At 47.8% G+C, this 55,852-nt stretch carries 52 protein-coding genes, 3 pseudogenes and 2 riboswitches (1 of these 57 running past the window's edge); of the genes and pseudogenes, 23 read left to right on the forward strand and 32 right to left on the reverse strand.

Annotated features, from left to right (window positions below; translation table 11 throughout):
• The 5 genes from ACE41H_RS16060 to ACE41H_RS16080 all read left to right on the forward strand — a co-directional run.
• A protein-coding gene (locus ACE41H_RS16060) for an MATE family efflux transporter (protein ID WP_375356448.1) crosses the window boundary here: on the forward strand, positions 1-509 show its 3' portion. It extends 865 nt beyond the left edge of the window; the window shows 509 of its 1,374 coding nt (coding positions 866-1,374); its start codon lies beyond the left edge, outside the window; its stop codon occupies positions 507-509.
• A 52-nt stretch (positions 510-561) separates the two neighbouring features.
• The gene (locus tag ACE41H_RS16065) at positions 562-1,620 is read left to right on the forward strand and encodes an ABC transporter substrate-binding protein (RefSeq protein WP_375356449.1); all 1,059 of its coding nucleotides are present in this window, start codon (positions 562-564) and stop codon (positions 1,618-1,620) included.
• Positions 1,621-1,734: 114 nt separating this feature from the next.
• Positions 1,735-2,307: a cysteine hydrolase family protein gene (locus tag ACE41H_RS16070; RefSeq protein ID WP_375356450.1), complete on the forward strand. Its 573-nt coding sequence runs from the start codon at positions 1,735-1,737 to the stop codon at positions 2,305-2,307.
• 23 nt (positions 2,308-2,330) lie between these two features.
• Positions 2,331-2,900, forward strand: coding sequence for a cysteine hydrolase family protein (locus ACE41H_RS16075; protein ID WP_375356451.1), 570 nt, complete (start codon positions 2,331-2,333; stop codon positions 2,898-2,900).
• 7 nt (positions 2,901-2,907) lie between these two features.
• Positions 2,908-4,323 carry a M20 family metallopeptidase gene (locus tag ACE41H_RS16080; protein WP_375356452.1) on the forward strand — a complete coding sequence of 472 codons (1,416 nt, stop codon included), beginning with the start codon at positions 2,908-2,910 and terminating at the stop codon, positions 4,321-4,323.
• A gap of 235 nt (positions 4,324-4,558) precedes the next feature.
• Here ACE41H_RS16080 and ACE41H_RS16085 read toward each other — a convergent pair whose 3' ends face one another.
• From ACE41H_RS16085 to ACE41H_RS16115, 7 genes and pseudogenes are all read right to left on the reverse strand, one after another.
• On the reverse strand, positions 4,559-5,209 hold the full coding sequence (locus tag ACE41H_RS16085; RefSeq protein ID WP_375356453.1) for a hypothetical protein: 651 nt from the start codon (positions 5,207-5,209) through the stop codon (positions 4,559-4,561).
• A gap of 74 nt (positions 5,210-5,283) precedes the next feature.
• Positions 5,284-6,681: a sensor histidine kinase gene (locus tag ACE41H_RS16090; RefSeq protein ID WP_375356454.1), complete on the reverse strand. Its 1,398-nt coding sequence runs from the start codon at positions 6,679-6,681 to the stop codon at positions 5,284-5,286.
• A gap of 2 nt (positions 6,682-6,683) precedes the next feature.
• Positions 6,684-7,337: a response regulator transcription factor gene (locus tag ACE41H_RS16095; protein ID WP_375356456.1), complete on the reverse strand. Its 654-nt coding sequence runs from the start codon at positions 7,335-7,337 to the stop codon at positions 6,684-6,686.
• A gap of 161 nt (positions 7,338-7,498) precedes the next feature.
• A pseudogene (locus tag ACE41H_RS16100) lies at positions 7,499-8,580 on the reverse strand (RNA-guided endonuclease InsQ/TnpB family protein).
• Positions 8,581-8,584: 4 nt separating this feature from the next.
• The gene (gene tnpA / locus ACE41H_RS16105) at positions 8,585-8,983 is read right to left on the reverse strand and encodes an IS200/IS605 family transposase (protein ID WP_375356457.1); all 399 of its coding nucleotides are present in this window, start codon (positions 8,981-8,983) and stop codon (positions 8,585-8,587) included.
• Positions 8,984-9,123: 140 nt separating this feature from the next.
• A complete protein-coding gene (locus tag ACE41H_RS16110) occupies positions 9,124-10,053 on the reverse strand; it encodes an SMI1/KNR4 family protein (protein WP_375356459.1) in 930 nt (309 codons plus the stop codon).
• Between the two features lie 128 nt (positions 10,054-10,181).
• Positions 10,182-10,826, reverse strand: coding sequence for a TetR/AcrR family transcriptional regulator (locus ACE41H_RS16115; RefSeq protein ID WP_375356460.1), 645 nt, complete (start codon positions 10,824-10,826; stop codon positions 10,182-10,184).
• 138 nt (positions 10,827-10,964) lie between these two features.
• Here ACE41H_RS16115 and ACE41H_RS16120 point away from each other — a divergent pair, with 138 nt between their 5' ends.
• The 4 genes from ACE41H_RS16120 to ACE41H_RS16135 all read left to right on the forward strand — a co-directional run bounded on the left by ACE41H_RS16120 (position 10,965) and on the right by ACE41H_RS16135 (position 14,078).
• Entirely contained in the window at positions 10,965-12,194 is a 1,230-nt protein-coding gene (locus ACE41H_RS16120) for an FAD-dependent monooxygenase (protein WP_375356462.1), read from the forward strand.
• Positions 12,195-12,441: 247 nt separating this feature from the next.
• The gene (locus ACE41H_RS16125; RefSeq protein WP_375356463.1) at positions 12,442-12,630 is read left to right on the forward strand and encodes an AIM24 family protein; all 189 of its coding nucleotides are present in this window, start codon (positions 12,442-12,444) and stop codon (positions 12,628-12,630) included.
• A 73-nt stretch (positions 12,631-12,703) separates the two neighbouring features.
• Positions 12,704-13,558: a helix-turn-helix transcriptional regulator gene (locus ACE41H_RS16130; protein WP_375356465.1), complete on the forward strand. Its 855-nt coding sequence runs from the start codon at positions 12,704-12,706 to the stop codon at positions 13,556-13,558.
• Positions 13,559-13,700: 142 nt separating this feature from the next.
• Positions 13,701-14,078, forward strand: coding sequence for a winged helix-turn-helix transcriptional regulator (locus tag ACE41H_RS16135; protein ID WP_375356512.1), 378 nt, complete (start codon positions 13,701-13,703; stop codon positions 14,076-14,078).
• A 116-nt stretch (positions 14,079-14,194) separates the two neighbouring features.
• Here the strand turns inward: ACE41H_RS16135 and ACE41H_RS16140 are convergent, their stop codons facing one another.
• Both ACE41H_RS16140 and ACE41H_RS16145 read right to left on the reverse strand, forming a co-directional pair.
• On the reverse strand, positions 14,195-15,208 hold the full coding sequence (locus ACE41H_RS16140) for an NADH:flavin oxidoreductase (RefSeq protein WP_375356466.1): 1,014 nt from the start codon (positions 15,206-15,208) through the stop codon (positions 14,195-14,197).
• A gap of 251 nt (positions 15,209-15,459) precedes the next feature.
• Positions 15,460-15,765, reverse strand: a complete 306-nt coding sequence (locus tag ACE41H_RS16145) for a Dabb family protein (protein WP_375356467.1) — start codon at positions 15,763-15,765, stop codon at positions 15,460-15,462.
• A gap of 161 nt (positions 15,766-15,926) precedes the next feature.
• On the opposite strand from ACE41H_RS16145, the gene ACE41H_RS16150 reads away from it, so the two are divergent.
• Positions 15,927-16,802: a helix-turn-helix transcriptional regulator gene (locus ACE41H_RS16150; protein WP_375356468.1), complete on the forward strand. Its 876-nt coding sequence runs from the start codon at positions 15,927-15,929 to the stop codon at positions 16,800-16,802.
• Positions 16,803-16,882: 80 nt separating this feature from the next.
• Here the strand turns inward: ACE41H_RS16150 and ACE41H_RS16155 are convergent, their stop codons facing one another.
• From ACE41H_RS16155 to ACE41H_RS16165, 3 genes are all read right to left on the reverse strand, one after another.
• Positions 16,883-19,915: an ATP-binding protein gene (locus tag ACE41H_RS16155; RefSeq protein ID WP_375356470.1), complete on the reverse strand. Its 3,033-nt coding sequence runs from the start codon at positions 19,913-19,915 to the stop codon at positions 16,883-16,885.
• A 200-nt stretch (positions 19,916-20,115) separates the two neighbouring features.
• Complete coding sequence (locus ACE41H_RS16160; protein ID WP_375356471.1) at positions 20,116-21,615, reverse strand: malate:quinone oxidoreductase; 1,500 nt, start codon at positions 21,613-21,615, stop codon at positions 20,116-20,118.
• Between the two features lie 414 nt (positions 21,616-22,029).
• Positions 22,030-22,530, reverse strand: a complete 501-nt coding sequence (locus ACE41H_RS16165) for an RrF2 family transcriptional regulator (RefSeq protein ID WP_375356472.1) — start codon at positions 22,528-22,530, stop codon at positions 22,030-22,032.
• A gap of 224 nt (positions 22,531-22,754) precedes the next feature.
• Between ACE41H_RS16165 and ACE41H_RS16170 the strand changes: the two genes are divergently transcribed.
• On the forward strand, positions 22,755-22,955 hold the full coding sequence (locus ACE41H_RS16170) for a hypothetical protein (protein ID WP_375356473.1): 201 nt from the start codon (positions 22,755-22,757) through the stop codon (positions 22,953-22,955).
• Positions 22,956-23,095: 140 nt separating this feature from the next.
• Here the strand turns inward: ACE41H_RS16170 and ACE41H_RS16175 are convergent, their stop codons facing one another.
• Positions 23,096-23,833, reverse strand: coding sequence for an HAD hydrolase family protein (locus ACE41H_RS16175; RefSeq protein WP_375356474.1), 738 nt, complete (start codon positions 23,831-23,833; stop codon positions 23,096-23,098).
• 165 nt (positions 23,834-23,998) lie between these two features.
• On the opposite strand from ACE41H_RS16175, the gene ACE41H_RS16180 reads away from it, so the two are divergent.
• On the forward strand, positions 23,999-24,727 hold the full coding sequence (locus ACE41H_RS16180) for an MIP/aquaporin family protein (protein ID WP_375356475.1): 729 nt from the start codon (positions 23,999-24,001) through the stop codon (positions 24,725-24,727).
• Between the two features lie 139 nt (positions 24,728-24,866).
• On the opposite strand, the gene ACE41H_RS16185 is transcribed toward ACE41H_RS16180, so the two are convergent.
• The gene (locus tag ACE41H_RS16185; RefSeq protein WP_375356476.1) at positions 24,867-25,232 is read right to left on the reverse strand and encodes a winged helix-turn-helix transcriptional regulator; all 366 of its coding nucleotides are present in this window, start codon (positions 25,230-25,232) and stop codon (positions 24,867-24,869) included.
• 171 nt (positions 25,233-25,403) lie between these two features.
• On the opposite strand from ACE41H_RS16185, the gene ACE41H_RS16190 reads away from it, so the two are divergent.
• Positions 25,404-25,940, forward strand: a complete 537-nt coding sequence (locus tag ACE41H_RS16190) for a dihydrofolate reductase family protein (protein WP_375356478.1) — start codon at positions 25,404-25,406, stop codon at positions 25,938-25,940.
• 110 nt (positions 25,941-26,050) lie between these two features.
• On the opposite strand, the gene ACE41H_RS16195 is transcribed toward ACE41H_RS16190, so the two are convergent.
• On the reverse strand, positions 26,051-28,063 hold the full coding sequence (locus tag ACE41H_RS16195; RefSeq protein WP_375356480.1) for an acyltransferase family protein: 2,013 nt from the start codon (positions 28,061-28,063) through the stop codon (positions 26,051-26,053).
• A 447-nt stretch (positions 28,064-28,510) separates the two neighbouring features.
• A complete protein-coding gene (locus ACE41H_RS16200; RefSeq protein WP_375356481.1) occupies positions 28,511-29,011 on the reverse strand; it encodes a DinB family protein in 501 nt (166 codons plus the stop codon).
• A gap of 253 nt (positions 29,012-29,264) precedes the next feature.
• Here ACE41H_RS16200 and ACE41H_RS16205 point away from each other — a divergent pair, with 253 nt between their 5' ends.
• Positions 29,265-30,095, forward strand: a complete 831-nt coding sequence (locus ACE41H_RS16205; RefSeq protein ID WP_375356483.1) for a helix-turn-helix transcriptional regulator — start codon at positions 29,265-29,267, stop codon at positions 30,093-30,095.
• A 163-nt stretch (positions 30,096-30,258) separates the two neighbouring features.
• Complete coding sequence (locus tag ACE41H_RS16210; RefSeq protein ID WP_375356484.1) at positions 30,259-31,281, forward strand: ABC transporter substrate-binding protein; 1,023 nt, start codon at positions 30,259-30,261, stop codon at positions 31,279-31,281.
• An 8-nt stretch (positions 31,282-31,289) separates the two neighbouring features.
• Here ACE41H_RS16210 and modB read toward each other — a convergent pair whose 3' ends face one another.
• Positions 31,290-31,949 (reverse strand): molybdate ABC transporter permease subunit, encoded by a 660-nt coding sequence (gene modB, locus ACE41H_RS16215; protein ID WP_375356485.1) that lies wholly within the window; start codon positions 31,947-31,949, stop codon positions 31,290-31,292.
• An 8-nt stretch (positions 31,950-31,957) separates the two neighbouring features.
• A complete protein-coding gene (gene modA / locus ACE41H_RS16220; RefSeq protein WP_375356486.1) occupies positions 31,958-32,797 on the reverse strand; it encodes a molybdate ABC transporter substrate-binding protein in 840 nt (279 codons plus the stop codon).
• Positions 32,798-33,025: 228 nt separating this feature from the next.
• On the opposite strand from modA, the gene ACE41H_RS16225 reads away from it, so the two are divergent.
• On the forward strand, positions 33,026-33,976 hold the full coding sequence (locus tag ACE41H_RS16225) for a substrate-binding domain-containing protein (RefSeq protein ID WP_375356487.1): 951 nt from the start codon (positions 33,026-33,028) through the stop codon (positions 33,974-33,976).
• Between the two features lie 109 nt (positions 33,977-34,085).
• On the opposite strand, the gene araA is transcribed toward ACE41H_RS16225, so the two are convergent.
• Genes araA through ACE41H_RS16240 form a run of 3 tightly spaced genes read right to left on the reverse strand, consistent with a single transcriptional unit; the run spans position 34,086 to position 37,866 of the window.
• Positions 34,086-35,510: an L-arabinose isomerase gene (gene araA / locus ACE41H_RS16230; RefSeq protein WP_375356489.1), complete on the reverse strand. Its 1,425-nt coding sequence runs from the start codon at positions 35,508-35,510 to the stop codon at positions 34,086-34,088.
• A gap of 36 nt (positions 35,511-35,546) precedes the next feature.
• The gene (locus ACE41H_RS16235) at positions 35,547-36,242 is read right to left on the reverse strand and encodes an L-ribulose-5-phosphate 4-epimerase (protein ID WP_375356490.1); all 696 of its coding nucleotides are present in this window, start codon (positions 36,240-36,242) and stop codon (positions 35,547-35,549) included.
• A 1-nt stretch (position 36,243) separates the two neighbouring features.
• A complete protein-coding gene (locus ACE41H_RS16240) occupies positions 36,244-37,866 on the reverse strand; it encodes a xylulokinase (protein ID WP_375356491.1) in 1,623 nt (540 codons plus the stop codon).
• Between the two features lie 336 nt (positions 37,867-38,202).
• Between ACE41H_RS16240 and ACE41H_RS16245 the strand changes: the two genes are divergently transcribed.
• On the forward strand, positions 38,203-39,291 hold the full coding sequence (locus tag ACE41H_RS16245) for a GntR family transcriptional regulator (RefSeq protein ID WP_375356513.1): 1,089 nt from the start codon (positions 38,203-38,205) through the stop codon (positions 39,289-39,291).
• Here the strand turns inward: ACE41H_RS16245 and ACE41H_RS16250 are convergent.
• Genes ACE41H_RS16250 through ACE41H_RS16260 form a run of 3 tightly spaced genes read right to left on the reverse strand, consistent with a single transcriptional unit; the run spans position 39,281 to position 42,560 of the window.
• Positions 39,281-40,744 (reverse strand): serine hydrolase domain-containing protein, encoded by a 1,464-nt coding sequence (locus tag ACE41H_RS16250; RefSeq protein WP_375356493.1) that lies wholly within the window; start codon positions 40,742-40,744, stop codon positions 39,281-39,283. The genes ACE41H_RS16245 and ACE41H_RS16250 overlap by 11 nt on opposite strands.
• Positions 40,745-40,791: 47 nt before the next feature.
• Positions 40,792-41,901, reverse strand: a complete 1,110-nt coding sequence (locus tag ACE41H_RS16255; RefSeq protein WP_375356495.1) for a HAMP domain-containing sensor histidine kinase — start codon at positions 41,899-41,901, stop codon at positions 40,792-40,794.
• Positions 41,886-42,560: a response regulator transcription factor gene (locus ACE41H_RS16260; protein ID WP_375356496.1), complete on the reverse strand. Its 675-nt coding sequence runs from the start codon at positions 42,558-42,560 to the stop codon at positions 41,886-41,888. The genes ACE41H_RS16255 and ACE41H_RS16260 overlap by 16 nt, the downstream gene beginning before the upstream one ends.
• 34 nt (positions 42,561-42,594) lie before the next feature.
• Between ACE41H_RS16260 and ACE41H_RS16265 the strand changes: the two are divergent.
• Positions 42,595-42,873 (forward strand): annotated as a pseudogene (locus ACE41H_RS16265) (NAD(P)H-dependent oxidoreductase); the annotation flags it as partial.
• A gap of 154 nt (positions 42,874-43,027) precedes the next feature.
• Here the strand turns inward: ACE41H_RS16265 and ACE41H_RS16270 are convergent.
• On the reverse strand, positions 43,028-46,624 hold the full coding sequence (locus tag ACE41H_RS16270) for a collagen binding domain-containing protein (RefSeq protein WP_375356497.1): 3,597 nt from the start codon (positions 46,622-46,624) through the stop codon (positions 43,028-43,030).
• Positions 46,625-46,905: 281 nt separating this feature from the next.
• Positions 46,906-47,706 (reverse strand): transglutaminase-like domain-containing protein, encoded by an 801-nt coding sequence (locus ACE41H_RS16275; RefSeq protein ID WP_375356498.1) that lies wholly within the window; start codon positions 47,704-47,706, stop codon positions 46,906-46,908.
• 13 nt (positions 47,707-47,719) lie between these two features.
• Positions 47,720-47,807, reverse strand: a riboswitch (cyclic di-GMP riboswitch).
• Between the two features lie 58 nt (positions 47,808-47,865).
• Positions 47,866-47,953: riboswitch (cyclic di-GMP riboswitch) on the reverse strand.
• Between the two features lie 276 nt (positions 47,954-48,229).
• Here ACE41H_RS16275 and ACE41H_RS16280 point away from each other — a divergent pair.
• Both ACE41H_RS16280 and ACE41H_RS16285 read left to right on the forward strand, forming a co-directional pair.
• Positions 48,230-48,793 (forward strand): bifunctional transcriptional activator/DNA repair enzyme AdaA, encoded by a 564-nt coding sequence (locus tag ACE41H_RS16280; protein ID WP_375356514.1) that lies wholly within the window; start codon positions 48,230-48,232, stop codon positions 48,791-48,793.
• Between the two features lie 47 nt (positions 48,794-48,840).
• Positions 48,841-49,344 (forward strand): methylated-DNA--[protein]-cysteine S-methyltransferase, encoded by a 504-nt coding sequence (locus tag ACE41H_RS16285; RefSeq protein ID WP_375356499.1) that lies wholly within the window; start codon positions 48,841-48,843, stop codon positions 49,342-49,344.
• A 164-nt stretch (positions 49,345-49,508) separates the two neighbouring features.
• On the opposite strand, the gene ACE41H_RS16290 is transcribed toward ACE41H_RS16285, so the two are convergent.
• The 4 genes and pseudogenes from ACE41H_RS16290 to yeiL all read right to left on the reverse strand — a co-directional run bounded on the left by ACE41H_RS16290 (position 49,509) and on the right by yeiL (position 51,714).
• Complete coding sequence (locus ACE41H_RS16290; protein WP_375356516.1) at positions 49,509-50,255, reverse strand: hypothetical protein; 747 nt, start codon at positions 50,253-50,255, stop codon at positions 49,509-49,511.
• Between the two features lie 126 nt (positions 50,256-50,381).
• Positions 50,382-50,444 (reverse strand): annotated as a pseudogene (locus ACE41H_RS16295) (hypothetical protein); the annotation flags it as partial.
• A gap of 38 nt (positions 50,445-50,482) precedes the next feature.
• Positions 50,483-50,863, reverse strand: coding sequence for an SIR2 family protein (locus ACE41H_RS16300; protein ID WP_375356501.1), 381 nt, complete (start codon positions 50,861-50,863; stop codon positions 50,483-50,485).
• A gap of 179 nt (positions 50,864-51,042) precedes the next feature.
• Positions 51,043-51,714, reverse strand: a complete 672-nt coding sequence (gene yeiL, locus ACE41H_RS16305) for a transcriptional regulator YeiL (protein ID WP_375356502.1) — start codon at positions 51,712-51,714, stop codon at positions 51,043-51,045.
• A gap of 78 nt (positions 51,715-51,792) precedes the next feature.
• Here yeiL and ACE41H_RS16310 point away from each other — a divergent pair, with 78 nt between their 5' ends.
• Positions 51,793-52,971 carry an MFS transporter gene (locus tag ACE41H_RS16310; protein ID WP_375356503.1) on the forward strand — a complete coding sequence of 393 codons (1,179 nt, stop codon included), beginning with the start codon at positions 51,793-51,795 and terminating at the stop codon, positions 52,969-52,971.
• Between the two features lie 114 nt (positions 52,972-53,085).
• On the opposite strand, the gene ACE41H_RS16315 is transcribed toward ACE41H_RS16310, so the two are convergent.
• Together ACE41H_RS16315 and ACE41H_RS16320 are read right to left on the reverse strand one after the other, a co-directional pair.
• Positions 53,086-53,529 (reverse strand): SRPBCC family protein, encoded by a 444-nt coding sequence (locus ACE41H_RS16315; protein WP_375356504.1) that lies wholly within the window; start codon positions 53,527-53,529, stop codon positions 53,086-53,088.
• Between the two features lie 2 nt (positions 53,530-53,531).
• Positions 53,532-54,032, reverse strand: coding sequence for a MerR family transcriptional regulator (locus ACE41H_RS16320; protein ID WP_375356505.1), 501 nt, complete (start codon positions 54,030-54,032; stop codon positions 53,532-53,534).
• A gap of 167 nt (positions 54,033-54,199) precedes the next feature.
• Between ACE41H_RS16320 and ACE41H_RS16325 the strand changes: the two genes are divergently transcribed.
• Complete coding sequence (locus ACE41H_RS16325; RefSeq protein WP_375356506.1) at positions 54,200-54,610, forward strand: MerR family transcriptional regulator; 411 nt, start codon at positions 54,200-54,202, stop codon at positions 54,608-54,610.
• Positions 54,607-55,368, forward strand: a complete 762-nt coding sequence (locus tag ACE41H_RS16330; RefSeq protein ID WP_375356507.1) for an SDR family oxidoreductase — start codon at positions 54,607-54,609, stop codon at positions 55,366-55,368. The genes ACE41H_RS16325 and ACE41H_RS16330 overlap by 4 nt, the downstream gene beginning before the upstream one ends.
• Positions 55,369-55,852: the final 484 nt, after the last annotated feature.

A 55,852-nucleotide genomic window follows, 5' to 3' on the forward strand; every position in this document is an offset into this window, starting at 1 on the left:
AGCAGCTGCTTATTGCCTTCTTTATCGGTGCCGGACAAGCGGCTGCGATCATTCTCGGCCAGACGATCGGTGAAGGCAGCCCGGAGAAAGCCCCCTACTACTCGAAGCGAATGGAGTCTTATACCGCCATACTCGGTGTTCTTACCGGCATTCTTATGGTCACGGGCGCACCGTTTATGCTCCTGTTATATCAAGGAATTTCGGATGAAGTACGCAATAACGCCATTCTCATTATTATTTACCTGGCTGCTATTATGCCCGTTAAAGGCATGAATTTCATCCACATCATGGGTACGCTGCGAGCGGGTGGAGATACGAAGATGTGCTTCATCATTGATAATTTGACCCTTTGGTGCGTATCACTCCCGCTGACATTCCTGACCGGCTACGCGCTTGGTCTCGGAATTGAAATTGTGTTTCTCTTCGTCATCATTGACGATCTTTGCAAATTCGCCCTTGTCCGGATCAGGATCCGGAGCAACAAATGGATTCGCAATCTGGTGAATTAACTTGCCGGATGATAATCAGCCATAAAAATTTTGTATTGGAGGCGGAGAAACGATGAAAAAACAAAACAGACCCGGATTAATAAAAACGGGAGCCACCCTGCTGCTATTGGTGACGATGGTGACCAGCTTGCTCGCATGCGGAAACAGTAATTCCGCGAGCGGGACGGCAAGTACAGGGGGCAGCAGTTCTGCAGAGACCCAGGAACCTGTCGTTGTAAAAACGGCCTATGCGCCGTTTATCGGGGGCATCGGGGTATACGCAGTGAATGACAAGCAATTTGATCTGGCTCATAATGTGGATTTGCAGATCGGCGCCTTCGGCAACACTTCGCCGCTCATGAGCGTTATAACCGGGGATGTCGACATTGTTTTTACAACCCTTCAGTCCTACCTCGTTTCGATTAACGCCCTGATTGAAGAAGGCTCCGATATTTCCAGTCTGCCGAAAATCGTTTATCTGCACAACGCTTCTACGGGAGCTGACGGGATTGTAGCCGATGCGAGCATTAAAACGGTTGCCGATTTGAAAGGAAAGTCCGTTACTGCCCAATACGGGGAAGTCACGCACTATATGCTGGCGAAGGCACTGTCAACGGCCGGACTTACGGTCGAAGATATCAATCTTGTCGACATGGGGCCTGGCAAAGGGGGTGCCGCTTTTGTTGCAGGCAGCGTCGATGCCGCAACGACATTCGAACCATATCTGTCGCAAGGTACGACCGCCCGAAACGGCAACATTATTATTTCGACCGCAGACATGGAAAATACGATCCTCGACGTAATGGTCGTATCCGCCAAGAACGCGGAAGAAAAACCGGAATGGCTGCAAAACACGCTTAAAGCGGTTGAGGATGCCACACAGTATGTAGAAAGCGATCTTGATGCCGCCGCCGAGCTGACAGCCGACGATCTTCAGGTTAGCGCCGAGGAAGTAAAGACGATGTTCCCGACTGTTCACCTGTACACGCTGGAAGATAATCATGAGGGGATGGACGCTGGTGGATGGCTGTATGAAACGATGCAGGATGTCGTGAATTTCTATAATTCCATTGGTGTCATTAAAGAACCTTTTGACGTAAATGAGCTCGTGTCCACAGACTTCCTGTGGTGACAGAGGATCGAAAATAACCATTCCTTTCACAGTAAGACCCAAAACATAAACGCGGGCCGGGCTGACGTTGTTTCACCGAATGGCCCGCACCCAACCATATTGGAGGCGGTAATTATGATTACGATTCCCGAGCATAGCGTATATATCCTCATCGACGTACAAAATTCCGATCCGGCCAAACATCCGCGTGGAATTCCGGAAAAAAGGCTGGCCTACTTAAAAAATGTGGAGCGCGTCACTGAATATTTTCGGTCACGCGGTGACGTGCCGATCATCCATATTCGCGAAATTCACCGCAAGGATCTGGTCGATTTCGGACGCGAGCTTGACGGCGCGGAGAACATCCACTGCGTCGAGGGCACTCCGGAAGCAATCTATTACGAGCCAACTGCCCCAATCGAAGGTGAATATACGATTGACAAGCGCCGGTACAGCGCATTTTTTGGCACTGATCTTGAAATTCTGCTGCGCGGACTAAAGGCCGAGCATCTATTCTTGGTCGGAGGCATGACCGACATCTGTGTTCACTACACAGCCGTTGACGCGCATCAGTACAACTATCACGTTCACGTATTCAAAGAAGCCTGCGGTACGCCAAGCAGCGACGAGGTCGCACAGGCGGCCCTTGACAACATTGAGTATTTTCAAACCGGCTCCGTAATTTCCGTGGAAGACTTGTTCAATTAAACCCCCAGAAGGAGGAGACTTGTATGGCTAAAATACCTGAACATAGTGCGCTTCTTGTTATCGACATTCAAAACGATACGGAAAGCGACGCCATTCCCGTCATGGAGGGTGGCACATGCATGCTGAACGCCCCGAAGGTTATTAAACATTTCCGTGAACTTCATTTACCGGTTATCCAAATCCGCGAGCTTCACCGCGCCGACCATAGCGATTTCGGACGTGAGCTGGACGGTGTAGAGAAGGTTCACTGTCTGGAGGGAACTCCAGCCGAAGAGTTTCACCCATCCACGGCGCCGATTGAAGGGGAATACATTATTACAAAGCGTCGGTACAGCGCCTTCTTTGCGACTGATCTTGATCTGCTGCTCCGCTGCCTTGGTATTAAGCGCCTTTATCTGATCGGCGGCATGACCGACATCTGCGTCCGCTTCACCGCTGTGGATGCCCATCAGCATGATTACCATTTCCATGTCGTATCCGACGCCGTTATAGGTACAAGCCGGCAGGCTCACGACATGGCGTTAAAAAATATGGAATATCTGCAAACAGGCGCAAATATCACAACCGCAGACGTGCTTGCACTGACCTGTTAACCGGCATATGGAACATTCAAGAGAGCTTACACAGGCAGGTTGGAAACGGATTGCCAACCTTGTTGACTTGCGCCGGCAATCCATGACGGAGCTGAGCAATCGGATATGGGAACTGGCCGAAACGAAGTTCGAGGAATTCGAATCAGCCAAACTGCTGATGGACAAGCTGCAGCAGGAAGGGTTTGTGGTCGAGCGGGGCATCGGCGGGTTGCCCACGGCATTTATGGCCTCTTATGGGACTGGCCGCCCGGTTGTTGCGATACTCGGCGAATACGACGCCTTGGACGGCTTAAGCCAGAAAGCAGGTATAGCCTTTCAAGAAGCGATTTTGGAGAGAGGCAGCGGCCATGGATGCGGCCATCATTTGCTGGGAACGGGATCTTTGGCTGCAGTGCTTGCCCTGAAGACTTTTATGGAAGAAACCGGACTCTCCGGAACAATCCGCTATTATGGATGTCCGGCCGAGGAAGGCGGCTCCGGTAAAACATTTATGGTAAGAGAACGAGCTTTTGACGGTGTGGATGCGGCCCTGACCTGGCATCCGGGCTACAGCAATGCCGTCGTCTCCCAGACATCCTCGGCCAATTTTCAGATCCGCTACCGATTCCATGGACAAAGCTCCCATGCGGCGGCCAGTCCCCATACGGGAAGAAGCGCACTGGATGCGGTAGAGCTGATGAACGTAGGAGCCAATTATCTAAGAGAGCATGTTCCGCCGGAAGTGAACTTTCATTATGCTGTTACGGATACCGGCGGATTCTCTCCCAATGTCGTACAATCGACGGCAGAGGTCATGTATTTGATCCGTGCTTCGGAGGTGCGTCAGGTGGAGGATATTTACGCGAGGATTAACGATATTGCCAAGGGGGCTGCCCTCATGACGGGAACGGAGCCGCAGATTCACTTCGAGAAGGCTTGCTCCAACCTCATACCGAACGTGACATTGGAGCAGGTAATGTATCAATGCTTTGATGCCCTTGGGGTACCTGAGTTTACTGAGGAAGAGCAGAGTTACGCAAGCTCGATTGTATCGACACTACAGCAGGAACAGGCTGCCGCTGAATTCTGCCTGCCGGAGACGCTGGATCCCTATGAACCTGTGACGGGACGTATGCTCGGATCGACGGACGTCGCCGATGTCAGCTGGATTATTCCTACGGCTCAGCTGGAAACGGTATGCTATGCCGCCAATACGCCGTTTCACTCATGGCAGATGGTCGCACAGGGCCAGTCAACAGCCAGCCATAAGGGAATGCTGCATGCTGCCAAAGTAATGGCAGCAACCGCAGCGGAACTACTTGCTCATCCAGATATCATTGAGGAGGCCAAACGTGAGCTGCAAAACCGGGGCGGCATGGAGGGGTACGTTTGCCCGATACCCGCCCATATCCAACCACCTGTAAAGGATCCGGGGAGAGCGTAGAGCTAACAAAATAATATATCGATTAATGACCGGAACAAGTGCCCCCATTTTCTTGAAGAGGCACTTGTTCCATATATGGAATTAAAAACCTTTTTTTACTTAGCTGCAATGGATTGCTTTAGCAGTCTACCACAACCCCAAAACCCGAACGGGAATTCCATCCAACGCTTCAATCTTCGCTGGGAAGAGTAGATTTTGGGATCCCTCTTCTTGTTTGCCATGTCCCAACTGCCCGTTAGTTGGCCGGCTCAGCTGGCGCTGTTGGCGCTACTGTATCCGATGACGCTGTCGGATTTTTTTCAAGGGAAACGACTTCGCCAGTTTTGGAATTTACAAATGCGATGTAGATATCCGGGTTGCCACCATCACCTGCAATAGAGAGTTGCACAGTCTCACTGACCTTACTGGTCTCACTGGAGCCGGTTTCTCCATTTTTAGCCACTACAGCCGGCTGGGCATCTACAACCTGGACATCCGCGAACGATACAAAATAAAACGTTCCCTCCATATCCTCTCTCGTGCAGAAGACCGGGAAAGCCTTCATGCCATCCAGGGATACATCAAATTTCTCCTCAAGCGCTTCCTGGGCAATGTCCACCGCTTTGTCCTCGCTCATATCTTCGCTTGTTTTCTCGGGAGTGGCCGAGAAGCCTGGTGATAATGCGAAGTCACTGACTGACCCTTCCTTGCCGCTTGTTTTCTCGGGAGTGGCAGGGACCGCGGGACGAATTTTGCCCTCAAACTCTGTTTGCTGATGCTGACCGGTCACCTTTACACTGGGAGCCGTATCATTGGCAAACGCATAGGTTGACAATGCACCGTTCCCCGCGATTAAAGTCACTGCCGCTCCGACCGTAAGTGCTGTGGCATAAAGCTTCTTTTTCATTTTCCTTACCTCCGTCATTTGATTGATTGGGATTTCGTAACTACAAGCTCATTATGAGGGGGGCGTATTATGGACTAGTGTTCGAGTTGTAACGAAGCTGTAAAATGAACGGACACCTTCGTATACTCGTGTTCTTTGGATTCAATCCACAGCTGCGCATGGTGGAGCCGGGCAATTTGACTGCAGATGGACAGCCCCAGCCCGATGCCTCCCAGCTCTTTGGAACGGGATTTGTCTACAACGTAGAAGGCTTCGGTAATTTTTTCGATATCCTTATCCGGGATGCCCTTTCCGAAATCGGTCACCTCAATGGCGACATGCGAGTCCCGAAAGTTGCTTTTCAGAAGAATTGTACTCCCGTCAGGAGAAGCCTTGATACTGTTTTCCACCAGGTTCATGAACAACGTCTGCAGCAGTACGGGATCTCCATATATCCGCTCTGCCTCGCATTCCTTCACCAACTTGATCTGCTTTGCTTGCAAATCATGCTGCTCCATCTGTTCCACATAAGCAAACAAGGCTTCAACCTCCACGGGCTGCAAGGTAATCTCCTCGTTCTTCAAATACAGCAGCTCCATCAATTTTCCTGACAGCAAATCCAGCCTGGCCACATGCTCATGAATGTAATCAATCGCCATTCTGCGGTCCTCCTCCGTGCTGTTGGCATGATTTAAAAATTCGCTATACCCCTTGATCGCCGTAATCGGCGTCTTCAGCTCATGAGTCAGATTATTGATGAAGGTTTCCTTGTCTTCGTTTGCTTTCTGCATCGTTTCAATATTTGTGGATACTGCATCCACCATTTTGTTGAAATCCCCGGCCAATTCGGCGATTTCGTCGCTTCCGCTAATCTTGACTCTTTGGTGATAAGCTCCCGCAGCGATGTCCCTTACCCCTTTGTTCAGATTTCGGATCGGGGCAGTCAGCCGGAACAGCAGCAGAATGAGCACGGCAGATAAAACGACGGAAATGACCACACTCAAGGTTATAAAATAGCTGATCAGCGTATTGTAATAATCCTGCAGATAAGCGGAGCTCCTGGATATGACCAGCTTGAGCCCGTTAAACTCCATGCTACCGCCCACAAAAATCCACAGCTCCCCGTCAAGCTTCCGATATACCGTTTCGCGCTGCTCTCCCTGCAATTCCTCGCGCGCGCTCTCAAACTGATAGGCATTGGAGAAGACCAGCCGCTCCCCTTCATACACCTCCATCAGAACGCCCTCTGCAAAGTAATTATCAGCAAAACCGGAAATCACAAGCTCATAAGCCGTACTGCCGGTGCTGTTAGCAAAAACCTGCAGGATATAACTTAGCGAGTTATCGATGCTCTCATATTCGCTTACACCTCTGGACATATCCATCTGCTCGTTTAACTGGTAGCTTTTTTGCAGCAAGGCATAGGCCCCGATATCAAAAGCGATCAAGAAAACCAGCAGCACACACAAATACGTTTTCTGCCAAAATTTCACCTTTACACCTCAAGCCTGTAACCGTATTTGTACACCGTCTTGATGCGGTGCTCCCAGTTCAGCTTCTTTCGCAGCCGCTGAATATGCACGTCCACGGTTCTCGTTTCCCCATAGAAGTCAAAGCCCCAGGTCTGCTCGATGATCTTTTCGCGGGAAAGCGCGATATTTTTATTTTGAATGAGAAATTCGAGCAGTTGAAATTCTTTATTGGTCATTTCCACGACTTGTCCGTTCACCGTGACGATATGCTTGTCCAGATCCACCGTCGTCCCGTCCAGACTGAATTCACTTGTGTTCTTCTGGTTTCGGCGCAGCACCACATGAATCCGGGCAATCAGCTCCACCGCCTCAAACGGTTTGACGATATAGTCCTCCGCCCCGATCTCCAGGCCGTGCACTTTATCTGAAACGGCATTTCGCGCTGTCAGGAAAATCACCGGAATGCCCCGTTTCACAAAGCTTCCCACGAGATCAAATCCGTCTCTGCCCGGCAGCATCACGTCCAGAATGACCAGATCAATCCGCATTTTGTTCAGCAGCTCCGGGATTTGCTCGCCGCTGTACAATTGAACGTACTCATGCCCGACCATTTTCAGATTCAGCGCAATCAGGTCGTTTATTGCCTTCTCATCATCGACGATCAAAATTTTGGCCATCTTATCACACTCCACCGCCATGATACCAAATCCCCGCTTGAAAGTTATTATAGAGTTTTGAGCCTCCAGCATGGCTAAAGCCATGGGATTCTTAGCTAGTTAACGCACGCAGGCCATTTCTGTTTTGTGCAGACTGCTAAGTTAAGAGCTAGCTCATTAGCTCATCCTGGATCAGAGCCTATAGCTATCCAGGCTGATAGACTGTTACCATCTATCACAGGTTGGCCATGATGTTGATTGCTCCAACTCGGTCGCGGTGTGCGCGATACCCACATGAACAATGATACGTTCGGTCCATGGCCTTGTTCCGTGTCCCACAGTTAGGGCAGGTTTGGGAGGTGTATGCGGGATTCACTTCGATGACCCTAATCCCGGCCAAGGCCGCTTTGTATGCGATAAAATTTTGCAGTTGATAGAACGTCCAGTTGTGCAGGTTTTTAGCGTTTTTACGACTTGTTCTTGTCGTTTGGCGAATGTTCGTTAGCTTTTCCATCTTGATGACCGATACGCGCTCTTCCATTGCCATGTTCACAATCTTTCGGCTAATTTTGTGATTTTGATCTTGAATGTAGCGATGTTCTTTATGCTCCTGCTTGCGGATCGCAGACAGCTTCTTTAACTTGCCCAGCTTTCTTCTGCGTTCTTTGTACTTGCGGCGCATGTACTTGTTTTGTCTACCATCCCCTACAAACTTCGTCCTACCTGTAGAGGTGACCACGACGGCAGGAACTTTTAAGCCCAGGTCGATTCCCATCATGGCGCCGTCAGGGGCTGGTTCTATCTTTTTCTTAACTGAAATTTGAACGTACCACTTCCCCAACTTTTCCACCAATTTTAACAGGCCCGGCTTGCCGCTGGATAACACCTGTTGTTCGCGTTCTGTTACATGAGCCGGAATCTGGAGCCGCTGCGCCTTTCCGCCCGACATCACAGGGAAAGCAACGCTTTTGTCCCCAAGGGAATAGTTCTGGTTGTTGACGTAGTAGGCTCTGCGCTTGAGTATCGAACGTTTTCCTTGCTTTTTCGCCTTTTTATGAATACTTCGTGCATCTCGAATGGCCTGGTTCTTGACGGCAGAGGGAAGCTTGGCATCGACATCCTTGGAGGTGAGCTTGGGAAATGTTCCCGATGCTTCCGCTTGTTCGGTAAGGAGATTGACCGTTTGGATGTATTCGTCTCCCATCTCCTTCAGCAAGGAAACATCATTTGGAAATATTCGAATTTGAACGGTTACGGTTGGCATGGTTTCACCCCCTCGTCTTTTGTTCTTCCACATAACGTTGGATGGTCTCGCTCGAAACATTCCCTGCCGTGCTGACAAAATAGGAACGTGTCCAAAGGCTGGGCAAATGCTGCAGATGTTTAAATTCCTGACGCAACAACCGCGAGGTTGTCCCTTTCAATGCTGCCATAATGTCTGCCGGAGAATCTGTTGGCAACACGTTTAAGAAGAGATGCACATGATCGGGCATCACTTCCATCGCAATCATAAGCCAATCGTTTTCCTGACACAGCTCTTGCACAAGCTCTTTAAATCGCGCTTCGACTTGCCCCACAAGGACCTTCCTTCGGTATCGCGGGCAAAACACAAAATGATAGTTAATGAGTGACACGGTGGTTTTCGTTCTTCTATGTTCTTGTCCCATAGTTTGATTGTATCAGTTTGAATATATAACTGCAACTTTATTCAAAAATACAGGACAATTAAGCTGTCTAAGACAGCCCTTGTCCTAAGCCGATAAAGCAAAAAGAGCCTGAAACGAGTCAGACTCTTAAATGTATGGGTTTATTCCTTCACCAGCCCACGAATAAAGGCCTCAAAGCTTGGCGCAAGCCGTGTGATTGCATAATTGTTGGCTTTATCGACATGCACAACCTCCGGTGCGCCGTCATTGCCGGAGTCGCGGTAATCCAGCATAACCGCTGCCGCTTCCGAAGGACAGTCACAGATGATCACGCCAAATTCAGGGTATCCCTCCTGTTCAATCCGGAAGCGGCTGCCTGCTTCTCCGCACAATGAACGCTTCTTCTCTCTGCCAATGCCCAAAATACCGGAAATAGCGATATGTTCCCTCTCCCCGGACACCGGGTCAGCCACCGGGAAGCTTCTGCTGCGGGGAACACCCCCGTTATGCTGCTTCATCATCTGTACATAGAAGGCCGGCAGTCTGAAAACAAGCTCTTCCTCCACGGAAGCGATCAGCTCATCGGTCGGCGGGGCCATCACATATTGCTCCAGCGCCAGGTCGCTGTCCTCCCAGAAGTCCGTAAAATCAACCTCCGATTCCAACGCAGCTTCAGGTGCACCATCAGCATGGACAGGTACACGGGCGGGGACAGCGGCTGCTTCCTTCGCCGTCTGCTGCGGTACCTTATCCCGGATCAATTCCAGAAACTCCTGAATTTCTTCATCCCCAGGCTCTAACCGGTCTGCCGCTTCGAAGGCGCGCAACGCCTCCTCATACCGGTCCAGATAATAGTAGGCAAAGCCTATACGATACTGCCACAACGGGTCCACTTTACCCTCATCCGCCACGGACAGGAACTGCTCGACCGCCTCTTCATAACGCTCCAGATTGTTCAGCGCCCTGCCCAAATGGTTGGTCAGCTCATAGTCCCGCTCCTCCGCAGGAATGTCCATCACGGCATTTACGATTTCCTCGAATTCATCCTCTTCATGCCACGCCTCCAGCTGTGGCAACAGCTTGTCCTGCATCCACTCAGCCCCCTAGTTTCGTTCTTTGTACAATTTTAACATTCCCGGCAGCCCCATCTCCAGCCTGCAAAGCATGTATAATGGCTTTCACTTCTCTCTATCATACCCTATGTCTGGCAGGGAAACGGCTATTTAAGGACAAGCGGTAAAAAAATATCGTCCACAATTTCTGTAATGATGTGTTCAGTTAACTCCTCATGGGCGATGAGCACTTCGTAACGAATCAAATCAAAGGGAAGGGATATAACTCTCTCTTTCATGGTTTGCAGAGTCACCTCTCCCCGTGCCTCAGCATTTTTCAAAATCGTCTTCATAGCCAGGGTCAGCTTGTCCTCCTTGCTTCGACTCACCGTTTGCGGCAAAGCAGACATGATCTCCTTATCTGGATCGTCGACCAGCATGCCGTGTATCGTTTCAGAACCGATCGCTCGCATAGCAGCCGCTATTCCATTAAGCAAAGTGATCACATCACTACGCAGTTCACCTGTGTCGGGAGCTTCAAGGGGAGGTCTTGGCACAAATTTGACGGCTGCGGCGGCGATAAGCTTGGTTTTATTGGGCCAGCGGCGGTATACCGCATTTTTGTTGGTCTTCGCTCTCGTGGCAACTGCATCTATCGACAGACGGGCATAACCCACCTCCTGCAGCTCGTCCCAAGCGGCCTGCAAAATGGCATTCTCCAGAACCTCTCCGCGCCGCCGTGTCGCTGTATTCCGAACCTCATCCTGTGGCGGTACGGAAGCTGCGGAGCTCTCATTTCTATTTCTCTCCATCCTCATTTCCCCCTCTTTCAGAATATTCCCATTCATTTCGGACGTTTTTACATTTGCATTTCTGATGAATCTATAATAACATCGATTTAGGGTACTTATAGTACCTTATCAAAAAAAAACAATGAGAGGTGCTTAATAATGACTGATAAATCAATCTCCCGGGCTTCCGGAAAAACGGTACTGATCTCTGGTGCAAGTATTGCCGGCCCCACCCTTGCCTATTGGTTGTGCAAATATGGCTTTGATGTCACCGTGGTCGAGCGCTCGCAGACGATTCGGGGCGGCGGCTATCCCATCGATGTGCGGGGAACGGCGATCGACGTAGTCGAGCAAATGGGATTACTTCCGCAGCTTCAGGAAGCCCATATCCATTCGAAGAAGATTTCTTTTATCCATGCCGACGGTAGCATTGCCGGTGCAATTAAACCAGAGGATATCTCCGGCGGTGTAGAGGAACGGGACATCGAGCTGCCGCGCGGCAGACTAACCGAGTTGCTGTACGATCTGACAAAACAGCAGCCGGTCCGCTACCAGTTCAATGATTCCATCGCCACCCTGAACGATGACGGCAGCGGTGTAGATGTCACCTTCAAGAGCGGCAAAAGCGGCAGATATGACATCGTCATCGGGGCGGATGGCTTGCATTCGAATACGCGCCGGCTCGTGTTCGGTCAGGAGGAGCCGTTCACCCGGTACCTCGGTTACTATTTTAACGGCTTTACCGTTCCGAATGATCTCGGCCTGTCCCATGAGTCTATTGTCTACGCCACACCAGGGCGGTATGCGATATTGTCGGCCGCTCGCGACAGCGACACACTGCATGCCTTTCTGAACTTCGCGTCCGAGAAACCGCCGATCTCTGATCGGCATGATGCCGACCAGCAGCGCAGGCTGACGGCAGAGATGTTTGCCGGACACGGCTGGGAAGTTCCCCGGCTTGTACAGGCGATGATGGAAGCGGACGACCTGTATTACGACGTTGTCGCTCAAATTCACATGCCCCATTGGTCGGCAGGCCGTGTAGCGCTGGTGGGCGATTCCGCCTTTGCACCCTCTTTTCTGACCGGGCAGGGAACGAGTCTTGCGCTGGTGGGCGCATATGTGCTGGCCGGCGAGCTGGCCTCCCATGATGAGCCTGAAGAGGCTTTTGCAGCCTATGAGAAACGCATGCGCCCATTTGTTGAAGCAAACCAGGCTTTGGTTGATAGCGGTGCAGCAGCCTTCCTCTTCCCACGCACCAATGAGGAGCTCGAAGCCCGCAATCAGGCGCTTGCGACCATCCAGTCATCAGCTCGGGGCAGCATGCCTGGGGATGAATCCAGAAACGTTCACAGCTCACTTCGCCTGCCTGATTACCTTGTAAAGTAAACATTTTTTAGAAACATGTCTATCGACGTACATTCAAAGAAACCAGGCCGCGCTTGGCGGAAGTTTTTCCTGGAATCAACCTCTACCTCTGAGACGTTCACTGGATGGTTCTGTTCCCATCGGACAGGCTGCTCCATGAACGTCTTTTTGTTTATTCATACCCAAAGCAGTGGCAGCAGCTTATAGAAATTGTGGTTCATTAAAATACCGGCAGGCGTTATAATCTGGGGTGGGTGGAAACTTTGCCATGATGTGGTCCGACTCTCTGGACTTTACGGTCGAGAAATCCGGCAAAACCCGTTTGGGGTCTGCCATGTCGGGGGAAGGGCTGGTCAACGTATACCGGGGAACAGGTATGGTCTGGCTGGCTCCACAGACTTCATACATGAACAGTATATTCCAGTCTAATGTGCCGTTTTCATCCGGAGCCCGCTGACTGGATATGCTAAGGGAAAAATACTCCGGATGTCGAGAATGAGCTTGTTGATTTTACCGAGGTGGTGACATTTATGAAAACAACTCGATCTTCATCCGCACTGGGCGAATTCATCAAATCACGCAGGGAACGGCTGCAGCCTGAAGAAGCGGGGATTGACCCGCTGCCGGGACGCAGGCGCACTCCAGGGCTGCGCAGGGAGGAAGTAGCCTATCTCGCCAATATCAGTGTGACTTACTATACTTGGCTGGAGCAGGGCAGAGAGACGAACCCGTCACCGGAAGTGCTGCTCAATATCGGCAATGCGCTGCAGCTGGACGAGGATGAGCAGAAGCATTTGTTTGATCTGGCAAATGTCGACCCAGCGAGCGCAGGTGCTGAGCTGAACAGCGGAGAGTCGGATACCGGATTTTTGCAAAATATTGTAGATCAGCTGCATTATCCTTCTTTCATCACGGATGCAGGCACTGATGTAATCGTCTGGAATCGGGCGGCCGAGCTGATTGTAGCGGATTTCGGCAGTCTGCCGGAGAGCGAGCGATATATGATCAACATTACGTTTCTGCATCCGGATTACCGTGAACGACTGGTAAATTGGGAGGGCTTTGCCCGTTACACCGCTGCGGTGATGCGCGCCGGCTTCGACCGTTACAAGGAGAACCCGCTTTATATGGAACGGTTCGAACGTATGAGACGGGAAAGTAAAGAATTCAATTATTACTGGGATCTTTATGAAATCAAGCAAAAACGTGTAGCGACCTCATTATTCCGCCTTCCCAACGGGCAGGAGATGGAGTTCATGATCCATTCCGCAGGTGTGATTGATAACAATCCGGACTTGCACTGGTGCTTCTTTGTTCCGGTACCCGGCACGGATACGGAAGAGAGGCTGCTGCGGCTGCTGGAAAATGACGCGCTGATCCAATGAGCAATTCCAGCTGTTGGCCCCTGTTCAGTTGCTTTCCTTTTCAGAAATAACGTATGCTTAAATTAGGAACAATCACCGGAAGGGGGCTTGAAGCGTGAAGGAGGAAAGCCGGATTTTTGAGGGAATTTCGCCGGAGCGAATCATGGATAAAGAAATTGCACTTGACCTTCGTCACGAGGCTGAATGCGATATCGACGTTGGGGAAACGATCCGCGTGCTTGGCGGGAAATGGAAGCTCTCGTTATTACATGAATTGGTCGAGCAGACCCGGCGGTTCAACGAATTGCGGCGGGCGCTTCCCGATATATCGCAAAAAATGCTGACACAGCAGCTCCGCGAGCTGGAAGAAGAGGGGCTGGTAGAACGGAAAGTCATTCCGGATAACCCTCCCAAGGTGGAGTATTCCCTGTCGGCATACGGACAGACGCTGAGGCCGCTGTTTGCCGTTATGCTTGACTGGGGAGCCAACCATCGCAGGCGTAAGGCCCAATCCGAAAAGCTCTCAGGAAAACCATCCTGAGAGCTTTCAATTTACCGCTTTATTTTCCCCTGTCCGGCAATGCGGATTATTACGCTCAATCCAAAAATGATACGATACAGAATGCTTTAGCTGGACAGGTGAATGCGAATGCCGGCTTAATAAAGCTTTTGCTTTGCTTCGTCCGTAAAGGAGATCAATTCGTCTATTCGTCCGTCGCGAATTTTATTTGCCCAGGCAGGATCGGCCAATAATGCCCGCCCGACGGCAACCAGGTCGAATTCTTCATGTTCCAGCCGTTCGACCAAGCCGGCGACCTGGGTCTTTTCCGTTCCATCGTCCTCCAGACCAACCGATCCGACGGTGATCACCGGTTTGCCTGTCAGCTTTTTGGTCCATCCGGCCAGGTTCAGATCGGAGCCTTCGAATTCAGGCTCCCAGAAACGGCGGGTGGAGGCGTGGAATATATCGACCCCGGCTGCGACCAAAGGAGTCAGGAATTGTTCCAGCTGTTCCGGCGTCTCAACCAGCTTGGCCGTGTAGTCGCTCATCTTCCATTGCGAAATGCGCAGCACGATCGGAAATTCCGGTCCGACGGCACGGCGGCAAGCTTCGATCACTTCCACCGCAAAGCGGGTCCGTCCGCCCCAGTCGCCGCCGTAGCGGTCCGTGCGCGAGTTGGTTTTTTTCCAGAAAAATTGATCGAGCAAAAAGCCGTGTCCACCGTGGATCTCAATGCCGTCGAATCCGATCCGCTTGGCATCGGATGCTGCCTTGGCGAAGACCTGGATGATGTCTGCGATATCCGCTTCCGAATAATCACCGACATGCCCCCGCGCTCCTATATGAGTGATCTGCGATATGATTCGTCCGCCCGCTTCGTGCACCGCAGTCACCACGTTGGCCCAGCTGCTTAACGCGGCTTCGCCGTAGATGTGTGGTACATTTTCCAAATTGGACGTATCCGGATGATCGATCAGCGTGCCCCCGGTCACGATCAGTCCGACGCCATTCTCCGCCCTGCGGCGATAATAGGCGGCCATATCCGGGACCGGCACGCCATTTGGAGCAAACTCCCGGGCCATCGGTGCCATGACAATCCGGTTAGGCAATGTCAAATTTCCAATAGTGAACGGTTGGAACAGGGTTTGAGCAGTTGGGGAATAATTCATAACAAACCTCCAGAAAGATTGTATTTGATCCACGTTTATGATTCTAATCGCGATTAGTTCAATTCGGGTATGGCCCCAGTATAAAACCTGTGTCAGTCTCCCACAAGGAGGCACTATTTCTTCATCTGGTAACCTTCAGGTAACCTACTATGGACTCTAGTGCTTCACTACAAACAAAAGAAATGCCCCAGGTACGCAAAAAGAGCTGACCGTTATCACTCGGCCAGCTCTTTGTCCTCTTTTTCTGCTCTTTAATTAAACGAATAATCCGCCACCACGACGTCTTCTATCCAAGGACCAATGTCCTGCAGCAGCTGCTGATGAAGAGGATGCGGCGCATAATCCCGGCAGGCCTGCTGATCCTCGAACGTTATCCGAATGGCCAGGGAAAATCCGTGCGTATTCTCTGTCTCTTCCGATACATTGATTCCGGCGCTAAGAGCAACAATGCCCGGAATGGAAGCTTTGAAGGAATTTACGGTTTTCAGAGCATCTTCATAGTTGACAGCCGTGCCGTTATGCTCCTTGAATTTCAAGAGAACGATATGTTCATACATGGTTTGAACCCTCCCTGTCTATATTAGAAAAAAGTGAACCTTGATTTCATGCCTGCAAATCACATAACCTATTCTATATAGATTAATTATGACCAGGAAGAGATCCAGTGATCCTGGGATTGCGAATCCCACTCTTCCTGCCTGGACAGGAGGCATGCAGCATGGCGAATATTCCATTAGACAGATACCAGGAATTAGCCCGTTTTTTGCGAATACGGCGGGAACGGATTACACCAGAGCAAGTTGGTCTGCCGGACAATGGCCGCAGGCGCACTCCGGGACTTCGCCGGAGTGAAGTTGCGATGCTGGCCGATGTGGGGCTGGATTGGTATACCTATCTGGAACAGGGCCGCCATATCAACGTCTCCGACGAGATTCTCGGGCGAATAGCCAAAGTGCTCATGCTGGATGCGCCGGAACGTAACTATATGTTTTATCTGGCCCGCAAGCGCCCTCCAATAGAGGAAACAAAACCGTATTCCCAGGTTACTCCTGCCCTGCATGGCTTTCTGGACAGCCTCGGAACCTCCCCGGCGAATGTCATGGATCCCCGCATGAACATCATTGCCTGGAACTCAGCCTACTGTGCCATAAACGGCGACCTTGCAGCCTTAACCGACCAGGAACGGAATTTTGTATGGATGACCTTTACGTCCGAACGCTTCCGCTACATTAAAGGAGATGAATGGGAGCAGCATGCACGCCGGATTGCCGCTCAATTTCACGCCGGGTTTGCCCGGCACGTTGATGATCCCTGGTGGTCCGAGCAGTTTAATGCTCTATCCCAAATCAGTCCGGAGTTCCGTGAGTTTTGGGAAGCCCATGATGTGCTGGATGCCATTGATGCCCCCAAGACTCTTCGGTGTCCCAATGCCGGCATGTTAAATTTCGACCATGTGTCCTTCCAGTATCTTGAGGATCCGAGCTTGACGGTATCCATACATGTTCCTCATCAGGATGGCACCGTCGAAAAAATGCAGCGGCTGCTGAGCGACTATGAACTAAAGAGCAAGGAGCGGCATGCGCTCTCTACCTGATTAGCAGCAGCTCTTGTTCTGCGAGCTGACCGTTGTCATTCGGCCAGCTCCCAAGCTTGTTTTATCTTTAATGAATAATTTCACTGACGATGAGTGTCTGGAATTTCAAACGACATAGTCGTTCCTTCTCCAGGCCTGCTTACGATGGACAACCCCTGCCCGTCGTATAACTGCTTTAATCGCCGATTTGTATTGGAGATGCCGATTCCGCCTTTTTCACCAACCGTGGCGCTTAGCAGCCTGTCCACCTGCTCCTGATCCATCCCTTTTCCATTATCGCTTACCTTAACAAGAGTACAGTCGTTCTGACGTGTAATGGAAATATGAACTGTCCCGCCTTCTGATTTGCTCAAGAGGCCGTGGTTCACAGCATTTTCCACCAAGGGCTGAATCGTGAGCGGTGGGAGCTGCAAACGAATGTCCGGCTCCACCTCCCATTCAATGGACAGCCGATCACCAAACCGCACTTTTTCGATATACAGATAGGCTTTGACCAACTCCAGCTCATGAGACAGCTCAACCAGCCTGCCTGTGTTCAGAAAATTGAAACTAATCCGCAAATAGGAAGCAAAGGCCTCGCCCAGCTTAAGCATCCTGTCTGTATCCACCTCACTTAACGCCATCAGCGAATTCAGAGTATTAAACAGAAAATGAGGCTGAATTTGCGCCTGTAAATATGCGGCTTCCATTCGCAGCCGCTCATGAACGGATTGCCTTAGGGTAACCAAAGCTTTAATCCGGTATTTTAGCTCCAGCGCATCTACAGGTTTTGTGACATAATCGCTCGCTCCCGCAGAGAAACCTGTGTAAATATCGGCCGGCTGGCTACGAGCGGTAAGCAGCAAGACGGGAAGCTCCGACATGGGGAACTGCTCCCTGACGTTCCGGGTCAATTCATATCCGGACATGTTCGGCATCATCACATCGGCAATGAGCAAATCCCACTGCTGCGTAGCCAGCAATTCCAATGCTTCCTGGCCCGATTGAGCCGTCACAATGACATAAGGCTCTGTCGACAGGATGCTGACCAGCACTTTCAGGTTGATCGGATCATCGTCCACAGCAAGAATACGGGCCCTGCTTTCTTCCAAAAGCGGTGAAGGTGTCGTTGCGGAGATTTCCTTTTCCCCAACAGTCAAATCCGGGAACAGAAAACCGCCAGGCATCTCATCCGCTCCTGCCATCTCGTGCCCGATAGAATACGACACCTGCGGCATGGAAAGATCGGACTCATCCGCCAAAGGCAGATCAAAGCTGAAGACAGACCCTTTGCCAAGCTCGGAGCGAACCGTCAATGTACCACCGTGCAGCTCAATAAGCTGCCTACAAATGCTTAGCCCCAGTCCAATTCCCTGCCCGCCGTTAACGCCATCATAAGCACCTTGCTCATAAGGAAGAAAGACTCGTGCGCGGGTTGCTTCATCCATGCCTATCCCGGTATCGGCGATATGAATGAGTACTCGTCCCTCCCTTGTTTCGGCTGACACGGAGATCGTTCCCTTTTCCGTATATTTCAGTGCGTTGTGCAGCAAATTATAAAAAACTTGCACCAGCCTCTTTTCATCGGCCAGAACGGGAGGTGTGGTTTCCGGTACATCCATATGCAGGCCGACCGGCCTGGCTTCTGCCATATATTGCAGCATGGAAATGATGCCTGGTACGATAGACTGAACTTGTAAGGGCTCCTTCCGCAGCACAAGACGATGCTCCTTCAGCCGAACCACATCAAGAAGATCATCAAGCAGATGGGACATCCGCCTGCTCATTCTAATAAGCAGTTGCATATCGTCAAGACTGTTCTTCTCCAGCCTGTCTTTTTCTTTGGTGGCCACATGATGGGCGATATTCATAATGCCGTGCAGTGGTGTCCGCAGCTCATGCGAGGTATTGGCCAAAAATTGGTCCTTGATCTGGTCCGCCTCTTTCAGTTTTTCGTTGAGTTCAATATTTTCCCTGTTTTGCCGGAAGTATTGCTTGAACCAATAAGAGGCAAAGCCGATAATCGCGATAGCCAGGTCAACCGGATAATAGACGGTGGTGACGTCGCTGACAGCCTCTGCCGTACTCCAGATAAAATTAGAGATGATTCCTGCCGAGCTGATCAACAGGAAGATCATGTCACGACCCGTCTGCTGCTTGAAGACCATCATTCCTATGATATAGAGGAACCAGGCAAACGACATGAAATAAAGAACGTAAAACAAGCTGGAAAGAACGATGCCATCCACGTAAGCGAACGGCATGATCAGCAGCAGAACCGTAAAGCCTATATTTGCCGCCAAAAATACGCGCAGCCATCCTTTATGAAAATAGATCGGCATGAATTTTTTGAACAGCAGCAAAATTAACGGAATTTGCCACAGCATGCTGATCCATTTAATTTTGATCGCCCATGTGTAATGGATCATCGGATACCAATTCAGCAGCATGGTATCGTAGTTGCTTAGAACCACAATGCTGGTGATCAGCAGCAGCAACCCGGTAATCAGCAATGTCTTCTCTTTCGGATTGAACGCATAAATAATGAAAGCATACACTTCATGAAGCAGCAGCACCAAAAAAATAAACAGCTGTAACCCGATGGAGTTCCAGCGGACAATATCAATGGACCCTTGGGAGCCAAAGCGCACGGGGTTGATGATTCCACCCTTGTTGGGATTGTCGAAGTTGGCCACACGGACCAACACATCGATCTCTGTAGTTCCTTTTATATCGTAGGTAGCGGTAAAAGAGACACTTTTGGGCGTATATTCCTGTTTGGAGGTTGCCACCCTGCCGATGCTTCCCGCCATTTCTCCATTGATTTCAATTTCGGATGCCGTCGTAACCCCTCTGAACCAGAAAGCGATGGGCTCCTGCAGCGGGTCGGTCAAAATCCGCAGCCGATATGTTCCATATCCGATGGAGTTGCCGGTGTCCGGGTGAAGCGCACTTCCCCAATCTCCCGGAACCGTGATATTTAGAGGGTCAGGTCCTTTCTCAAGTAGTTCTTGGCCAGTAGCAAGTGATCCGGGATAGAACTTCCACTCCCCATTCAAATATAAGGGGGATGAACTCCCCAAATCCGTCCCGCGGAGATCAAGCACGCCATCAATGGCTCGAGGGTGATTCATTACTGTGAACATCTCGGACCACATCCAACGCATTCCAGTCAGTGCGCTAAATATCAGAAGCAATATCCATATATATTTGTGTTGGGTTCTTTTCTTTGTTCGCATATACACAAATTCGACACAAACGTGAAGGATTCCTTTAATCGTCAAAGAAAGGAGCATGCCGCAGCAGCTCCTTTCCATCTCTTACTATTATGTTTTTAACTAAAAACCGTTTTCTTCTCGCTCAGACCAAGCGCCTGCGATGTTGAATCATGAATTTTCTGGAAAAGCTCGGGGTTTTCCGTTAATGCCACGCCATAAGAAGGAATCATTTCTTTAATTTTCGATACCCATTCTTTCATATGCTGCGGGAAGCATTTTTCCAATACCTCAAGCATAACATTAACGGCCGTAGAAGCCCCCGGCGAAGCGCCCAGCAATGCAGCAACTGAACCGTCTGCGGCGGTAACCACTTCCGTACCAAATTGCAGTGTTCCTCTGCCGATAGCCGTATCTTTGATCACCTGCACACGTTGGCCTGCCACCACGATGTCCCAATCTTCGCTTTTGGCGTTCGGAATGAACTCACGCAGTTCTTCCATCCGCTGCTCATTGGATAACATCACCTGCTGGATCAGGTATTTGGTCAGTGCCATCTCTTTTACCCCGGCCGCCAGCATGGTCAGGATATTATCCGGTTTTACGGAGAGGATCAAATCCAGATTGGAACCTGTTTTTAAAAACTTGGGTGAGAAGCCAGCAAACGGCCCGAACAGCAATGCCTTTTTGTTGTTGATATATCTGGTATCCAAATGCGGAACGGACATGGGGGGAGCCCCGATTTTGGCCCTGCCGTATACCTTGGCATGGTGCCGCGCTACCACGTCCGGATTGTTACAGGCCATGAACAGCCCGCTTACCGGGAAGCCCCCAATATGCTTGGACTCGGGAATGCCGGTTTTCTGCAGTAAAGGCAGACTTCCGCCGCCGCCGCCGATAAAGACAAATTTTGCCGTATGATATTCCGTTGTACCGTTCTCGATATTCTGCACCTTCACGTTCCATAAGCCGTCGTTGGTGCGCTTGATATCCTTAACACTATGCTTGTAGTTGATCTTAACATTCTTACTCTTTAAGTGGTCAAACAATATGCGTGTTAAAGCGCCAAAATTAACATCCGTACCGGAGTCAATTTTAGTGGCTGCTATCGGTTCGTTCGATGTGCGCCCTTCCATAATTAGTGGAACCCATTGCTTCAACTGTTCCGGATCGTCTGAAAATTCCATTCCCTGAAACAGGGGATTTTCTGAAAGCGCTTTAAATCTCCTTTTCAAAAAGGTCACATTTTCATCACCTTGTACCAAACTCATGTGAGGTAAAGGCATAATAAAATCCTGCGGATTGCGAATTACATTGCTGTTGACAAGATAAGCCCAAAACTGTCTTGAAAGCTGAAACTGTTCATTTACACTTATGGCTTTGCCAACATCTATAGATCCGTCAGATTTCACGGAAGTATAGTTAAGCTCACACAGTGCGGCGTGGCCTGTGCCCGCATTATTCCATTCGTTGGAGCTTTCTTCCCCTGCGCTTGCGAGTTTCTCAAATACTTTGATTTCCCATTCCGGTGCCAGTTCTTTCAGTAATGCTCCCAAAGTTGCGCTCATGACTCCTGCACCAATTAAGATAACGTCTGTTTTTATCTGTATGCTGCTCATTACAACCCTTCCTTATACCAATATTTGCAAAAAAGGGTAGACGCTCCGGCTTAGGTACCACAAAGCAAGGCGCCACCTAGGAACTCAACATTCTTTTCAATTATAAACTATTTAAATCTGGTTAAAAAGTGACAATTCCGATTTAATACCTCGGAGCACGCAAAAATCATGCCAAAATACAAAGATCCCAGCCCCTGATTTATAGCTCTCAAAGCACAGTTAAGTGTAAAAAAAATATTATTCTTCAAGTGCAAAGAAGCGGTGCCTGCTTCTTTGCTCCACAACGACATTACTGTGTCTTAATCAAACACAGTAAAACTCAAAAATAAAATGCAGTTGCGGACTTTAACTGCAACTTATTCGGTAACAGTATATGTCGTTCAAGCAACTAATGCAAGCAGTTTTCGCATCCATCTACTGGTTGAACTGGAGATCCTTCATAACCTCTGCTAATGTATGCTGCTTAAGCAGCATAATCGTTTGGATTTGGATATCGTCCATAATGGAATGCAGCCTCGTTTCGAGCTCTTTCAAGCCAGGATCGCTATTGATCTGTTCTTCCGATACACAGCAGTCTTCCGACGCCTTGTTCCTCCTCTGCAAATTGTTATCGCAATCCTGTTTATCTTCTGATTCACCATAAGCAGAATTTAATGCCAGAAAAATATCCGCAAGGGTAATTTGACCCGGATTGCGCTGCAAAAAATATCCGCCATCACGACCTTCCTTCGCTTCAACAATCCCTGTTTGCACAAGCTGTATCAGAACTCTGCGTACAAAAGTAGCATGTGAGCTGACCTTTTTGGCAATAGCAGCGCTGGACATCGCTTTACCGCTTTGAGCAAGACAAATCAGGGCATGAACGGCAATGCCAAATCGAGGCGGTCCGATCTTAATGCTATGACGTATACTCATGTTAATTCCCTCCTCAGTGCAGTTTACCGTAATTTCGCGAGTCAAAGCAAGAAAGAGCGGGAGATGCCTCTCCCGCTCGAAATGTTCTTCAGCATTGCATTATTATACTATCTGCCCGATGTACTGTTTAAATTCTTGTATGGTTGTGAACCCCTTCGTCTAAATGAATCAGCTGTCTTTTGGGGACACTGGTAAAGACATATGAACCCAAGGGAGGTAAACCGGTGAACGAGAATGAGAATGAGAAAAGAAAAAAGCAGCTCGAACAGGCGCAAGCCAAAGATTCGACCGATGGAGGGCGGAGCCACGCGTTCATGTCAGAGGATCTATGGAACCAGGAAGGGAGCCCCGTCGCTGCGGACGACGAGTTCGGTCCGGAAATGAAACAAGAGGATCCGCCGACACTCAATGGCAAGCCGACGTAGTTCATGAGTTTTTCGTTTTATCCTGGAGCACGAAGAGGGGTTCAGAAAGGAAAATCTCCCTTTGCGCTCTGGTTCATCCTTTTCGGAAAACAAAAGAACCCGACTTCCGCAGCCATCGGTTCGGGTTCTTTGCATCGTCATTATTTACCATGTATTTCTAATATCTTTTCCATCATCTTTAGCACACCTAAATGATCATTGGAACCCGTGGCATAACTGGCGTATTGTTCCATATCGCTAAACACCATCATTTGTTCGGAGTCTATGCCCAGTTGCTCTCCCAGCACTTTCATGGCTTTTCCCCTGTTAATCTCATGGTTCATAATATCAATCCATATCGCATCCCCGGCGGTGACGGAAAAATCATGACCGTAATTGGGCTTGAATGTTTCCTCAAAATATTGCTTGCTGTTTTTATTGGGAAAATAAATCGTGAGTTTATCAGCTTCCGTAATCACTTGGTCGAGTTCTTCAACAAAGGTAATGTTTGAATAAAAGGTTTTCAAAAACGTTTCATTCCCTTTGTATTTTCTAGCTATATACGCTGAATCCAATCCACTGAGAATCGCAACCCCATCTGTGTTATCTTCGACGAAACGAATCATGGGTTGATAGTCCACAGGCTTCAATAAACTTTTGAAGATCACTTCTCCTTTATAGCTTATAATTCCGCCGCTACCACTGATAAAGCATATCTTATCCTTAATTTCAGGAAACATGTCCTCCAGTGTATATAGCGGGCGTCTGCTGGCAATCGCAAATACAATTCCTAACTTATCTAATTCTAAAATATACTGGTCAAGGTTTGAGGGCAGCTCGCCTTTTTCCGTAAGCAATATATGATCCATATCTGAAGCAATCAATTTTAAATTATTCATATAACACCTCCATGTTCATATTATAATAAAGCAACATTCACAATGATAATGCCTAAAATTGCCTGTATGATGTGCCTTAGGTGTCGTAAACCCACCCTATGTTCAGTTTTTGTAAATATGCCTTGTTTATAATAAGATGGATTTATATTTTTTTAGGAGGTAGTTATGAATTCTTCATTCAAAAAGTATGCAGCCGAATTCATTGGAACATTCGTGCTTGTTCTGTTCGGCTGCGGCAGTGCCGCTACGGCGGGAGGAGAGCTCGGAAATTTGGGAATCGCATTGGCATTCGGACTGTCCATTGTGGCGATGGCTTACGTCATCGGTCCGATTTCGGGGTGTCATATCAATCCAGCGGTTTCACTCGCCATGCTTCTTAATCGTAAGCTAACGGGCGCCGACTTCATCGGATATGTTGTGGCGCAAGTCGCCGGTGCCATCGCAGGCTCTGCTATTCTGTACGCCATCCTCGTCTCCGCGGGCATGCCCACAACAGGACTCGGTCAGAATGGTTTCGGCCCTGGCTATGGAATCGGGATTTCAGCGTTGATGGCCGTCATTGTCGAAGTGATTTTAACCTTCGTTTTTATCTATACAATCCTGGGTGTGACCTCAAGTGAGAGCAATGGAAATGTAACGGGCCTGGTCATCGGTCTGACGCTTGCTTTCGTACATATCCTTGGCATTGCCTTAACGGGAACGTCCGTCAATCCTGCAAGAAGCCTGGCGCCGGCGCTTCTGGTGGGTGGAACGGCTTTATCCCAGGTGTGGGTGTTTCTTATCGCCCCGCTTGTCGGCTCCGTGTTGGCCGTTGGTGTATACCAGTGGCTGAACATCAGCCGTAAAAGAAAGGCGTCTATCGACGGTATTTACACTGAAGGCAGAGCACACTAGCGGAAGTTTTTCTTGTGATGTAAGAATGCTGCAGCTCCACTGAAACTTAATATATTCTCTAATCTAAAAAAAGAGGGGCAGTCCCATAAGTCATTGAAAATGGCTTGAAGGCTGCCCCTTTGCTTTGTAAAAACCGGATTCACCGGTTAACCTTTTCTCCTTCTACCCCCATCTCGTATGACTCTTCCTTTAGATATGCGCCATACTCCTGAGTCCACGTCCACATGGCCTCAAATATCGGCTGCAGGCCCTGCCCGGACTCGGTAAGCTCATATTCCACATGCAGCGGTACACCAGGATAAAGAGTACGCCTGACGATTCCCTTCTCCTCCAGCATCCGCAATCTGTCTGTCAAAGTTTTCGGACTAATGGGCTGCAGCTTGCGGCGCAGCTCTCCAAAACGCCGGGTCCCGTTAAACAATTCAAACAAGAGAAGAAGCGTCCATTTGCCGTCCAGGATCTCCAGAATAGGTTCGACGGTACCAGGACAGGATCGGTCCATCATAGTGATCACTCCGTAGTTCATTTTTTGAAACTATTGCACTTTATTGTAACTACTTTTCAAAAGTACCACAGTTCAATTACGATGTAAATCGAGAGATGAGGTGCAACGCCCAGACCGGGTGGCCGCATCCATCCGAAAAATACTGAACAGAACATGAGGAGGAGTATGACTATGAAAGCTATATTATGGGCAACTTTAACCGCTAACGGCAATTATGCACAGTCCAGCCCTGAGAACCCGCCTAAACAAGAAGCGCTGAACGATTTTGCGGCACATGCCAAAGCTGCGGGAAATTTCATTGTCGGACGCAGAACGTTTGAGGCAATGCAGGACCCCAACAGAGTCCCACAAGAAGAAGAGGCCAACACGGACGGACCTTTCGCCGGGATGGATATCGTTGTTATATCCAGCAGCATCCATGACATTCCGGGCGTAACGGTAGTAAGGTCTCCTCAGGAAGCCTTGAACTACTTGCGGCAAAAAGGCCATCAGACCGCTCTCATCAGCGGTGGAGCGGATGTCCACAATACCTTTCTAAGCCAGGGACTTGTAGACGAAGTGATATTTAATGTGGCTCCTGTGTTGGAGGGCAAAGGGCTGAATCTTTTAATCGATCAGAACAACTACGGTTACATGCATGTTCAATTGTTGGACTGCAAACCTCTGGGTGGTGGGGTCGTTCAACTGCGCTATGCGATTGACCGATAGATCAGCCTCACGCGTTTACCCGCTGCCTCTATTGGATCAATAAAAAGCCCTGAGCCCCTTGCCGATATCAGCTGGGAGTCTCAGGGAATGATTGAGCATTATAATATCCATTACTTACCGGACACCGCATTCGCCACCAGGGTAGCATATACCTTCGCTCCGGACGGATTCAAATGCACACCGTCACTGGCGAAGAAAGCATTCTGCCCTTTGCTTGCGCTGTACCAGTCGACTACCGTTACACGAGGGTCTTCTGCGGCAGCGGCGGTCAGCGCATCGTTGACGATGCTTTCCCATGGGCGGGGCACACGGGTGTTCACGAGTATAATCTTCTTTGCGCGGCTCAGTTGGGACAGCAGGTCATCCAGTTCATCCTTTGTGAAGGAGCCGTTTGTGCCCAGCTCAATAATCACCTTGGAACCGAGCTGTCCATTGCTGCTCAGCTGCTGAATAATTGCGGGGGCTTCATTCATCTGCCGGCCTACCTTGCCGTCAATGACAATGCCCGGCATCGTCTGGCGAAGGTATGACCCGATGTCCAGCATAACCGAGTCTCCGATGGCGGTAACGCCTTTGCCGGAAATGATCTTGCTGAGCTTCTTCCGGTTGTCCGCAGAGCCGGAAGCCGCAGCTGTGCTGCCCGGATGTGCTGTGCTTGCTGAGTCCTTCGTGCTTGCTCCGCTGGATGGAGAAGCTTTGGAACCGGATGAGTCAGAGTCTGGTGCTTCTGTCTTCTCTCGAGTTGAATGCTCAGAAGCCGCCTTGTCCGTATTATCCTGCTTGCCGTCAGAGGTATCCTTCTTGCCCGCCGCTTCGGTGACATGATCTTTATTCTGTTCAGTCGTTACATGCGACACATTGGTCGGGGACGTAGAAATGACAGGTTTTGCGGAAGAATCCGTCGGTACATCCCTATCCTGTCCTCTTACCGTCAGTGCATGACCGAGTGTCGCCGAGAACAGGATGAGCACCAGTGCCGCCGCGCTGCCGTACAACCAGATACGGGTGGCGCGTTTCTTATATGCACGTTGCAGCACATGGCGGAAGCCCTTCTGCCGGATCGGCTGCTCCACATACCGCCAGGACAGCTCAGCCAGCGCCAGACTGACGGCAACCTGGATGATAGCCTTCAGGATGGAAGGATCGTCCGTATTTACCTGCGGTGTACTAAGTATAATGACCGGATAATGCCATAAATATAGTCCGTATGATCTCTTGCCCAGCCAGCGCAGCGGCTTGCAGCCAATGATAGCAGCCAGACGGCTCGCCGGATGGGCTAGCACCGCGATCAGTATCGTGGTAATGATGGCGATGATCAGCATACCGCCGCGGTACAGGAAGGTCTGGTATTCATTCGTATGCCATACCAGCCAGATGAGCAGCAGCAGGGAAATCGCTCCTGCTGTATCCAGAAAAGTCAGCGCCGGTGGCGATACTTGGCTCTTAAGCTTGGCGCTTGGCCAGACAACCGCCAGCGCCGCTCCAACTAGCAGTGCAAAGATACGCGTATCGGTACCGTAATAGACACGGCTTGGATCCTCGCCCGGTATGTACAGTAGGGCCATAAGCAGTGCTGAGATCAGCGACAGGCTGAGAATCCAGACCGCCAGCTGTCCCCGCTTCGGCAGGAACTTCAGGCCAAGCAGCAGCAAGAGCGGCCAGATCAGGTAGAACTGTTCCTCAACGGCCAGCGACCACAGATGTCCGAGCGGTGATGCCGGCCCAAAGCTCTCAAAGTACGATACTTTGTGGAAAATAAACCACCAGTTGCTAACGTATAACAGGGCTGCCGGTATGTCACCGGCAAGCGCCGACAATCTGGAATGGTCTCCGAACAGGGACCACAGCGATACAACCGCCACCATGACAAACATGGCCGGAAGCAGCCTGCGGGCACGCCGTATCCAGAAATCAGCCATATCAAACCGCCGATTACGCTCCCACTGACTTGCCAGAATATCCGTGATCAAATAGCCGGACAATACAAAGAATATCCCTACACCGAGCAGCCCGCCAGGCGCCCAGTCCGTGTTCAGATGATAGATGACAACAGCCAGCACCGCAAATGCCCGCAATCCATCCAACCCCGGCATATAACGATGAGGTTTGAGCGGCTTAGTCATAAATTGGCCGCCCTTTTTTCTTAATACTTGCTCCCGATAATCCGGTGAAAAAACTCGCCTGCCTTGATTTCTCACTTTTTTCTATTCGTTCAGCTCTGTCTATGATGCCATTCATGATTCCTATCCTTTCCGGGGTTATCCCTGTTCAAGCCCCTCGCGCCCGAACCAACCTTTTCTCATTATATCTAAGTACATTGTACCATTGATCTCAAACCAGTTAAAAATGGTTTACAGCAAAGCAACAAATTAGCAAAAAATAACTGCGGGATTCCGCACAAAAAAGGAACCCTTTTCCGGTTCCTGCTCCTTTTGCCTATTATCATCCGTACACGTTAATAGAATGACTGTTCATACGATTCTTCTTATACACTAATATGGCTAGAACTCAAAAAGAAGCTTGCCTGGGCAAGCTCCTCTTCCCGGTCACAAGTAAGCCGGTCAATAAATTCAAAGTGGTGGTGTTTGCACCCCCAGTTGTACCCAACCTTCCTTCGCAGGGCCGTATACTGCAGGCACAGTCAGCCCCGCTTGGCGTATAAGAACGGTAACTTGTCCTCGATGGTGAGCAATGTGTTTGATCAACCCCATCAAGATCGTGGCATTTGACTCCATTCTACCGAATGCATTTTGTATTTGCGCTAAAGACTCATCTGTCCATTGCTCTTTAAGGGCATTGGTAGCATTAGAGCTTACTGTTTGAAAGGTTTCCGCGATTTCCCTCGCAGAGGGCACCTCGCCCGAGTTTGGAACCTTATCTACCGAAAGTCCGAATTCGGTCAAATAATCCGGGATATTCGTTACAAAATGCCATGCAATTCTTCCCAACGTCCGGCCTTCGGGATATACTTGCTGCTGCAGCGCCTCATTTGTCAAGCTCTCTAAAACTTTCCGGGTTAATGCGGCCTCTTTTTCCCATTCCGAGATAAAATTCTCAACCGTCGTATACATGTAATCATCCCCTTGTTTTTTATGTTCAGTGCAAACTATAGTTTAGCCTTGCTCACACTAATCTTAACCTCTAATCATGACAATGGCTGTCATAGTTATAAATTTTTATTGCGACACGTCTTTTACCGGATAAGCAGCCAACAGCAAACCCGTTTGTATTGCAGTAGAGGGACATTTTTTCTATAATGGCTTCGTAACTTACGGATTGATAATAAATCTCATTTGAAAACGATGGGTTAGGAGGTGTCCCCAGATGTCGCAGACCTACGAAGAGCTTGCACAATATTTTGCTACTACCCCCATTCAACTGTTTGGTGTGTACCGCACATGGCTGGAGGGCGACCGTACTTATAGCGGGCATGTTCACAAGCCTACCGCCAAATGCGGTGTGATCGTCGCGCTTGAGGGGGAAGCGACATTCGTCTTCGATGAGGTGAAGCAATTCGTGATGAAACCTGGCCACATCCTGATCGGAGGAGCAGGCAGACAGCTGCAGGTGATTTCGGGTGCAAATGGCTTCCGGTACTGCCTGGCTCATTACCTGCCAGGAGGGGCTGACGAAAAGAAGGGTCATCGGCGGCCAGGAGACATCTCCTATATGGAGATAACACTAGATCCGGAGCTGCTTAGGCTGGTGGAGCAGCTACTAAACGCCTCTTCCTCACCTGATTCGATGGACAAGCTGAATCAACGCTCGTTATTTTACCAGCTTATCACCAAGGTGCTGCAAGCGGAGCGCTACCAGCAGAACAAGGACAGCTATCCCGTTGTTGAAGACGCCATCCGGTATATTCAGTCTCATTTTGCCGAGCCGCTGACACTGGCCAAGCTTGCCGACCGTTACCAATTAAAACCTAAATATTTCTCGTATCTATTCGCCAAATATACCGGGACAGGTCCCATTGAATATCTGATCCATTACCGGATGAACAAAGCGCACGAGTGGCTGTTAACAAAGCAATTTTCCGTAGCCACCGTAGCCAAGAGCATTGGATATTCCGACCCGTACTATTTCAGCCGATTGTTCAAAAAATATAAAGGGGTTGCGCCCAGTCAAGTAGACCTCGACAGCACAGAAACCTGAATGCGGCAATGTCATCTTACCCGTACGATACAGTCTGTCGCGTGAAATTGTCCATCATCGTTCGGGAATCTCTTCATTCTCATTGGGCACGTGTGATGATACTATAAAGAATGTAATTGATAATGATTATCATCTTTCAAAAATAGAGAGAGGGCACACAACTATGAAAGCTCGTCACACTACATCATGGTCTGTCTTTTTTACTGGCATGATCAGTTTGCTGCTGCTTCTGAGCGCCTGCTCAAGCAATACGCAATCTGCTGATGGAAAAACATCCAGCCCGCCGTCAAACGCGACTGGACAAGAAGCGGCAGGCTCCGCTGCATTCCCGCGCACGATCGAAGCGGCCAACGGCAGTATCGTTATTAAGGAGAAGCCGGAGCGCGTCGCTGTCGTTCACTGGGGATACGTCGATTCCATCCTGCTGTTTGATTTGAAGTCGGTCGGCCTCGCGCTGCCGTTCACGAAGAACGACTCTTCCCTCGGTACCGACACGTATAAGCCATACGTCGACAAGCACAAAGAGCTTGCTATCGTTGGTGAGAACACGACTGTCAACATGGAAGCATTGCTGGAATATGCACCAGACCTCATCATTGCAGGCAATGCGACCAATACCCAGCTGACGGACCAGCTGGAGAAAATTGCGACAACCGTCGTAATTAATGAAGCAGACACCGACGTATGGAGTAATTGGCCGGCGCTGGTCACGAAGTTCGGAGCAATATTGGGTCAGGAGGATGTCGCTGAGCAGTTCATCACCGGTTATCAAACCAAGCTGCAGGATGCCAGGGAGAAGCTGGCCGATGTCGAGGGAACGGTCGCATTCCTGCAGGTGCGGAACAACGCCGTATGGCTGGGCGGAACTAACTTCTTAACCCCCTATTATGACGAAGGTCTCGGATTGAAGGCACCGGACAGTCCGGTGATGACGGAAGGCGCCGAGCTGACACTGGAAGGATTAAGTGCGCTGAACCCGGACCATCTGATTCTGGGCTATTTCAACTATGACAATCCGTCGGCAGCCTCCCTTACAGACGAGTGGGAGAAGACTGATGTCTGGAAAAGCCTGAAGGCCGTTAAGAACGGTCAGACGTACGCCGTCAACGGTGCTCTTGCCATGGGTTACGGCCCGCTTGGCAACAGCTATGGCATCGAGGCTGTACTGGAGGCATTGGACAAGTAAACCCTGGACTACTCCTTCTGTCTCGTCAGAAACAGCATGATAAAGGAAATGACGATCATGGAGCCCGTCCAGGCCCATGCCATCGTCATATTACCGGCATCCACTGCAACAAATATGGCCGTAGGAATGGTCTGTGTTTTCCCAGGAATATTGCCTGCTATCATTAATGTCGCCCCAAACTCGCCAAGCCCGCGAGCAAATCCGAGAATATAGGCGGAAGCAATCGAACGGTAAGTCAGAGGAAGCGTGATGTACCTGAACACCTGCCATTCATTAGCTCCGGTGGAGCGTGCAGCCTCTTCCAAAGCCTGATCTACGGAAGAGAACCCAACCTTCATCGTTTGATACACCAGCGGAAAGGCCACCACGACCGCAGCGATCACGGCAGCCCACCAGCTAAATATAATCGGCGCGTTAAAAAGCCATTCCATCCAGTGTCCAAACCAGCTTTTTCGGCCCAGGATGACTAAAAGGATAAAACCAACCACTGTTGGCGGCAGCACTAACGGCAGCATAAAGACTGTCTCAACCACTGTTTTTCCTTTAAACGTTTGGCAGGACATCCACCAGGCGGCAGCCACACCAAGTACGATTACAGTCAGGCTGGACAGCACCGACACCTGCAGAGACAATTTAATCGGTACCCAGAATTCCTCCCAATTGATCATGGCCACTATCAATTCGGGACGGAAAACCCGTATTTCACAAAGACGTCAAGCGCCTCTTGGGTCTGCAAATAGTTGTAAAAATCTTCGGCCTCTTTGTTATGCTTCGTCGCCTTTACAACGCCAATCGGGTATTCAACAGGTGTATAGGTTTTGGGATCCACAGGGAAAGCGACTTTTACTTTGTCCGAGGTTAATGCGTCTGTTTTATAGACAAACCCAACATCTGCATTTCCTGTTTCTACATATTGAAGAACCTGTCTTACGTCTTTCCCCTGCACCATTTTGGACTGCAGAGCATCCCAGAGCTTCGCGCTGGTGAGCGCTTCTTTGGCGTAGCCTCCCGCAGGTACACTTTCAGGAATGCCAATGGCAATGTTCTTCACATCAGGCTTGGACAAATCGGCGACGCTTGCAACCGGTGCACTTCCATCTGCAGCAACGACAGCTACCAATTCATTGCTTAATAAGTTTTTCTGTTGATTGGCATCCATGAGCTGTTGCTCCACGAGCGCTTTCATGTTCTTGGTTGCGGCAGACAGGAACAAGTCAGCAGGTGCTCCCTGCTCAATCTGCTGCTGCAGCGCGCCGGATGCGCCGAAGTTAAAATTCAATTGGATATTTGGATTTTTCGTTTCATAAGCCTGCTGAATTTCTTTCAGGGCATCCGTCATGCTTGCTGCCGCTGATACAGTCAATTCAATCGTTTCAGCCGTTTCCGTGGTTTGGGCATTCGTGCTTGAAGCTTGTGAACCGGCACGATCGTTCGCTGCCGTACCACAGCCCGCTATTATTAACATGAAAGCTAAAATAACCGATAGAACCACACTAATCTTTACGTTTTTAAACACAGGACCCCTCCGGAATGTATCCAATTATAACTAAACAAAGCTATTATACTTTTTAAGAAGATCATTTGTAAACTAAATATATCTATTTATATCTAACTTTAATAGAAAATAAAAAATTTAAATATTTGAGCGAGCAGGGATTCAGGTATAGCGCTTGGCTTCATTCAATTGTGTTATAATTAGACACAAAAACCAGCCAGCTTTACAGCTAACCGGGAGGATCATGATATGTCCAGCGACATGTCTTATACAACAGAGGAAATCGCCAAGCTTTTGAAAATATCAAAGCTCACCGTGTATGATCTTATCAAAAAAGGGGAGCTGCCCTCTTATCGGGTCGGCAAGCAAATGCGGGTGGATGCCGCTGACCTGGAGGCGTACAAACAACGGACACGAATGGTTCCGATAGCGGGCCAATCTGCTGAGGTTCATTCACCCGTACATGCCCAACCGCCGGCTTCCTTCAGCGCGAACCGCCCCATCGTGATCACCGGGCATGACATTAGCCTGGATATTTTGGCCAAACACATGGAACAGGCAATCCCCGGCATTCGGCCTTTGCGTTCGTTTGTTGGCAGTCTCGACAGCCTGATTTCCATGTACAAAGGTGAGGCTGATATCGTGAGCACCCACCTCCTGGACGGAGATACCGGGGAATACAACCTTCCCTATATCCGAAAGCTGCTCGTCGGTTCTTCCTATGTGGTCGTCAACCTGCTTTCCAGAAATGCAGGACTGTACGTCCAGCAAGGAAATCCATTCGGCCTTACGCAGTGGTCCGACCTAAGCCGTCCAGGACTGCGATTCGTGAATCGGGAAAAAGGATCGGGGGCCCGCGTATTGCTTGACGAACAGCTCCGCCTTCACAGCATCAGGCCTGAGCAGCTTGACGGATATAACAATATACAGACCAATCATCTCGGCGTGGCGACGAAAGTCGCGTCCGGCGAGGCCGACGTTGGTGTAGGCATAGAAAAAGCCGCCTCTATCGTTGGGCAGATTGAATTCATTCCTTTGATCCAGGAGCGCTATGATCTTGTGATGCTAAAAACATCGTGGAGCCAGACCTGGATTCCTGCTCTCTTGCAAATTCTGCAATCCGACACCTTCAAAAAGGAGCTGCAGGCGATTTCAGGGTTTGATTTATCCCGAACAGGGAAAATCCTGTTTGAAGCCTGAAGACTAACACCGCTTAGATGGATCGGCTCAAAAAAGCAAAAAAGGCACAGCCATTTTTACGGTTGTGCCTTTTCTTATTTAAAAGATTTAGAAGAATGCTCCGCTCACATTACTTAATAACTACGTATTCCAGACCAACAAGCTTGGCATAGGTCACAATTTGGTCTGTTGTTAAATTCAGTGAAACTACGGTGTGGTGACCGCCGCCATTTTCGATCCAGGCTTTTACCCCCTCCTGGAAGTTTGGCTTCACGTTCCAAAGCACACGGGCCACCGGAAGCTTGGGCGCCGGAACCGTCGGCTCAAATGCAGTAACCTCGTTAATCAGGAGTTTATAATGAGTGCCAAAGTCAGCCATGGAAACAACCACACCGTCTCCTGCTTTGCCGTCAAACACCAGACGCGCCGGATCTTCACGATCGCCAATCCCTAATGGAGAAACGATGATTTTAGGTTTGTTGCTGGCCAAAGTCGGGTCTACTTCAAGCATATGGGATTGAAGGATGGCTTCCTGACCCGCGGCCATTTCATAGGTGTAATCCTCCATGAATCCAGTGTTCTGGTTATGGCTCATCACTTTAAGCAAACGGTCAAGCGCTGCCGTCTTCCAATCTCCTTCACCGGCAAAGCCATATCCCTGTGCCATCAAACGCTGGACAGCAAGACCGGGAAGCTGCTTCATGCCATGCAAATCTTCGAAGTTCGATGTGAAGGCATTGTAACCGCCTTGATCAAGGAACCGTTTAATGGCAATTTCATAGCTTGCCTGTACTTTTACGCTGGCTTCCCAGTCTTCCTTACTATAAGTACCGTAATCAAATTCATACAGCTCTGCATATTCCGCAAACAAAGCATCAATCTCTTCATCCGTAACTGCATTCACGTATTGAACGAGGTCTCCGATCCCAAAGTAATCAACGGTCCATCCAAATTGAATTTGGGCTTCAACCTTATCCCCTTCGGTAACGCCAACGTTACGCATGTTGTCACCAAAACGCGCAACCTTGATGTTAAAGCTTTCGTTATATGCAACTGCTACGTCCATCCAATCTGCAATCTGCTTTTGCACTTCAGAGCGTTCCCAATATCCTACTACAATTTTATTTTGTTTCTGCAAACGGGCATTGATAAAACCGTATTCCCGGTCACCATGAGCGGCCTGGTTCAGGTTCATGAAGTCCATATCAATCGTTGCCCAGGGAATGCTTTCATTGTATTGTGTTGCCAGATGAAGCAAAGGTTTTTGCAGCAGCTTTGTTCCGCGAATCCACATTTTCGCAGGCGAGAACGTATGCATCCAGGTGATGACACCGGCAACCTCGTCACGATAGTTGACTTCTTTCATGATGCTTGTGATTTTATCTGCACTCACAGCCAAATCCTGCAGAACAAGCGGGTAAGGCAAAACACCGCTGTTATTTAATGCATCCGTCATGGTTTGGGCATGTGCTTTGACTTCTGCCAACGCTTCTTCCCCATAAAGATGCTGTGAACCTACGACAAACCAGAACTCTTTTGTTCCTGCTGCTGACATCGTGATCATCCTCTTTTCTTTATTGGATAGTTTGCATTACTTCTGACCGTAATAGGCGTCTTTCCCATGCTTCCGCAGATAGTGTTTATCCAGAATACGCTGCGGCAATTCTTCAGCAAAGTGGTTTAATTCCCGTGCAAACAAGTTCATTTTACAAACCTCTTCCAGCACAACACTGTTCACTACCGCTGATTTTGCGTCTTTCCCCCAGGTAAACGGTGCATGACCATGAAGCAGGATACCGGGAATGGCCATAACATCCAGTCCGCGCTGCTCAAAGGTCTCGATGATGACACGGCCCGTTTCCGCTTCGTAACCACGGTCAATCTCCTCTTGAGTCAGGAAACGGGCACACGGTACGGGACCATAAAAGGTGTCTGCATGTGTAGTCCCCATCACGGGCACATCCAGGCCGGCTTGAGCCCAAATGGTCGCCCAGGTCGAATGGGTGTGCACGATGCCGCCGATTTCCGGGAAATGCTTATACAGTACGGCGTGAGTCGCAGTATCTGATGAAGGCCTCATCTCACCTTCAACAACATTTCCATCCAAATCAACCACTACCATATCGCCGGGTTTCATCGTTTCATAATCGACACCGCTGGGCTTGATCACGAACAACCCGCTCTCCCGGTCAACAGCGCTTACATTTCCCCAGGTATATTTCACAAGTCCGTGTTTAGGCAGTTCCAGATTCGCTTCATATACCTCTTCTTTCAGTTGTTTCAGCACATCAGTCCCTCCAATTCTCCACCAAATGGTCCACAGCAGCCTGCTCAATCGCCAGACCTTTTTTGTATCGTTCAATAAATACTTCAAATCCTTTAACGTCAAATCCATCCGGAACCATTTCTTGCGCCTCAACGTCTTTAAAGACCTTTGTGTCGAGAAAATCTTCCAAACTTTCCTGCTGGTCCTTGTTCATCATGTAAGAAGCGAGAATCGCCATTCCCCATGCCCCGCCTTCGCCGGCGGTTGCCATCACGGAAACCGGAACATTCAGTGCAGCAGCCATAATCTTTTGGCCAACAACAGGAGTTTTAAATAAACCGCCGTGAGCTAAAATGCTATCAATTTCAACGTTTTCTTTCTTCGTCAAAATATCCATACCGATTTTCAACGCGCCAAAAGCAGTAAACAGATGAGTCCGCATGAAATTGGCCAAATTGAAATTACTCTCAGGTGAGCGGACAAACAGCGGCCGCCCTTTATCCAAGCCTGTAATATTCTCACCTGAGAAATAACCATAGCTGAGCAAACCGCCGCCATCCGGATCCGCTTCCAAAGCTTTATTCAGCATCACGCTGAATATTTGATTCGTATCCACTTTTTGTCCCATAGCCTCGTAGAATTCACGGAACAGCCCCAGCCAGGCATTAATATCGCTTGAGCAGTTGTTTGCATGAACCATCCCAACCGGACTGCCGTTTGGCGTAGTGACCAGATCAATTTCCGGATAAACTTTGGAAAGCTCTTTCTCCAGTACAATCATGGCAAAAACCGAGGTGCCTACAGAGACATTTCCTGTCCGTTTTCTCACACTGTTCGTAGCAACCATCCCGGTTCCGGCATCACCTTCCGGAGGACAAAGCGGAATTCCTGGTTGTAAATTTTGTGAAACATCCAGAAGTTTGGCTCCAGCTTCAGTGAGTTCACCTGCTTGCTCGCCTGAGATGCAGACTTTGGGAAGAACATCCTTAAGCTTCCACGGATAACCCTTGGCTGCAATGAGTTCATCAAACTGCGTAAGCATCCGTTCATTGTAATCCTGTGTGGCTTCATCGATTGGGAACATACCCGATGCATCCCCGATGCCAATGGCTTGATTACCGGTCAGCAGCCAGTGAATGAATCCGGCTAAGGTCGTAATAAAATCAACACGGGGTACATGCTTCTCTTCGTTTAAAATGGCCTGATAAAGATGAGCAATACTCCATCGTTCAGGGATATTGAATTGGAATGTATCCGTTAATTCTTTTGCCGCGGCACCGGTAGTTGCATTACGCCAGGTCCGAAACGGAACAAGCAGCTCGCCTGTGCTGTCAAAAGCCATATATCCGTGCATCATTGCAGAAAATCCAATAGAACCGATGGTTCGAATCGTGATTCCGTAGTTTCGTTCAACTTCCTGCTTCATTTCACTGTAAGCTTCTTGCAGACCCGTGATGATGTCTACCAAGCTGTACGTCCAATATCCATCTTCCAAGCGGTTTTCCCACTCATAACTTCCGGATGCGATGGTTTCAAAATGATGATTAATTAACACGGCTTTGATCCGTGTGGAACCGAATTCGATACCCAGGGAAGTTTCTCCCTTCGTAATCGCTTGTTTGATGTTGGATTGATTCGTGATCACATTGTCCCCTCCCTGATAGCTTTTTTCAAAAGAAGGCGCTTTCCTTTGTAGACAGCCTTAGTATATTTTTTTGTTCGTACATTTGTCAATAAAAATTATAAGTTATCCATACAACTATAGAGTCGATAATTCTGCTGTTTTCTCCTTAATCATTATATAAAGATACTTATGTGATTATGAAAGCGGATCATAAATATAAACTTTTGCAACATTTTTACAATTTGTACGTACTTGATGCAAATTCTTTTCATCCACTTAAAATAATGCTAAGATGTACATACAAATTTTCTGAATGAATCCGTTAGAATGCGAACAACTTTGAAAGAAGTGAAAGAAATGAAACCAAAGTATCAGGTCATCATTGATGATATAAAAAGCAACATCCTTTCAGGGGCATACAGCTTGGGAGAACAAATTCCTACGGAAGCCTCCTTGCAGGATATGTACAAAGTTAGCCGGCAGACGGTCCGAAAGGCCATCTTAGAACTATCCAACGAGGGTTTCTTAAGAAGTGAAAAAGGCTCCGGCACTTATGTCAGCAACCAGTATCGATCCAAATCCGCCGGGGGCTCCAATAATAAAACCATCGGTGTCATCACGACCTATATTTCGGATTACATTTTCCCCTCCATTATCCGCGGAATCGAAGGCAGATTGAATGAAGATAACTATTCGCTACTGTTGGCCAGTACAAATAACGATGTCGCGCAAGAAAAAAAAGCTTTGGAAATGATGCTGTCATTTGGTGTGGACGGTTTGATTATCGAACCTACGAAAAGCAATCTGTACAATCCCAATATCGCTTATTACCTGTCTTTCAAGGAACAGGATGTTCCATTCATCATGATCAATGCTTATTATGAAGAATTGGACGTCCCTTTCTTTTGTCTTGATGACGTGCAGTCCAGCTATCTGGCAACCAAAGAACTGATCTCTAAAGGACATACTCAAATTGGGATCATTGCAAAAATGGATGATTTACAAGGAAAGCATCGAATGAAAGGCTATATCAAAGCTCTTGGAGAAGCCAAATTACGATTTCACCCGGAGCAAGTGCTTTCATTCGATACAGAGACAAAGCAGGAATTGTCCGCAAACTTGAAGGAATTCTTAAATAAAAATCGGGATGAGCTGACCGCCATTGTGTGCTACAACGACGAGGTAGGATTGGAAGTTGTACATGTGTGCAGACAGCTTGGTATATCGATTCCGGACGAATTATCTATTATTGGCCAGGATAATTCTTATATTGCCAAAAATGCGAATATCAAACTAACGACATTGACCCACCCGCAAGAACAAATGGGACGAGATGCGGCTGATTGGGTCATTAAGAAATTACAAGGAAAAAAGGACCTGCCAAACAATACCTACTATCAGCCTGTATTCATCGAAGGCGAAACGGTAAACAAGATTACGAACTGATTCGCGATTCATCGCAATACAATTTGAAACAGCAACCCAAATTCGCTATATTTACGATCGACAATACAACAAGCCATATCATCAATGATGACATGGAGGTCCATAGTCCAAACCAGGGCAAAACACGCCCGGCACCAACAAATGTAGCTAATGGTGAGAGGAACAAGAGAATCAAGACAGGTGACATTCTTACGGCCGCCGAAAAAACCAACTTTCCGGTCGTAATGCTCTTTTTGCTTCGATGGATACGAAAATATGAATATCCTCCCCAAAAAATCGTCGCAACCACCAGCAGAATCATAATGATCTCCATGTTTCTGCTATTAAAGAAAGAAACCCCGGGCTTTTCGCCATGAATAATACTTGCAATCCCGTCGGTAAAAGCTGAATAGTCGACAAACGCGTTTAAACCGGAATCAAACATCATCGTGATGCCCAGCCGCTGATCCAAATAGATCGTCTCTTCCGCCTTATACGTCCAGAAAATTCCGCTGTGGGAAATCGCACGGCCACCTTGTTCATCCTCGCCGGCAAGCCAACCCATTCCATACGGACCGCCCTGCCCGGCTGTATGGTATTGCTCCATCTGCTCCGGGGACAGAAGACGGCCATCATATTGGGCAAGCATCCATTTAGCCATGTCTTCAGCAGTCGAAATGATACCGGCCGGACCGTCAACAAACCATAAAGGTTCAGCCTGGCTTACGGGATGGCCAAGTATAAGATAATACCCCCGTGGAATGGCGGAATTGTCATTGATTTGTTGTGTGGTGCTGACGTTAAAAGTATGATTCATTCCCAAAGGTTTAAATATATTATTTTCAAGGTAATCAGAGAAGCTCTGTCCGCTCATTTTCTCCACAAGAACGGCCAAATATTGGTAATTCGGATTATGGTAGCTATAGGCCGTTCCCGGATTATTAGCAAGCTTAACCCTGTTCAATGATTGGTTGATCTCCTGCAGCGATTGATACTGGGGGGATCTTGTCATGTCAGGATTCACTTTGTCATTAAGACCGCTTGTCTGGTTAAGCAGATTCCGGATCGTAATATGACGGACACGCTCGTCCTTAGGCAAGAGACCGGGAAAATATGATGTGTATGGCTCGTCAAGGTCAATCAATCCTTTGTCCGCCAATTGAAGGACGGCCAGTGCAGTAAAAGATTTGCTTAAGGAAGCAATGGGAAAGGGGGTACTGCCGTTAATAACCCGACCATCCGAAAACGTGCCGTAACCATTCGCATAGAAAACCTCTTCGTTATTGGCTATAGCAAGAGCCGCGCCCTTAATATGATTGGCTTCCATGGTTGTTTTGACGTACTGATCAATTTCATGCTGTATTTCAGCCTTGTTCCGGATTTCAACAGCGAAAGCGGGTTGAACCAGGATGGCCGTGATCAGCAGCAAGCAGCCGAAGCTTAAAGCTATTTTCTTTTTATGGACGATTCTCATACTAGCACTCCTCAATCATATGATAAGGAAATGCTATTATATAATTTTCAACTTTCTATCAACCCCGCGAAAAACCTGGCTGCTACGCTTCCTCCACCCTGGGGGCCATTGTCAACATGCAAACTCCCCTCATGCTTTTCGCACAGTACTTTGCAAATATAAAGCCCCAGTCCATGATGTTCATTCGCATCCGACACCTCTCCGCGATAAAAGGGAAGCACGGCTTTTTGCAGCTCTTCATCTGAAAAACCAGATCCGTCATCCATGACCGTAACCGAAAAAAATCCTTCATTGGCGCTATAGCGGACACTTACATGGCTGGAAGCATGACGCGCCGCATTTATCAGCAAATTCTCAAATACCTGCATCACCAAATGAAGATCGACAGCGAGTTTGTTCGCATCCACAGCAATGGACGTGCTGAACGTCTTACCACATTGTCCGGTTATTTGCCGAGCGCTGTCATTCAGCAAAGAGATAAGATGATCCGTTTCCGCCGTACGGCTATGTACCGGCATGTCTTGCAGCTTTTGAATGGAATTCATCGCCTCCGTGTAGCTCTCAAGACGCACAATATGTACGTTCATGGTTTCAATCATGTCCAGAAGCTTTTCCCTGGATATATTATTTTGGGGCAGATAGGTGGCCAACAGCTCGGAATATCCCTTCAGAACGGATAGGGGTGTTCTCAGATCATGGGCAAAAATAGCATTAAGCTGTTTGCGTTCCTCAACCGATCGCCACAACGTTTTAAAGTTTTTCTCCAACTGGCCCCGCATATTCTCAAATACACGGCATAACTCGCCCATCTCATCCACACTATCGTAAGAAATATGAAACCCCAAATCATTCGCTGAAATTTTCTCCGATGCCTTCATCAGAATTTCAAGCGGCTTTTTCAGCTTCCACCGATAAAAAAGGATGGACATCAGAACTATACCGATGGCTATCGTTAACAGCACCATCGCAACCTGAACAGGCAATATCCAATCCTGCACGGAAGAATGACCGGCAAACCGCAATCGCATGCTCTCCGCCCATCCAAACTCCAATGTGATGACGATTAGAACAGCAATGAGCGTCATGCAGCATAGGAAAATGAATGATTGCAGCAAGGTCAGCCGCTTCAAGGTCAACCAGTTTACGATTTTCGCCATTTGTAACCTACTCCCCAGACCGTTTCGATCCTGTTGTCACAGCCATGCTCCTTCAATTTGTACCGAATTCTCCTGATATGTTCCGCGATCACATGGCTGTCGCTTTCATTATCAAATCCCCACACTTTTTCAAAAATACGCTCCTTATCAAACACCATGCCAGGATTCATAGATAACAGTTCTATAATATCGAACTCCTTTTTGGCCAGGAGAATTTGTACATCACGGAAGTAAAGCGCGCGAGCCGCATAATCAATGACCAAGTCTTCACTGAATTTTATCGATGTTTTATTTTGACTTCGTATTTCCCTGCGTAAATGTGCCTCTACCCTTGCCCCAAGTTCATGAATACTGAACGGCTTTGCGATATAGTCATCCCCTCCTGCCCGAAAGCCCGAGATTTTATCCGCATCCTCGACACGGGCTGTAAGAAATAAAATGGGGCAGGACACAAAGTCCCTGATTTTCCTGCATAACTCAAGACCATCCAGCCCCGGCATATTAATGTCCAGCAAAACAAGGTCCGGTTGATTTTCAATTTGCCGCTGGGCCTCATAACCGTTTGATGCATTCATAACGAAATACCCGTTCAATTCAAAGTAATCTGTCAGCAGTTTTCGAAGATCGGCTTCATCATCTATAATCAATATCTTTTTCATATATGCCCTCTCTGCTTCCACTTCCCGCCTATAACCTCCAGTGTCATCTGATCGCAAGATCTATACACCAGAGGTGGAGGCCGAGATGGAACGAATGAAAAACCATGATGCGCTCGCCTTTATTTTCCCGATATGGTGGTACAATTTGCCTGCTATGCTGAAAGAATATATCGACCGGGTATGGAACAATGGTTTTGCGTACGGCTCCAATAAATTGCATCATAAACGAGTGTTATGGCTCGGTCTGGGAGGAGCTCCGCAAGAAGACTTTGAGAAGAGACAGTACGATAGGAATGTATCATTTCACATTCTCCCTTGCTGCTATTTCTCACACACTCTACCACCATTACCAACCTTCCTCAACACTCCAATTTTCACCTTCACTCATGGTACGATTTAGCTTCATAAAATTGAAAAAGGCCCCCCTACCCTGCTTTCAGGACAAAGGGAGCCGAAGCGCCAACGAATTATTGCTTCATTTTTATCTGTTTGCGGCCTAACCATACACCGAGAACGATCAGCCCGAGACCCGCCAAATAGAACGGATAACGGCTGGCTTCACCCGTTTGCGGCAGCATCGTTATCGTAGTCTCCGATGCCGGAGCTTGCGGTTTCGGCGTTGGTAATGCAGACTTCTCCGGTTGTGGCTTCTGCGGTTCCGGCTTGCCTTCACCACGCGGAGTATCCTCCTCATCGATGTCAACGGTTGGTGTTGCCGGCTCATCCGTCGAAGGCGTTTGAGGAGTTGTTGTTGGTTCACCTCTCGGGGTGTCTTCATCCGGCACTTCTACTTCTCCGGAAGGCGTCCCTGGGTTAGACGGGGTTCCTGTTCCTGGACTGGACGGAGTTTCCGAAGGCAGCCCTGGATCATCATCGTCATCGTCATCCTTCGAACCACCTGGCGTTCCCGGATTCGATGGATTGCCTGGGTTTCCTGGATCAGTCGGATCTGTTGGATTGCCTGGATCTGTTGGATCCGTCGGATTACCAGGGTTGCCTGGGTCGGTTGGCTCGCCAGGATTAGCGGGCTCTTCCTTAGCGTTCGTGATGGTCATTTTCTTCACGTTGCCTTGGCTCTGGATTTTGGAGTCAATCGTTACGTCCCATGTTGCCTGATCAATCTTATATCCTTCCGGAGCTGCCAGCTCCTCCAGAATATAGTCGTCATACAACAGCTTCGTAAACAGGATTTTGCCGTCCGCATCCGTTGTTTTTACGATCGGCGTCTTCTTGCCTGCTTTATCGTAAAGCACGAACTTCGCTCCCGCCAGCGGCTTCGTCTGATCATCCTGATCAACCTTCGTTACTTCCAGGCTGCCTGTTACGCCGCCTCCCGAACCTGAACCGGAGGAAGTGCGAACAATAACCTCTTCCGTCGTTTCCCTGAGCTCGGTCTTCAGCTGATCTCCTTCGAGCGCCACTTTATTTTGTACAGCCTCTTTATCTCCAGCGGTAATGAACGACTGATACTCCAAAATATAAGCCGTGGAGATAGCATTCGTGAACTTTAATTCAAACGTCTCCTGATCGCCGTCAAGCCTTGAAATGGTTAACGTATAATCTTTACCTTTTGTCAGCTCATCAGCTCTGACTGCTTCCCCGTTTGCATTGATCTTGCTTGCGTACAGATGGAATGAGTCCTCGATCAAGATTTGGTTCGCACTTGGATAATCGATAACTTTGGCGTTGGAAATTTGCGACTGGCCTTCATTGATTCGAATGGACCAATCGATTTTATTTCCGTTTTGGGCGCCGCTTTTCTTCACATATTCGCCGCCGTGGGGAACCGTCACGCTGGCGTTCCACGTCGCCGCTTTATCGCTGCCGTTCCACAACTCAGCCGTATTATCAATATTTTTGACAATCAACGTACCTTGCAGCGATGTTTTGAACTCGATCCAGTATGCGGTTGAAATCGGGCCGGTAAAACGAATGGACAATTGGTTTCCGTTCGCTGCGGACGGTTCCGTCACCTCATATTGAGACGCAGGAACTTGGACGCCCTTCGTAATCCCATTCCGTTCTCCTGTCAGCTTCATCTCGTATACCTTAACCGAATTCGGCACAAGCTTCTGCTCATGCTTCAGAACATCCGTTACAACCGCTTCGTTTAGCGATTTGAGATTGTAGTTCATCTTGATGTTCCACGTAATCTCTTTGTTGACAGGATCGTAGCTGCCGTCTTTACCGCCGTTATTTCTCGTATAATCGTCGGAAGAGAAGCTCGCATCCCGCTGAATCGGCCCTCTTGCTTCGCCGTTCTCGCTCCATGTCATGATGGCTCTGTTCATGTAATCCTTATTGCTGCTCTCCAGCCAATCGATATTAAACTTGGTTTGATACTCAATTGTATACGTGGTGTCAATGGTCTTGGAGAAAGTGATATCAAAACCGCTGCGTGCGTTATCGTACTCAACCCTATAATCACTTGCCGGAACAACTTTCCCGTCCGCTTTTACGATCACTGAATCTGGAATGAAATCGAGGCCGCCTTGTGGGAACGTATCCTTGATGACTACATTCTCCATACTGTACTTGGTGCCGTCCGGCTTTTTATCACCATTAACCGTAATAAGCCACTTCGCTGTTTTGTTGGCAAAGTCGACGTTCCAAACGCCCTTTACCAGAGCTCGAATTCCTTGGGCCGGAGCGGTTACTTCCTTGGACGTATCACCCGATACGACTTTATTCTTCACCTGCTGCCCGTCAGCGCTCGTCCGGTCGACTGGCTTCGTTTGATAAACGATTGTATACGGAGAATCGATATCCCTCTTGAATTGCAACGTAAATCCGTTCGTACCTGTCGGTGTAAAGGTGTATTCATCCGGTGAAAGCTGATCTTCGGCCTTCGTCGAATTCCCTTTATACACCTTCAACGAATCGGCAACCAATGTATGAATCGCACTGAATTCATCCGTGATAACCGCTTGATCACTCGGAATCTTCTTCTCGTTGAAATTGTATTTCACGGTCCAGGTAATAATTCCAGTGTCCTTATCCTGGCGATATGACTTATCCAAAAACTTACCGCGGTCTACCGTTACCGTAGCGGTCGATTTGGCATCTTCCATCCCATCGCCAGACAGTACAGCAGTGTTCTCAAAACGCGTTTGCTCGCCGGCAAGCTTCGCCGAATAACGAATCTCATAGGCTTTGCTGATCGTTTCATCCTGGAAAGCAAGCTCCAGTTTGGCACCGCCGTTCGTTTCGACTGTATACTTGTCGGCCCCTACCTTTTCGCCAAGGACCGTCGAGCCATCGCCGTTAACTTGCAGGCGGTACACCTCCACAGAGTCGGCGATAAGCTCCGAGCCTTCAGGCATCGTATCAGTGATGACCGCATGCTTGATTTTATCCAGCGACTTGTTGACCTGAACCGTCCAATCAATCCGGTCTTTGCCAATCGCTTTTCCCTGCTTATCAATCAGCTTTCCACCCTGCGGCTTCAGATTCACGATAACGGTCTGCACTCCGCTTTTTACCGGAATGGCGATGATGACTTCCGTGCTCCCCTTAATGGTTTCCTTCGTAAATTCCGTACGAATTTCCAGCATGCCGCTTACATTGGAATGGCTCTCTACATAACCGTTGAAGGTCATGACAACCTTCCCGCTGCGATCGACGGTAAATCTGCCAACTTCGTCTTGATCGGCCACGAGCGGTGCTTCAATGTCCGTGAAAATTTCAAACTGCTTTGGCAGCTCGAAGGTAAAAGTATCCCCGTCCTTGTAGCCGTGATTGTTCGGAAGCTCCCATTCGTAGCTGAGATTGACAGCCTTACCGATGTCCAGGGTGCTGTCCGGATTATATACCGCATCGATCACGTTACCGTCCAAGTCGGTTAATACCACTTTTGTTAAAATGTTGTCCGTATTGTTGACCGGCGCTGGTGGGATATAGACGTCATCCGTGACTCCAACGTCTTCCGTCTCTCCATACACGGATTCCTGCACGCTTGCCGATGCATTTGCCGCATTGGCATTGGCCGTCCAGGCGGATACACCAAACAGCGATTGAAGCAGAAGCAGCAGCGCCACAACGATTCCACTAACTTTTTTCTTCATAATCTCTCCCTCAGTCTCTACATCACCCTCGTAATGTTCGGTTCCGATCCTGCTGCCGTGCGCAAATCAGATTATCTATACTCCATTGAATTGTATGCCGTTGAGACCGTCCAGTCCATCACCTCCGCATATTTCTAATGGCGCACGATTCATTGTCCCTGTTTTTCCCACCAGAACCAAATGGGCTTCTTGCATTATAACTGCCCGATCTCTACAATTTCTCTACAAACTCGAATAAGCCTTGGACATTTGTCCAAAGCTTAGATTGAATGTATACTATTTTAGTAATACTTGGATACTGAATAACGAGCGGCGTCTTTAATCATTTTAAAATCAGCCCCGCTGGCTTTCCAGCCCGCATCGACCGTTGTATCAATGGTTACCCACTTCCCGTTCAAATAAACTTCGTTCCAGGCGTGGTAAACATCGACGTATTCCGATGTTCCCATATCTAGCTTGGCTGGAATACCGATGCTCCGCAGCATGGAAGCGAATAGGGAGGCATAGTCGTAGCACATCCCTTTCTGTCCGGTAATCGTACGGTTGATATCGGGAAGGTAATCCGTCAGATCACTGGTTGCAAGTGCCTTGTCGTATCTGATCGTACCCACAACATATTCATAAATAGCCTGCACTTTTTCCTCGTCAGATTGAGCGGACCTGGTCAGCTTCTTTGCAAGCTGAGCGACCTTGTCCTGTTCGCTCCAATTGATATTTTGTACAGAGCCCAGAAACACTTTGCTATTGTTCGTCAGTTGAAGCGTAACAGGCGCTTCCTGAACGATCTTGTATTTGGTACCGCTGATCTGTTCCAGTACGGTAACCATATAATCACCGTTGCCCATCTGCAGCGGAAATGCTTCCTGACGTTTGTTCGGCAAAAGCATATATGTATATTTGTCCTGACCTTTTGCAATCATGAGCTTTGTCTTCATGCCGGCTTTCACGTCATATCGAATAACGATCACACCACGGTCCAGCTGTTCCAAGCCCAGCCAATTTTGAGATTGGGTAGCTTGTACTAATGGAGCCCACAATAATAACGCAAAAAGTCCTACAATCGCGAATATTGCGTTGCGCATACTGTAAACTCCCTTCGGTAGCCAGGCTGCCATTGACATAACGTCAAGAAGGCCCTGTAGCTTTGCGTCCCAGTCTTTCGACAAGTTTGCCGTTATCGTGCTAGAGTTTCCAGATATCAATATATTTTTGTCCAATGAAAACAAAAAAAGCGTCTTCTTTTCGGTAGCTGGCTGCCATCTGACATATCGTCAATTAGGCCCTATAGCTTTGCGTCCTCGCCTTTCGACAAGTTTGCCGTTATCGTGAGTAGCTTTTGTGAGACTATCTTACCAGACATCTCTATTTCTATCAAGAGAAAATTTACAAGATTCATTGATTTCTGCGCCCATTCGATGATCTTTTTCGATTCTCTCTCAGACCATAAGAGCAAGAATGAGGACGAAATAATAAAGCCTCCTTGATAAAATGAGTTACAATAAACAGAAGGGGGAAGCAAAATGTCGGTCATTCAGGAATTATGGGAGTCACAGGATACATTACATTTAGTATGAAAACTAGACTGGGAGGGAAGGCGATTAAGTGATGACCAGTATAAATCTTTCATTTGACGAGATGTGGGAAAAAATCATTGCCTGCGACCGGAGATATGATGGATTATTTTATACAGCTGTGAAAACAACGAAAATCTACTGCCGTCCTTCCTGCAGGTCCAGAAAACCCAAAAAAATAAACGTTGAGTTTTACCATAATATCAGTGAAGTTGAAAAGGCTGGCTATCGTGCGTGCAAAAGATGCCAGCCCGAGGTTGAGCATTCTCCTCATAGTGAATTCGTTAAAAGTATTACGACGATTTTAGTGAATCAATATAAACAAAATTTGAAGCTGAATGATGTTGCGGAACAGGTCGGTCTAAGTCCCTTTTATCTTGAAAGGCTATTTAAAAAAGAAACATCAGAGACTCCACGTACTTTTTTGGACAAAGTGCGCATCGATAAAGCCGTACAGCTTCTTCAAACGACCAGTATGACCAATCTTGAAATTGGTTATGAGGTTGGCTTTCAAAGTCTCTCTAATTTTTACAAAGTGTTTCGAAGCTTAAAAGGCTGCTCGCCAAGCGAGTTTCGTAAGATGAGCAAAGAACTCTAACCGGCAGGCTGGAGAGCCTGCCTACCTTTTATCTTGGAGGTCCTTATATGAGCAGACTGCATATATTAGATTACCAATCACCCATTGGAATGATTGAAATACAAGGAACAGATCAAGCTGTATACTCTATCCTGTTCACAGAACGGGATCACATCATAAATGCTATCCATGACGAAACTCCCCAGGCTTTGAAGCTTTGCCATGATCAGCTTGATGAATATTTTAAAGGCACGCGCACTGAATTTACATTTCCTTATATATATGAAGGTACCGAATTTCAAAAAACAGTCTGGAATTCTTTAAAAACAGTACCCTACGCACAAACATGGTCCTACAAAGATATTGCTGTTTCCATTGGCAATGAAAAGGCCATACGAGCGGTCGGCAGTGCAAACGGTAAAAACAAATTAAGCATTGTCATCCCTTGTCACCGAATTATTGGTACAAACGGGAAGTTAACCGGCTATGCGGGCGGCTTATGGCGAAAGGAATGGCTTCTTAAGCATGAGCAACGTTTGAGAAAAGATGTATCACCAAACTATTTTCCCTAAATTTGGTATAAAGTGCAAGGATGAATACTTTTCTGGCCATAAGTGCATTTTAACCATGACCCAATAGACGATGAACCATTGATATTAATCATGGTATCATGTATAATTGGGTTAGATTCAAGGGGTCATTGGCAATCACTTCGGTGGTTCAGCGATGGCCTCTTTTAATTTGAGCATATATAATCGAATGCCAGTAGCAACCTCCGCATTGAAGTACTTAAACTTCCTGCTCCAATCTCTTTCGCGACTTCAATTTTCCTCTTAATATATGCTTCGATCTGATCCCTAGCTAGCCTATGTATGTTGTAAGCGATAATGTCCTGTTCTTTTGGCTCTTTATAGCAGCAGGAAAGTATTTCCTCAATCGAGTTCATTCTTATTGTATAAGACGCATTAATTCCGCTAGTACAACTATTTAAATCGTGATATCGTTCAATTCGTTGCTTAATCTTCTCTTTCTCCACTGCATTAAGACCAGTCTTATCAATATCAACCATTTCAACATGCCTGAAGAATGGTATCTTAGCAGTGTTACCCTGACTCGCAACATATCTAAGTGCAATTTCAGTAGGTATCTCGTTTTTATTAAAAATATAATCCTCCACATATGAAATTAGATCTGGTGTCCGGAATATATAAGTTGCGTCACCTAAAGCTACTACAAGTTTCTCGTCACCTATTCTTTTTTCGAGCTCCTCTAATTGCTCTGGCGCAATCAACAAAGTATTTAAGCTCCCTTTTTTTCCACTATCAACAATTAATTTTTTTATAACTTGCTGGAAACGCCTAACTTCTGAAGGGGATACCCCTTGGTTAATCTGAACTGTTTTCTCGTACAATTCAGTGAAATTGTCGGTTTGAATTACCGTGTACTCACACCCTAATTCTTTATCATATACCGTCCTCTCCAACAATTCCTGCATCCCTTCCACTCGATCAACAATAATTATCCGAGAACTCATTCTCTTTATTTCTGACGAAGTGAGCGATGTCGAAAAATCCTGAATGATTTTTCTAACATTTAAATCAGTTAAAGAATATCCCAAGAAAATAATTGGAGAATGAACTAAAAGGGAGATAATTTTAGTACTGATAAGCACCGAATTTTTATCAAATCGGCTATAGTCCTCCTTAGAAATTACAATAGATGATTTGAAATTGCTTTTTTAAAAGGTGAGATTTGTGTTCGATAGGCTTGTTGTTGCGTAAAGTTTTCAATTTCGATTTCCTGTGCATAAAATTTTTCATTAAACGAGGACTCTATTATTGTTCCAGCCTCTATATTGGTGTAATAAGCCACTTCACTATCGGTTGCAGATACATAACTTTCCCTGACTTTATTTCTAAGTTGATTTAAAAAAGCATAGAAATCTGTTTCTATATTCAATTGTCGCCAAAATCGTTGAAGCAACTCCTCCCAACTCGGGAAGTCAGCCAGGTACCTCTTGGATATACCTGAACCAATAAACACTACAGGATATTCGTTACTCTGTCTTAAAATGTCCAAAGAACTGCTCATAAACTAGCCTCCTTTAGGTGCAACAATTTTGTAGAACTATAATAATAAAATGTACTATACGACGCTCAACAAAACAAATAAAATTCCAGTTATTCAACATACAAAGTCGTTACCGACATTTATGGAACGGCTCAGCATCAGTTCTATATAATTGTAGGGTATATAGCCAAGCAATTAAGTTATTTATTCCCCAGCATCCCGGCAAGTTCATATAAGGAGTCATACTGCTGAATGCGGTAGTAACGGCCTTCTTTTTGCAGATATCCTTTATCGCAAAATTGTGCAAACACATACAATAAGTGCCGGTAAGAAACACCTAGAAAATCACAAACGATTACATGCTTTTCCTTATAGACCCCTTCATCAGAGGTTTGCAATATAAAATCCGCTAACCGGATTTCAAGCGGGAAAGCGAGGCTTTGCGAAGATTTGGCAGCCATTTTGGTTGCTTTTTCACTCAGAAACTTCGTCAGTCCGCGCAGAAATAACGGATCTTCCAGCATTTGTGCGCGGCAGCGATGAAAAGGAAACGCAAAACAAACGGTTCTGGTAGAGGTTTGAATCCCTTTTGTATAATACACCTCATTCAACAATTCCATTTCCCCAAAATAGTCTTTAGCATGGATAAAATTAATCAGGGACACCTTCCCGTTGTGATGGGTGACATAAATTTTGGCCTTTCCTTCAACGACATAAAATAAATAATCCGGCCTCATGCCCTCCTTAATAATCCATTCACCGTGCTTATATTCATGCACTTCTATACACTCTTCAATTGGAAAAGAAAATAAATGTGTTATGGAGTGCTGCTCCAGATAATGTTTTCTTTTCTCATTTTTATATATTTCCATAGTCCACCCCAAAAGATGAGATTTCTCATGTTACTAAATACCCCTCCATGATATCATGCAACCTGTGGAGGGAACAAAATGAACACACAACGCTGGATGAGCAGACAATTTTTTAGCTTTTTTGTTACATGGGGAGTTTTCTTGCCTTATTGGACCGGATGGTTGATTCATGCAAAAGGGGTAACGGTGTCACAGGCAAGTTTGATGATGAGCGTGGGTTTGGTTGCAAGAGGATTGTCCACATTAATTGTGTTTCCTGTATTGTCGGGGAAATTCAGCAGTAAAGCATTATTAAATGGAGCTGCTATCGGCACGATGATTGCGCTTATCTGTTACATTCCATCCCATTCCTTCGGCAGCTTGCTTGCTGTAACCGTACTTTTACATTTGGTTTACCCTGCGTTAATGCCTACTCTGGATAGTGCAGCTGGAGTCCTTGTGCAGCGTCAGCAATTACAGCATTACGGGAAAAGCCGCTTATGGGGATCCATTGGATTTGTGGTGACAGGTTTGATCTTGGCCATCTTTACAGGGGCGATAGGGGAAAAGGTCATCTTATGGGCAATGTTACTCGGCATTTCGGTATTCGTATGCCTTGGATTCATGAGCGCACCCACGGTTTTATCTGAAAAACCGCCAGCGGTTAAAGGCAAAAGAAACGGGATGCTAAAACTATTTCAAATCCAACACTTTCCTTTGGTGCTTGTCATTGTGATTTTATTGCAGGCAGCACACGCTTCTTATTACAATTACGGCTATATTTATCTGCAAGAAATCCATGCACCGAAATATTTGATTGGCTTGATTATTAACATTGCCGTAATTGCAGAAATTATTTTTTTCGCAGTCGCTGATCGGAAATTTCATAATTTTTCAGCAGGCTCCTTATTGGCACTGGCTGCACTCGGTTCATCCCTGCGGTGGATATTGGTATTTGCCTTTCCGAACGTGATTGCTTTCAGTATCGCGCAAACCTTGCATGCATGCTCATTTGCGATGGGGCATTATGCCTTTATGAAATACTTGATCAAACATGTCCCGCATGAACAGGTTCCGCAAGCACAGGGGATGTACTCGGCTCTGGCACTTAGCTGGAGCACGGCGGTGTTCACCATTTTTGGCGGCTATTTATATGAAATCGAGCCAAGATACGCCTTTTTGGGAATGATTGTTTGTACTGTACCAGCGATGCTGCTTGCACTTGTGCATCGGACATTGGAGTCCCGAAAGAAAACGCCAGTTTCAAATGATGTATGATACGGTTTCCCGATCCGTCTGTAACGCAAGTTTTAAGGGGTACCTTTGGCACCCCTTCTGTATGTCCTCAAAATCTATTCAAAACTATACCATGAATTCTGCCAGCAGACATGGTCACTCCGCCTGTTCGAGTATTTTTCCAAGTGCATTCAGCATCTCATTAGTGCCATGCTCGCGCACTTCCGGCGTATCATGACCGTCGAAAAATGCCCCCTGCTCCGTGAAGATCAGCTTCGTGCCGCCTTCAATCGGAATGAGCTCGACCGTCGTGATCGAGACCGAGATACGCGTGTCACCCGAATCCAGGGTATAGCTGTAGACGATGCGCTGCTCCGGCACAATTTCCTGATAGCATGCATCAAAGGTAAAGACAGGCCCCTCTGGCGGACCTCCGCTGCTGTATTCGCGTCCTCCGACATGAAATTCGAAAATATCGGCTTTCGAGAACCACTTTGCTTTGGCAGCCGGATCGGACCAGGCTTGGTAGACCCTCGCAGGCGATGCGGCATAAGTCCGCTCCACGACGAAGGTAGCGTGTTTGACAAATCGTTCAGTCATAGTTAATCCTCCTTAGATTTCCAATCTTCCTCTTCTGCGGCAAGAAAATTGCCCAGTAAATCCAGACGGTGCTCCCAGCTTGTCCGGCGCTCGACGACCAGCTTCTCATGGCTCTTTTTCATCGCTTGCAAAAGTTCGGTGAAGTCTTCAACCGCTAACGGTTCCTTCCCTTGCATTGACTTGGACACATGTTGAAGCAGTTCAAGGAGCGTTTGCTGCAGCTTGATTTGTTCCTTGATGCGGGACATTTGCAGGCTGACGATCTCCAGCGGGCTGAACTGCTTGTCGTTCAGGACCGACTTGACCTCCTCCAGAGACAAGCCCAATTCCTTCAGCGATACAATCTGCTGCAGTCGCGACAGGTCGGATTCATCGTACAGCCTGTGTCCGGAATCCGTCTGGCCGGATGGCGAGAACAAGCCGATTTGATCGTAAAATCGCAAAGTCCGCACGGTGAGCCCCGTTAGTTTTGCCAGGTCCCCCACCTTCCAATAACGTTCCATAAGAAACTCCTTCGTTAGCGCTAACTGTTTACCGGTAGCTTAAGTATAAAAGATGACGTTACGTAAGGTGCAATCGAAATATTAATTATTTCTTGTTGACTTAAACCATGGTTTAAGGCGTATCCTAATCCTGTCGACAATGAAAGATATGATTTGGAGGCCTCCAGATGAAGTATTACTCAATTAGCGAAGCTTCAGCCATGTTCAATGTTCCGGAATCCACGTTGCGTTATTATGAAAAAAAAGGGCTGCTGCCGCTCATTGAGCGTGACGAGGCCGGCAGACGGTTATTTTCAGAAACTCAAATAACGATCCTTAAAGTCGTTACTTATTTAAAAAACACTCACATGCCTATACGTGAGATCAAACAGTATATTGATTGGGTCGTAGAAGGAGATGACACTACCGAACTCCGGCTCGAAATGTTGAAGAATCACAAGCAAGCTGTGCTGGCTGAAATTTCGCAGATGAATGAAGCCTTGGAAGGAATAGACGTAAAGATAGCAACTTATACAAAACGGGTTCAGGAAAGAAAGAAGAATGAAGTGAAAAATAATGGAGAAGAGGCGCTATTATGAAACTTTCAGGAAATACAATACTTATTACAGGCGGAAGTGCGGGAATCGGATTGGCCTTTGCGGAGCGCTTTCTGAAAGCCGGAAATAAAGTCATCATTTGCGGACGGCGTGAAAATGTACTGCAAAATGCGAAAGAAAAACTCCCAGACCTCATTACGCGTGTATGTAATTTGGATATTGAATCCGAGCGTGCAGCTTTGTTTGATTGGGTAACGGAGAACTATCCGGAAGTGAATGTGTTGGTTAACAATGCAGGGATCCAACAACGATTTAATGTGCTAAAAGCGGATGCGAAGAACAATTGGAGTGATTTCAACAAAGAAATCACGACGAACATTGAGGCGCCTTTCCACCTCTCTATGCTGTTCGCTCCATATTTTGCAGCAAAAGAAAAGGCGGCCATCATTAACGTGACATCCGGGCTGGCTTTTACACCGTTTGCAATTGCTCCGATCTATTCAGCGACCAAAGCGGCCCTTCATTCGTTTACCATGAGTCTAAGACACCAGCTTTCTGAAACGTCTGTAGAAGTCATTGAAATTGCCCCTCCGGCAGTAAATACAGATTTAGGCGGATCTGGGCTGCATGTACATGGAGAACCATTGGATGCCTTCGCAGATGGCATTTTCAAAGGATTGGAAGAGGGCGAACATGAAATTGGATATGGTACTTCTGTAGGCCGCTTGCGCATGTCGCGCGATGAAATCGACGAGTACACGGAAAAGATGTATCAGGCCACGAAAAACGCAGTTGAATAAAATACACTTGTTCCAAATTTCTACCTCTGCTATGCCCTTAGTGCGTATGCGGAGGCAGGCCTGTTTCTCAACAATGCGCTGTCAACGGTCGCTAAACTGAGACCCTAACTGCGATCCGAATGACATAGCTGTCCGGATTTTTCTCAGAGAAATAGTTGAGTAAATCCATTGCATACGCATTTCCGCATACCTTCTTTCCGTTTTGCTCAATGTGCTTTTGGAGGATGGAGCAAGTCTCCGGCATGGTTTCGTAAGACCCTCTATGGTCCATAACAGCATAGAAACCCTTGGGTTTAATGATCATTTTTTCTCCCGGAATAGGCCCTTTCAGCAAATTGGCAATATAGTCATAAGAAAAATCGCCAGTTTCAAAACCATCCTTGCCTATAATCGTCCAGATGGGAAATCAATGTCAACAGGTTAAGCAATAAACAGCCAGATCCAATCGAATAATAGTGTTGTACCCTAATTGACACACAGCAGC

The organism is Paenibacillus enshidis, from assembly GCF_042136365.1.
Classification (GTDB): Bacteria; Bacillota; Bacilli; order Paenibacillales; family Paenibacillaceae; genus Paenibacillus; species Paenibacillus enshidis.

Excerpts from the sequence above, each read along its gene's own strand:
- ACE41H_RS16065 (WP_375356449.1), top strand. The coding sequence starts at position 562 with ATGAAAAAACAAAACAGACCCGGATTAATAAAAACGGGAGCCACCCTG.
- ACE41H_RS16070 (WP_375356450.1), top strand. The coding sequence starts at position 1,735 with ATGATTACGATTCCCGAGCATAGCGTATATATCCTCATCGACGTACAA.
- ACE41H_RS16075 (WP_375356451.1), top strand. The coding sequence starts at position 2,331 with ATGGCTAAAATACCTGAACATAGTGCGCTTCTTGTTATCGACATTCAA.
- ACE41H_RS16080 (WP_375356452.1), top strand. The coding sequence starts at position 2,908 with ATGGAACATTCAAGAGAGCTTACACAGGCAGGTTGGAAACGGATTGCC.
- ACE41H_RS16085 (WP_375356453.1), bottom strand. The coding sequence starts at position 5,209 with ATGAAAAAGAAGCTTTATGCCACAGCACTTACGGTCGGAGCGGCAGTG.
- ACE41H_RS16095 (WP_375356456.1), bottom strand. The coding sequence starts at position 7,337 with ATGGCCAAAATTTTGATCGTCGATGATGAGAAGGCAATAAACGACCTG.
- tnpA (WP_375356457.1), bottom strand. The coding sequence starts at position 8,983 with ATGGGACAAGAACATAGAAGAACGAAAACCACCGTGTCACTCATTAAC.
- ACE41H_RS16110 (WP_375356459.1), bottom strand. The coding sequence starts at position 10,053 with ATGCAGGACAAGCTGTTGCCACAGCTGGAGGCGTGGCATGAAGAGGAT.
- ACE41H_RS16115 (WP_375356460.1), bottom strand. The coding sequence starts at position 10,826 with ATGGAGAGAAATAGAAATGAGAGCTCCGCAGCTTCCGTACCGCCACAG.
- ACE41H_RS16120 (WP_375356462.1), top strand. The coding sequence starts at position 10,965 with ATGACTGATAAATCAATCTCCCGGGCTTCCGGAAAAACGGTACTGATC.
- ACE41H_RS16125 (WP_375356463.1), top strand. The coding sequence starts at position 12,442 with ATGATGTGGTCCGACTCTCTGGACTTTACGGTCGAGAAATCCGGCAAA.
- ACE41H_RS16130 (WP_375356465.1), top strand. The coding sequence starts at position 12,704 with ATGAAAACAACTCGATCTTCATCCGCACTGGGCGAATTCATCAAATCA.
- ACE41H_RS16135 (WP_375356512.1), top strand. The coding sequence starts at position 13,701 with ATGGATAAAGAAATTGCACTTGACCTTCGTCACGAGGCTGAATGCGAT.
- ACE41H_RS16140 (WP_375356466.1), bottom strand. The coding sequence starts at position 15,208 with ATGAATTATTCCCCAACTGCTCAAACCCTGTTCCAACCGTTCACTATT.
- ACE41H_RS16145 (WP_375356467.1), bottom strand. The coding sequence starts at position 15,765 with ATGTATGAACATATCGTTCTCTTGAAATTCAAGGAGCATAACGGCACG.
- ACE41H_RS16150 (WP_375356468.1), top strand. The coding sequence starts at position 15,927 with ATGGCGAATATTCCATTAGACAGATACCAGGAATTAGCCCGTTTTTTG.
- ACE41H_RS16155 (WP_375356470.1), bottom strand. The coding sequence starts at position 19,915 with ATGAATCACCCTCGAGCCATTGATGGCGTGCTTGATCTCCGCGGGACG.
- ACE41H_RS16160 (WP_375356471.1), bottom strand. The coding sequence starts at position 21,615 with ATGAGCAGCATACAGATAAAAACAGACGTTATCTTAATTGGTGCAGGA.
- ACE41H_RS16165 (WP_375356472.1), bottom strand. The coding sequence starts at position 22,530 with ATGAGTATACGTCATAGCATTAAGATCGGACCGCCTCGATTTGGCATT.
- ACE41H_RS16175 (WP_375356474.1), bottom strand. The coding sequence starts at position 23,833 with ATGAATAATTTAAAATTGATTGCTTCAGATATGGATCATATATTGCTT.
- ACE41H_RS16180 (WP_375356475.1), top strand. The coding sequence starts at position 23,999 with ATGAATTCTTCATTCAAAAAGTATGCAGCCGAATTCATTGGAACATTC.
- ACE41H_RS16185 (WP_375356476.1), bottom strand. The coding sequence starts at position 25,232 with ATGATGGACCGATCCTGTCCTGGTACCGTCGAACCTATTCTGGAGATC.
- ACE41H_RS16190 (WP_375356478.1), top strand. The coding sequence starts at position 25,404 with ATGAAAGCTATATTATGGGCAACTTTAACCGCTAACGGCAATTATGCA.
- ACE41H_RS16195 (WP_375356480.1), bottom strand. The coding sequence starts at position 28,063 with ATGACTAAGCCGCTCAAACCTCATCGTTATATGCCGGGGTTGGATGGA.
- ACE41H_RS16200 (WP_375356481.1), bottom strand. The coding sequence starts at position 29,011 with ATGTATACGACGGTTGAGAATTTTATCTCGGAATGGGAAAAAGAGGCC.
- ACE41H_RS16205 (WP_375356483.1), top strand. The coding sequence starts at position 29,265 with ATGTCGCAGACCTACGAAGAGCTTGCACAATATTTTGCTACTACCCCC.
- ACE41H_RS16210 (WP_375356484.1), top strand. The coding sequence starts at position 30,259 with ATGAAAGCTCGTCACACTACATCATGGTCTGTCTTTTTTACTGGCATG.
- modB (WP_375356485.1), bottom strand. The coding sequence starts at position 31,949 with ATGATCAATTGGGAGGAATTCTGGGTACCGATTAAATTGTCTCTGCAG.
- ACE41H_RS16225 (WP_375356487.1), top strand. The coding sequence starts at position 33,026 with ATGTCCAGCGACATGTCTTATACAACAGAGGAAATCGCCAAGCTTTTG.
- araA (WP_375356489.1), bottom strand. The coding sequence starts at position 35,510 with ATGTCAGCAGCAGGAACAAAAGAGTTCTGGTTTGTCGTAGGTTCACAG.
- ACE41H_RS16245 (WP_375356513.1), top strand. The coding sequence starts at position 38,203 with ATGAAACCAAAGTATCAGGTCATCATTGATGATATAAAAAGCAACATC.
- ACE41H_RS16250 (WP_375356493.1), bottom strand. The coding sequence starts at position 40,744 with ATGAGAATCGTCCATAAAAAGAAAATAGCTTTAAGCTTCGGCTGCTTG.
- ACE41H_RS16255 (WP_375356495.1), bottom strand. The coding sequence starts at position 41,901 with ATGGCGAAAATCGTAAACTGGTTGACCTTGAAGCGGCTGACCTTGCTG.
- ACE41H_RS16260 (WP_375356496.1), bottom strand. The coding sequence starts at position 42,560 with ATGAAAAAGATATTGATTATAGATGATGAAGCCGATCTTCGAAAACTG.
- ACE41H_RS16270 (WP_375356497.1), bottom strand. The coding sequence starts at position 46,624 with ATGAAGAAAAAAGTTAGTGGAATCGTTGTGGCGCTGCTGCTTCTGCTT.
- ACE41H_RS16275 (WP_375356498.1), bottom strand. The coding sequence starts at position 47,706 with ATGCGCAACGCAATATTCGCGATTGTAGGACTTTTTGCGTTATTATTG.
- ACE41H_RS16280 (WP_375356514.1), top strand. The coding sequence starts at position 48,230 with ATGACCAGTATAAATCTTTCATTTGACGAGATGTGGGAAAAAATCATT.
- ACE41H_RS16285 (WP_375356499.1), top strand. The coding sequence starts at position 48,841 with ATGAGCAGACTGCATATATTAGATTACCAATCACCCATTGGAATGATT.
- ACE41H_RS16300 (WP_375356501.1), bottom strand. The coding sequence starts at position 50,863 with ATGAGCAGTTCTTTGGACATTTTAAGACAGAGTAACGAATATCCTGTA.
- yeiL (WP_375356502.1), bottom strand. The coding sequence starts at position 51,714 with ATGGAAATATATAAAAATGAGAAAAGAAAACATTATCTGGAGCAGCAC.
- ACE41H_RS16310 (WP_375356503.1), top strand. The coding sequence starts at position 51,793 with ATGAACACACAACGCTGGATGAGCAGACAATTTTTTAGCTTTTTTGTT.
- ACE41H_RS16315 (WP_375356504.1), bottom strand. The coding sequence starts at position 53,529 with ATGACTGAACGATTTGTCAAACACGCTACCTTCGTCGTGGAGCGGACT.
- ACE41H_RS16320 (WP_375356505.1), bottom strand. The coding sequence starts at position 54,032 with ATGGAACGTTATTGGAAGGTGGGGGACCTGGCAAAACTAACGGGGCTC.
- ACE41H_RS16325 (WP_375356506.1), top strand. The coding sequence starts at position 54,200 with ATGAAGTATTACTCAATTAGCGAAGCTTCAGCCATGTTCAATGTTCCG.
- ACE41H_RS16330 (WP_375356507.1), top strand. The coding sequence starts at position 54,607 with ATGAAACTTTCAGGAAATACAATACTTATTACAGGCGGAAGTGCGGGA.